The 56,159-nt window shown below is 68.8% G+C and carries 56 protein-coding genes (2 of these 56 only partly in view); 28 read left to right on the top strand and 28 right to left on the bottom strand.

Annotation, left to right across the window (positions count from 1 at the left end; translation table 11 throughout):
• Positions 1-462: the 5' portion of a TDT family transporter gene (locus ACFVIV_RS19325; RefSeq protein WP_379198080.1), read on the bottom strand. 702 nt of this gene lie to the left of the window's left edge; the window shows 462 of its 1,164 coding nt (coding positions 1-462); its start codon is at positions 460-462; its stop codon lies off the left edge, out of view.
• A 98-nt stretch (positions 463-560) separates the two neighbouring features.
• Complete coding sequence (locus tag ACFVIV_RS19320; RefSeq protein ID WP_379198078.1) at positions 561-2,009, bottom strand: ABC1 kinase family protein; 1,449 nt, start codon at positions 2,007-2,009, stop codon at positions 561-563.
• 110 nt (positions 2,010-2,119) lie between these two features.
• Between ACFVIV_RS19320 and ACFVIV_RS19315 the strand changes: the two genes are divergently transcribed.
• A complete protein-coding gene (locus ACFVIV_RS19315) occupies positions 2,120-2,881 on the top strand; it encodes a GntR family transcriptional regulator (protein ID WP_379198076.1) in 762 nt (253 codons plus the stop codon).
• 57 nt (positions 2,882-2,938) lie between these two features.
• Here ACFVIV_RS19315 and ACFVIV_RS19310 read toward each other — a convergent pair whose 3' ends face one another.
• Entirely contained in the window at positions 2,939-3,067 is a 129-nt protein-coding gene (locus ACFVIV_RS19310) for a hypothetical protein (RefSeq protein WP_379198074.1), read from the bottom strand.
• A 5-nt stretch (positions 3,068-3,072) separates the two neighbouring features.
• Positions 3,073-4,053, bottom strand: a complete 981-nt coding sequence (locus tag ACFVIV_RS19305) for an SDR family NAD(P)-dependent oxidoreductase (RefSeq protein ID WP_379198072.1) — start codon at positions 4,051-4,053, stop codon at positions 3,073-3,075.
• Between the two features lie 94 nt (positions 4,054-4,147).
• Between ACFVIV_RS19305 and ACFVIV_RS19300 the strand changes: the two genes are divergently transcribed.
• Positions 4,148-4,894: an SDR family NAD(P)-dependent oxidoreductase gene (locus tag ACFVIV_RS19300; protein ID WP_379198070.1), complete on the top strand. Its 747-nt coding sequence runs from the start codon at positions 4,148-4,150 to the stop codon at positions 4,892-4,894.
• 35 nt (positions 4,895-4,929) lie between these two features.
• On the opposite strand, the gene ACFVIV_RS19295 is transcribed toward ACFVIV_RS19300, so the two are convergent.
• The 4 genes from ACFVIV_RS19295 to ACFVIV_RS19280 all read right to left on the bottom strand — a co-directional run bounded on the left by ACFVIV_RS19295 (position 4,930) and on the right by ACFVIV_RS19280 (position 9,713).
• Entirely contained in the window at positions 4,930-6,210 is a 1,281-nt protein-coding gene (locus ACFVIV_RS19295; protein WP_379198068.1) for a KasA/KasB family beta-ketoacyl-ACP synthase, read from the bottom strand.
• Positions 6,211-6,389: 179 nt separating this feature from the next.
• Positions 6,390-7,529, bottom strand: a complete 1,140-nt coding sequence (locus ACFVIV_RS19290) for a YbhN family protein (protein WP_379198066.1) — start codon at positions 7,527-7,529, stop codon at positions 6,390-6,392.
• A gap of 151 nt (positions 7,530-7,680) precedes the next feature.
• Positions 7,681-8,457: an SGNH/GDSL hydrolase family protein gene (locus ACFVIV_RS19285; RefSeq protein ID WP_379198064.1), complete on the bottom strand. Its 777-nt coding sequence runs from the start codon at positions 8,455-8,457 to the stop codon at positions 7,681-7,683.
• A 74-nt stretch (positions 8,458-8,531) separates the two neighbouring features.
• Positions 8,532-9,713 carry an acyl-CoA dehydrogenase family protein gene (locus ACFVIV_RS19280; protein WP_379198062.1) on the bottom strand — a complete coding sequence of 394 codons (1,182 nt, stop codon included), beginning with the start codon at positions 9,711-9,713 and terminating at the stop codon, positions 8,532-8,534.
• 208 nt (positions 9,714-9,921) lie between these two features.
• Between ACFVIV_RS19280 and ACFVIV_RS19275 the strand changes: the two genes are divergently transcribed.
• Genes ACFVIV_RS19275 through ACFVIV_RS19240 form a run of 8 tightly spaced genes read left to right on the top strand, consistent with a single transcriptional unit; the run spans position 9,922 to position 19,950 of the window.
• Positions 9,922-10,902, top strand: coding sequence for a pseudouridine-5'-phosphate glycosidase (locus tag ACFVIV_RS19275; RefSeq protein ID WP_379198060.1), 981 nt, complete (start codon positions 9,922-9,924; stop codon positions 10,900-10,902).
• The gene (locus ACFVIV_RS19270; RefSeq protein ID WP_379198058.1) at positions 10,892-11,581 is read left to right on the top strand and encodes an HAD family hydrolase; all 690 of its coding nucleotides are present in this window, start codon (positions 10,892-10,894) and stop codon (positions 11,579-11,581) included. Before ACFVIV_RS19275 ends, ACFVIV_RS19270 begins: the two co-directional genes overlap by 11 nt.
• Before the next feature lie 7 nt (positions 11,582-11,588).
• Entirely contained in the window at positions 11,589-12,293 is a 705-nt protein-coding gene (gene upp / locus ACFVIV_RS19265) for a uracil phosphoribosyltransferase (RefSeq protein ID WP_379198056.1), read from the top strand.
• A 14-nt stretch (positions 12,294-12,307) separates the two neighbouring features.
• A complete protein-coding gene (locus tag ACFVIV_RS19260) occupies positions 12,308-16,309 on the top strand; it encodes an amino acid adenylation domain-containing protein (RefSeq protein WP_379198054.1) in 4,002 nt (1,333 codons plus the stop codon).
• Positions 16,310-16,540 carry a hypothetical protein gene (locus tag ACFVIV_RS19255; RefSeq protein WP_379198052.1) on the top strand — a complete coding sequence of 77 codons (231 nt, stop codon included), beginning with the start codon at positions 16,310-16,312 and terminating at the stop codon, positions 16,538-16,540. It begins immediately after the preceding gene.
• Between the two features lie 53 nt (positions 16,541-16,593).
• Positions 16,594-17,922, top strand: coding sequence for an MFS transporter (locus ACFVIV_RS19250; RefSeq protein ID WP_379198050.1), 1,329 nt, complete (start codon positions 16,594-16,596; stop codon positions 17,920-17,922).
• Position 17,923: 1 nt separating this feature from the next.
• A complete protein-coding gene (locus ACFVIV_RS19245; protein ID WP_379198048.1) occupies positions 17,924-19,111 on the top strand; it encodes a questin oxidase family protein in 1,188 nt (395 codons plus the stop codon).
• A gap of 8 nt (positions 19,112-19,119) precedes the next feature.
• Entirely contained in the window at positions 19,120-19,950 is an 831-nt protein-coding gene (locus tag ACFVIV_RS19240; protein ID WP_379198046.1) for a nitroreductase family protein, read from the top strand.
• A 69-nt stretch (positions 19,951-20,019) separates the two neighbouring features.
• Here the strand turns inward: ACFVIV_RS19240 and ACFVIV_RS19235 are convergent, their stop codons facing one another.
• On the bottom strand, positions 20,020-21,630 hold the full coding sequence (locus tag ACFVIV_RS19235) for an ABC transporter substrate-binding protein (protein ID WP_379198044.1): 1,611 nt from the start codon (positions 21,628-21,630) through the stop codon (positions 20,020-20,022).
• A gap of 204 nt (positions 21,631-21,834) precedes the next feature.
• On the opposite strand from ACFVIV_RS19235, the gene ACFVIV_RS19230 reads away from it, so the two are divergent.
• The 4 genes from ACFVIV_RS19230 to ACFVIV_RS19215 all read left to right on the top strand — a co-directional run bounded on the left by ACFVIV_RS19230 (position 21,835) and on the right by ACFVIV_RS19215 (position 26,094).
• Positions 21,835-22,794, top strand: coding sequence for an acyl-ACP desaturase (locus ACFVIV_RS19230; RefSeq protein ID WP_379198042.1), 960 nt, complete (start codon positions 21,835-21,837; stop codon positions 22,792-22,794).
• 104 nt (positions 22,795-22,898) lie between these two features.
• Complete coding sequence (locus tag ACFVIV_RS19225; RefSeq protein ID WP_379198040.1) at positions 22,899-23,207, top strand: hypothetical protein; 309 nt, start codon at positions 22,899-22,901, stop codon at positions 23,205-23,207.
• Positions 23,208-23,663: 456 nt separating this feature from the next.
• A complete protein-coding gene (locus tag ACFVIV_RS19220) occupies positions 23,664-25,337 on the top strand; it encodes an alpha/beta hydrolase (RefSeq protein WP_379198038.1) in 1,674 nt (557 codons plus the stop codon).
• Positions 25,338-25,521: 184 nt separating this feature from the next.
• Positions 25,522-26,094: a hypothetical protein gene (locus tag ACFVIV_RS19215; RefSeq protein ID WP_379198036.1), complete on the top strand. Its 573-nt coding sequence runs from the start codon at positions 25,522-25,524 to the stop codon at positions 26,092-26,094.
• Positions 26,095-26,173: 79 nt separating this feature from the next.
• Here the strand turns inward: ACFVIV_RS19215 and ACFVIV_RS19210 are convergent, their stop codons facing one another.
• A complete protein-coding gene (locus ACFVIV_RS19210; RefSeq protein ID WP_379198035.1) occupies positions 26,174-26,875 on the bottom strand; it encodes an NAD(P)-dependent oxidoreductase in 702 nt (233 codons plus the stop codon).
• A gap of 102 nt (positions 26,876-26,977) precedes the next feature.
• On the opposite strand from ACFVIV_RS19210, the gene ACFVIV_RS19205 reads away from it, so the two are divergent.
• The gene (locus ACFVIV_RS19205; RefSeq protein WP_379198033.1) at positions 26,978-27,691 is read left to right on the top strand and encodes a TetR/AcrR family transcriptional regulator; all 714 of its coding nucleotides are present in this window, start codon (positions 26,978-26,980) and stop codon (positions 27,689-27,691) included.
• A 159-nt stretch (positions 27,692-27,850) separates the two neighbouring features.
• A complete protein-coding gene (locus ACFVIV_RS19200; protein ID WP_379198031.1) occupies positions 27,851-28,312 on the top strand; it encodes a DUF2231 domain-containing protein in 462 nt (153 codons plus the stop codon).
• A 68-nt stretch (positions 28,313-28,380) separates the two neighbouring features.
• On the opposite strand, the gene lexA is transcribed toward ACFVIV_RS19200, so the two are convergent.
• Positions 28,381-29,022 (bottom strand): transcriptional repressor LexA, encoded by a 642-nt coding sequence (lexA, locus tag ACFVIV_RS19195; RefSeq protein WP_379198238.1) that lies wholly within the window; start codon positions 29,020-29,022, stop codon positions 28,381-28,383.
• A gap of 366 nt (positions 29,023-29,388) precedes the next feature.
• On the opposite strand from lexA, the gene ACFVIV_RS19190 reads away from it, so the two are divergent.
• The 3 genes from ACFVIV_RS19190 to nrdR all read left to right on the top strand — a co-directional run bounded on the left by ACFVIV_RS19190 (position 29,389) and on the right by nrdR (position 31,867).
• Positions 29,389-29,799, top strand: coding sequence for a hypothetical protein (locus ACFVIV_RS19190; protein ID WP_379198029.1), 411 nt, complete (start codon positions 29,389-29,391; stop codon positions 29,797-29,799).
• Positions 29,800-30,011: 212 nt separating this feature from the next.
• A complete protein-coding gene (locus ACFVIV_RS19185; protein WP_379198027.1) occupies positions 30,012-31,295 on the top strand; it encodes a hypothetical protein in 1,284 nt (427 codons plus the stop codon).
• Positions 31,296-31,390: 95 nt separating this feature from the next.
• Positions 31,391-31,867, top strand: coding sequence for a transcriptional regulator NrdR (nrdR, locus tag ACFVIV_RS19180; protein WP_379198025.1), 477 nt, complete (start codon positions 31,391-31,393; stop codon positions 31,865-31,867).
• A 12-nt stretch (positions 31,868-31,879) separates the two neighbouring features.
• Here the strand turns inward: nrdR and ACFVIV_RS19175 are convergent, their stop codons facing one another.
• On the bottom strand, positions 31,880-32,146 hold the full coding sequence (locus ACFVIV_RS19175; RefSeq protein WP_379198023.1) for a hypothetical protein: 267 nt from the start codon (positions 32,144-32,146) through the stop codon (positions 31,880-31,882).
• Between the two features lie 46 nt (positions 32,147-32,192).
• On the bottom strand, positions 32,193-36,647 hold the full coding sequence (hrpA, locus tag ACFVIV_RS19170) for an ATP-dependent RNA helicase HrpA (RefSeq protein WP_379198021.1): 4,455 nt from the start codon (positions 36,645-36,647) through the stop codon (positions 32,193-32,195).
• 137 nt (positions 36,648-36,784) lie between these two features.
• On the opposite strand from hrpA, the gene ACFVIV_RS19165 reads away from it, so the two are divergent.
• Positions 36,785-37,432, top strand: coding sequence for a Pr6Pr family membrane protein (locus tag ACFVIV_RS19165; protein ID WP_379198019.1), 648 nt, complete (start codon positions 36,785-36,787; stop codon positions 37,430-37,432).
• 7 nt (positions 37,433-37,439) lie between these two features.
• Here the strand turns inward: ACFVIV_RS19165 and ACFVIV_RS19160 are convergent, their stop codons facing one another.
• The 6 genes from ACFVIV_RS19160 to ACFVIV_RS19135 are packed head-to-tail and all read right to left on the bottom strand — an operon-like array spanning position 37,440 to position 41,707.
• Positions 37,440-37,895 carry a GNAT family N-acetyltransferase gene (locus ACFVIV_RS19160; RefSeq protein ID WP_379198017.1) on the bottom strand — a complete coding sequence of 152 codons (456 nt, stop codon included), beginning with the start codon at positions 37,893-37,895 and terminating at the stop codon, positions 37,440-37,442.
• Between the two features lie 30 nt (positions 37,896-37,925).
• The gene (locus tag ACFVIV_RS19155; RefSeq protein WP_379198015.1) at positions 37,926-38,534 is read right to left on the bottom strand and encodes a 4Fe-4S single cluster domain-containing protein; all 609 of its coding nucleotides are present in this window, start codon (positions 38,532-38,534) and stop codon (positions 37,926-37,928) included.
• 56 nt (positions 38,535-38,590) lie between these two features.
• Positions 38,591-39,427, bottom strand: coding sequence for a helix-hairpin-helix domain-containing protein (locus tag ACFVIV_RS19150; protein ID WP_379198013.1), 837 nt, complete (start codon positions 39,425-39,427; stop codon positions 38,591-38,593).
• Positions 39,424-39,660 carry a DUF2997 domain-containing protein gene (locus tag ACFVIV_RS19145; RefSeq protein ID WP_379198011.1) on the bottom strand — a complete coding sequence of 79 codons (237 nt, stop codon included), beginning with the start codon at positions 39,658-39,660 and terminating at the stop codon, positions 39,424-39,426. The genes ACFVIV_RS19150 and ACFVIV_RS19145 overlap by 4 nt, the downstream gene beginning before the upstream one ends.
• Positions 39,657-40,097: a hypothetical protein gene (locus ACFVIV_RS19140; RefSeq protein ID WP_379198010.1), complete on the bottom strand. Its 441-nt coding sequence runs from the start codon at positions 40,095-40,097 to the stop codon at positions 39,657-39,659. The genes ACFVIV_RS19145 and ACFVIV_RS19140 overlap by 4 nt, the downstream gene beginning before the upstream one ends.
• Positions 40,098-40,156: 59 nt before the next feature.
• The gene (locus ACFVIV_RS19135; RefSeq protein ID WP_379198008.1) at positions 40,157-41,707 is read right to left on the bottom strand and encodes an AAA family ATPase; all 1,551 of its coding nucleotides are present in this window, start codon (positions 41,705-41,707) and stop codon (positions 40,157-40,159) included.
• 100 nt (positions 41,708-41,807) lie between these two features.
• On the opposite strand from ACFVIV_RS19135, the gene ACFVIV_RS19130 reads away from it, so the two are divergent.
• Positions 41,808-42,866 carry an AAA family ATPase gene (locus ACFVIV_RS19130; protein WP_379198006.1) on the top strand — a complete coding sequence of 353 codons (1,059 nt, stop codon included), beginning with the start codon at positions 41,808-41,810 and terminating at the stop codon, positions 42,864-42,866.
• A 3-nt stretch (positions 42,867-42,869) separates the two neighbouring features.
• The gene (locus ACFVIV_RS19125) at positions 42,870-44,699 is read left to right on the top strand and encodes a hypothetical protein (protein ID WP_379198004.1); all 1,830 of its coding nucleotides are present in this window, start codon (positions 42,870-42,872) and stop codon (positions 44,697-44,699) included.
• 1 nt (position 44,700) lies between these two features.
• On the opposite strand, the gene ACFVIV_RS19120 is transcribed toward ACFVIV_RS19125, so the two are convergent.
• A complete protein-coding gene (locus ACFVIV_RS19120) occupies positions 44,701-45,096 on the bottom strand; it encodes a hypothetical protein (protein ID WP_379198002.1) in 396 nt (131 codons plus the stop codon).
• Positions 45,097-45,516: 420 nt separating this feature from the next.
• Here ACFVIV_RS19120 and ACFVIV_RS19115 point away from each other — a divergent pair, with 420 nt between their 5' ends.
• A complete protein-coding gene (locus tag ACFVIV_RS19115) occupies positions 45,517-46,296 on the top strand; it encodes a DUF5134 domain-containing protein (protein WP_379198000.1) in 780 nt (259 codons plus the stop codon).
• A 114-nt stretch (positions 46,297-46,410) separates the two neighbouring features.
• Positions 46,411-47,637, top strand: a complete 1,227-nt coding sequence (locus tag ACFVIV_RS19110) for an aspartate aminotransferase family protein (protein ID WP_379197998.1) — start codon at positions 46,411-46,413, stop codon at positions 47,635-47,637.
• A 79-nt stretch (positions 47,638-47,716) separates the two neighbouring features.
• On the opposite strand, the gene ACFVIV_RS19105 is transcribed toward ACFVIV_RS19110, so the two are convergent.
• From ACFVIV_RS19105 to ACFVIV_RS19085, 5 genes are all read right to left on the bottom strand, one after another.
• A complete protein-coding gene (locus tag ACFVIV_RS19105; RefSeq protein ID WP_379197996.1) occupies positions 47,717-49,351 on the bottom strand; it encodes an MFS transporter in 1,635 nt (544 codons plus the stop codon).
• Between the two features lie 147 nt (positions 49,352-49,498).
• Positions 49,499-50,191, bottom strand: a complete 693-nt coding sequence (locus ACFVIV_RS19100) for a PhzF family phenazine biosynthesis protein (RefSeq protein WP_379197994.1) — start codon at positions 50,189-50,191, stop codon at positions 49,499-49,501.
• Between the two features lie 21 nt (positions 50,192-50,212).
• Positions 50,213-50,962, bottom strand: a complete 750-nt coding sequence (locus ACFVIV_RS19095; protein WP_379197992.1) for an HNH endonuclease family protein — start codon at positions 50,960-50,962, stop codon at positions 50,213-50,215.
• A gap of 152 nt (positions 50,963-51,114) precedes the next feature.
• Positions 51,115-51,654 carry a carboxymuconolactone decarboxylase family protein gene (locus ACFVIV_RS19090; protein WP_379197990.1) on the bottom strand — a complete coding sequence of 180 codons (540 nt, stop codon included), beginning with the start codon at positions 51,652-51,654 and terminating at the stop codon, positions 51,115-51,117.
• Between the two features lie 32 nt (positions 51,655-51,686).
• Positions 51,687-52,274 carry a peroxiredoxin gene (locus tag ACFVIV_RS19085; protein ID WP_379197988.1) on the bottom strand — a complete coding sequence of 196 codons (588 nt, stop codon included), beginning with the start codon at positions 52,272-52,274 and terminating at the stop codon, positions 51,687-51,689.
• A gap of 107 nt (positions 52,275-52,381) precedes the next feature.
• Between ACFVIV_RS19085 and ACFVIV_RS19080 the strand changes: the two genes are divergently transcribed.
• The 3 genes from ACFVIV_RS19080 to ACFVIV_RS19070 all read left to right on the top strand — a co-directional run bounded on the left by ACFVIV_RS19080 (position 52,382) and on the right by ACFVIV_RS19070 (position 54,613).
• Positions 52,382-53,290: a hydrogen peroxide-inducible genes activator gene (locus ACFVIV_RS19080; RefSeq protein WP_379197986.1), complete on the top strand. Its 909-nt coding sequence runs from the start codon at positions 52,382-52,384 to the stop codon at positions 53,288-53,290.
• Positions 53,291-53,375: 85 nt separating this feature from the next.
• Positions 53,376-54,152, top strand: a complete 777-nt coding sequence (locus tag ACFVIV_RS19075) for an MBL fold metallo-hydrolase (RefSeq protein ID WP_379197984.1) — start codon at positions 53,376-53,378, stop codon at positions 54,150-54,152.
• On the top strand, positions 54,149-54,613 hold the full coding sequence (locus ACFVIV_RS19070; protein WP_379197982.1) for a gamma-glutamylcyclotransferase family protein: 465 nt from the start codon (positions 54,149-54,151) through the stop codon (positions 54,611-54,613). The genes ACFVIV_RS19075 and ACFVIV_RS19070 overlap by 4 nt, the downstream gene beginning before the upstream one ends.
• 380 nt (positions 54,614-54,993) lie before the next feature.
• On the opposite strand, the gene ACFVIV_RS19065 is transcribed toward ACFVIV_RS19070, so the two are convergent.
• Entirely contained in the window at positions 54,994-55,263 is a 270-nt protein-coding gene (locus ACFVIV_RS19065) for a Txe/YoeB family addiction module toxin (RefSeq protein ID WP_379197980.1), read from the bottom strand.
• Positions 55,263-55,526 (bottom strand): type II toxin-antitoxin system Phd/YefM family antitoxin, encoded by a 264-nt coding sequence (locus ACFVIV_RS19060; RefSeq protein ID WP_379197978.1) that lies wholly within the window; start codon positions 55,524-55,526, stop codon positions 55,263-55,265. The genes ACFVIV_RS19065 and ACFVIV_RS19060 overlap by 1 nt, the downstream gene beginning before the upstream one ends.
• On the opposite strand from ACFVIV_RS19060, the gene ACFVIV_RS19055 reads away from it, so the two are divergent.
• A complete protein-coding gene (locus tag ACFVIV_RS19055) occupies positions 55,507-55,743 on the top strand; it encodes a hypothetical protein (RefSeq protein WP_379197977.1) in 237 nt (78 codons plus the stop codon). The genes ACFVIV_RS19060 and ACFVIV_RS19055 overlap by 20 nt on opposite strands.
• Here the strand turns inward: ACFVIV_RS19055 and sigJ are convergent.
• Positions 55,740-56,159 carry the final stretch of an RNA polymerase sigma factor SigJ gene (gene sigJ, locus ACFVIV_RS19050; RefSeq protein ID WP_379197975.1) on the bottom strand. Its footprint extends 480 nt past the window's final position, so 420 of the gene's 900 nt are visible here — the last part of the coding sequence; its start codon lies off the right edge, out of view; the stop codon is at positions 55,740-55,742. The two genes, ACFVIV_RS19055 and sigJ, sit on opposite strands and share 4 nt — an antisense overlap.

The following is a 56,159-nucleotide window of genomic DNA, read 5'->3' as shown; positions in this document are numbered from 1 at the left end:
GGTACCCGCCGACCACAGCACCCAGTCGATGGTCAGCGCGGCGGACAGGCCGATCACCTCGCGCCCCAGGGTGAGGGTGCCCGCGCCGACGGTCAGCAGCGCCATCGGCAGCGCGCCGTAGAACTGCATCATGACCGGGTTCGCGCCGTGCGAGCGGGCGGCATCGGGATGGCGGCGCCACAGCGCGACCCAGGCCCCGGCCAGCACGATCAGCAGCAGCGAGGCCAGCCCCCACACCACGGTGGCGGCGGCGCGCAGGCCCGGGAACTGCAGCGGCAGGGTGGCGGCGGCATTGGCGACGATCCCGGTCCCCATGACGACGGCGAACCAGTTCGGCCCCAGTTGCCGCAGCGAATTGGCGGACTCCCGGCCCGATTCGGCGGCATGCCGCGGCGCGGCCGCTCCCCGCTTCGCGACGGGTGCGGTGGTGTCGGCGTTGCGGCGGAGGGTCACTGTGGTCATGCATCCAGCATCGGCCGCGACGGATCCGCCGGGTAGCGGCCGGAAATCGATGGATGCATAGAACGAATCTATGCCCCCGCCGGGCCGCGGTCGTGGGCTCAGCTGACCACCGTGAATCGGCGCGGTGGCGGGGCGGTGCGCGACCGGCGCACCATGCCCAGGTCGGTCGGCAGGTCGCGGGTGCTGTCGAAGCGCTCGATGGCCGTCGCCAATTGCGGTAGCCAGCGGGCGAATTCGGAGCGAACCGGACCTTCGGTGCCGAGTCGGCACACCACGGCCATGGCCGTGAGCAGGCTGCGCGCGAAGGGCGTGTATTCGGGCGGCATGGTCAGCTGGCGATTGGGATTGGTCAGCCGGGTGTCCATGAAGGGCACGACCTGGTGGCGCAGCCAGTCGGTGCCGAGGGTGAAGGTCGGCGTGGTGAGCGGCTCGCACAGGCGCGCCAGGGCCGCGCCGACCGCATGCACGTCGAAACTCCGGCCGGGCGCCACGAACCCGTGCCCGCGCATGGCCCGATCCAGATCGGCCGGACCGCCATTGAGGACCGCGTCGACGATATCGCCGATGGAGTCGATGAACCCGGAGTACGGCCACGGCGTGCACGCGCCGAAATCGACGACGCCGAGCCGGCCGTCCGGCAGCACCCGGAAATTGCCGGGATGCGGATCGCAGTACAGCAGGCCGGTCCGCTGCCACGACGACAGCACGAAACGAATGATCAGCATCCCGACCCGGCTGCGCTCCTGGGGCGCGCCGGATTCGATGATGCGCGATACCGGTGTGCCGCTGAGCCATTCGCTGACCACCAGATCGCCGCGGCGCGTGATCACCTGGGGTATCACGAAATCCGGATCATCGGCGTAGGCGTCGGCGAATCGCTGCTGGTGCGCCGCCTCGGCCTCGTAGTCCAGTTCCGCGCGCACGGAGGTGCAGATGGCCTCGGTCACCGCTTTCACATCGGCCCCGGGCAGGAAGACGGTGGCCAGAATCGAGATGCGCCGCAACTGATCCAGATCGCCGAGCACGGCCTCGCGGGCGCCGGGATACATGAGCTTCACCGCCACCGGCCGCCCGTCGCGCCACACGGCGCGGTGCACCTGCCCGATGGAGGCGGCCGCGGCCCGCCGATCGTCGAATTCCTTGAAGTACCACTGCCAGCTCGCGCCGAGCCCATCGGCCATGGCCGCACGGACGGTGGCGGGCAACATGATCGGCGCGGATTCCCGCAGCTGGGCCAGTGCCAGGCGATACGGTTCGGCAAGTCCGGCCGGCAGCGCGAGCTCGTAGAGCGACAGCAGCTGACCGAGTTTGGTGGCGCAGCCCTTCAACTCGCCGAGCACCTCGAAAATGTGCTGGGCGGTGCGCAACTGGATATCGGCGTCGATCTCGGCCGCCGAACGGCCCAGCGCGCGCTTGCCCACGCCCGCGGCCCGGCGTCCGGCGAAAGCCACCGGCAGCGCGGCGATCTTGGCGCCGCGCACCGTCTTTCGGACGGGCGGCGTATCCCCGGTTCGCCCCGGCCGACCGCCTGCCAGTCGTCCAACCATGGCTCACCTCATCGTGTTCGCGGCCCCGCGGGGGTGGCGCACGTGCAGTTTGGCACACGACAGCCTAAACTGTCTGGGACGTATCCGAAAGTTGTCGAAAGGTGACCAGGATGGGAGCCCAGACGGTCGTCGCCGACGTCGCCGACGAGCTCGCGCGTCGCGTCGTCGCCGGCGAGTACGCGCCCGGTGACCTGATGCCCTCCGTCCGCCAGGTCGCCGACGAATTCGAGATGAATCGCGCCACCGCCCAGCTGGTTCTGGGCCGGCTGGAGTCCTACGGCTTCGTGGACGCGCACCGCGGCCGCGGCTTCACCGTGCGCGATGTGCGCCGCTCCGGCGGGGTGGAGGTGTACCGGCGGCTGTTCCGGCTGTCCGCGCCGGAGATCGCGGTGCACATGTTCCGCGATGTGGTCGAGACCGAGCGGACCATCGTCCTTGACGCCCTGCTCGCCTACACCGACAGTGCGGCGGACGGCGATCTCACGGCGCTGAGGAAGGATATCGACGAGCTCGAATCCCTGGCGCGCGCAACCGAACCCGACTATCGCCGGCTGCTGGTCATCGAGGTCGGGATGGTGCGTCGGCTGCTGTCCGAACTCGGCCACAGCATGCAGCGCGCGGTGCTGAACTCGATTGCCGAGCTGCTGTTCGAGGTGCCCGCGGCGGTGCGGGCGTACTTCGCGGTCTCGGCCGATCTGCACGTGCTGGTGTGGCGGGCGCTGCAGGCGGTGTGGGAGTCCGGCTCCGGGCCGTCCGAGGCGCAGCTGGCGCTGTTCGAGGACCTGTTCGCCATGTATCACGAGAAGGTGGTGGCGACGTTCGAGGAGTTCGCGCACGCCGGTGCGCCGGGGCGGCGGGCGGCGAGCGCCTGAGCGGCCGCGCCCCCGCCCCGTCCGGGTCACCCCGCCTGTCCGGGTCGGTGGCGGCGACTATCCGGCGGCGACCACGGCGGCGGCCGCGAACAGCGCGCCGATGATCGCCAGGGCCAGCACCGCCACGATCACCAGGTTGCCCCGGGTCGGTGGTTCGGCTCCCGGCGGATTCGGTCGGTCGGTCATGGCGCTCATCTCCTCAGCGGTATGGGTGGCGGCACCGGGTCGTCGTATTCCGGTGGGTCCCAATAAGTTTGCAGGCCGCGCCGCTGCGGCATGAGCTCGGCCGCCTCCCGGGCGATGCCGAGGAAGCGGGGATGGTCGATGACGAACCGCACGAGCCGCTCGACCTCCGGGCCGGTGGTGACCCGCATGAGGGTCCGGGTGGCGCGCGGGAAGGCCCGGGCGAACGCGTAGACCAGCAGCGATTCCGCGCGCAGCGGCAGCATGGCGCGGTTGCCGCGCACGGCGTCGACGATCTTGCGGCCGGCCTTGTCCGGATTCATGCCGAACAGCGTCATGGCCTTGGTGACCAACTGCCGTGCGATGGCGACCTGTTCGGCGGACAGCGATGCCAGCACGGCGGTGGCGGGCAGATTGGTGGCGATGATCCCCGGGCACACCACGGTGACGCCGATGCCGTGCGGCGCCAGCTCGGCGCGCAGCGACCGGCTGAAGCGGGTGATCGCGGCCTTGGTCACGGATTCGGGCAGCCCCAGCCGGATCGGCGCGAATCCGGCGAAGGAGGACAGGTTGACCAGATGCCCGCCGCGTCCGCGCTCGACCATCTGCGCGCCGAACAACCGGCAGCCGTGCACGGTGGCCATGAGGTTGACGTCCACGGCGCGGTGCAGATCCGCGGCGCGGATATCGAGAAACGGCCCGCCGACCACGATTCCGGCATTGTTGACCACCACATCGGGGACGCCGTGTGTGGCCCGCACATAGCCGGTGAAATCCTCGAGCGCCGTCACGTCGGCCACGTCCAGGGCATACGGCTCCGCGCGGCCGCCGAGCGAATGTATCTGCGCCACAGTATCTTCGGCAGTGGCGTAGTTGATGTCGGCGACGATCACCGTCGCGCCGTGCCGGGCCAGGGCCTTGGCGGTGCCGCGGCCGATGCCGCTGCCGGCGCCGGTGACCACCGCCAGACCGGGGTGGAAGGGTTTCATCGTTGGACACTCCTCGGCCGGAGGTTCGGAGTGTACTCTGTCTGAGACAGCCGTGCCAGGTGGTGCCGCATCCGGGTAGCGGGAGGACTCCGATATGACGGGCTTCGACAATGAAGTTGTGGTCGTCACCGGTGCGGGCGGCGGCATCGGCCGCGCGACCGCGCGGCGATTCGCCCGCGAGGGCGCGGTGGTGGTGGCCGCCGATCCGGACAAGGACCGCGCGATCGAAACCGTCGAAGCCATCACCGCTTTCGGGGGTGCGGCCACGCCCTGGGCGGTGGACGTCGCCGATCGCGCGGCCATGGCGGACTTCGCCGAGGACGTGCACGCCGAATTCGGGCCGCCGCGGGTACTGGTCAACACTGCCGGATACGCCACGGACGGACCGTTTCTCGACCACACCCGGGAGGACTGGGAGCGGCTCATGGGCGTGAACGTGTGGGGGCTGGTGCACGGCTCCACGTTCTTCGGCCGCCAGATGGTGGCGTCCGGGCGCGGCGGGCGCATTATCAACGTCACCTCGGTGGCGGCGTTCGCGCCCGCCGCGATGAGCACGCCGTACCGCACCACCGAGGCGGCGGCCCGGATGCTCACCGAGGGTTTGCGATTGGAGTTCGCCGGCACCGGGGTGGGCGTCACCGCCCTTTGCCCGGCTCCGGTGGACACCGGGAGTGACGACGAGGGCGAGTTGGACCGCGTCGCCCACACCATTGTCCGGGTGGCGGCGCGCCACCCGACGGTGGCGCCGACGTCCCTCCGGGCGCGGGCGCTGTATCTGCTGAGCCGGATCGACGGCCTTGTCGAGAAGCGCTTGGAGCGAAGGCATATCGCGGACCGGTGACAGGTCGAGGGCCGCCGCGCCCTTCCGGCAGGGGCTCAGTACCGCCCGAAGAGCACGGCGGCATTGTGCCCGCCGAAGCCGAAGGAATTGTTCATGGCGTACTCGACGGTGGTGTAGCGCGGCTTGGAATGCACCACGTCCAGGTCGATTTCGGGATCCTGGTTGTCCAGGTTCAGCGTCGGCGGGATCACCTGATCGCGCAGGGTCAGCACGGAGATGACCGCCTCGAGCGCCCCGACCGCGCCCACCGAATGCCCCAGTGCGGATTTCGGCGCGTACACCGCGGGATGGGCGCCGATGGCGGCCGAAATACCTTTGGCCTCGGCCAGATCGCCGATCGAGGTGCCGGTGGCGTGGGCGTTCACGTGGTCGATCTCCGCGGGCAGCACCCCGGCCGTCTCGATGGCCCGGCGCATGGCGCGGGCGCAGCCCAGGCCCTCCGGATCGGGGGCGACCATGTGGTAGCCGTCGGCGGTGAGCCCGGCCCCGAGCAGGCGGGCCAGCGGCTGCGCGCCGCGCGCCAGGGCGTGCTCCTCGGCTTCGAGCACCAGCAGCGCCGCGGCCTCGCCGAAGACGAAGCCGTCGCGATCGCGATCGAAGGGCCGGGAGGCGCGCTCGGGTTCCTCGATCCGGGAGCTGAGCGCCCGCGCCATCGAGAACCCGGCAATGGCAACGGGATTGATGTAGCCCTCCACGCCGCCGGCCACGATCATGTCGGCCTCGCCGAGAATGATGGACCGCCAGGCGTGCACGAGCGCCTCGCAGCCGGAGGCGCACGCCGAGACCGGCGTGACCAGCCCGGCGCGCGCGCCGATCTCCAGCCCCACCACCCCGGACACGCCGTTGGGCATGCTCATGGGCACCGCGAAGGGCGACACCTTGCGGTAGCCGTGCTCGCGCATGGCGTCATTGGCGGTAACGATGGCGTCCGCGCCGCCGAGTCCGGTGCCGATGCACACCCCTAGTCGATCCTTGTCGACCTCGGGTGCTCCGGCGGTGCGCCACAGGCGTTTCCCCATGGCGTAGGCCATCTGCTGCACATAGCTCATGCGGCGCTTGCGGACCCGGTCCAGGCCCCCGGTGGGATCGTCGACGAGCTTGCCGCCGATGGCATTCGGCAGTTCCAGCCGGAGGGTCTCCGGATCGGTCAGCCGCCGGATGCCGCTGCCGCCATTGAGCAGGGCGGCCCAGGTGGTGTCGGTGTCGGGGCCGAGGGAGGTGGTGATCTCCACCGCGGTGACCACCACATTCCGGAAACCGCCATTGCGCGTGGAGAAGCCGGTGTCGAGCGTCGGCACGTTCGTCACATCCTTCATGTCGGTGGACGGTGACCAATTGGCAAGCGCGGCAAGGAAATTACGCGCTGGGGTCAGACTAGCCCGAAAGCCGGCAACCGGCGGGCCGGAACGGATGCACAAGACCGCCACTGTCAATGATGCGCCCTTCCGGTCAATCGTCTCAGACACAACGGGGTGGTGCAAAGCGAGAAGGATTCTCAGATCACGCGGCGGCGGCTGAGGTAGGTGACCGATAGAACCCCGAGAGGAATCTGGCCCCAGAACGTGAGCAGCCGGAAGCCCAGGGCCGCGCCCACCGCAATGCCCGCCGTGACGCCCGCGATGGCGGTGAGCCCGGTGACCATGGCGATCTCCTTGGACGCCACGCCGTTCGGGGTCGGGATGAGCGGGGCGAGGGTGATCGTCAGCAGGTAGACGACATAGGCGTGGGCGAGCGACAGATCGACGTCGACGGCGTGCAGCACCGCCCACAGCGTCGCGATATTGAGGAACGGCTGCACCGCCGCCGAGGTCCACAGCAGCCCCGCCCGATGCGGCCGGAAAGCAGTGGCCACCACGGATTTCCACGGCAGATCGGTGCTCGCCCGATGCAGATGCCGCCGTACCCACCGCCGTCCCAGCTCCCGCCAGCCGCCCCGCGCGCGGGCGTAACGCCGCGCCACCACCGCCGCGCCCACCAGTAGCGCGAGCATCATCAGTCCCACCGGGACCGCGATCGCCACACTGCGCCAAGGATTCTCGGTGATCGCCGCCCGCGCCGCCGTCAGCCACCCGGTCACGCGCTCACCGGGCACCCGCGTACCCGTGCGATCCAGCAACCCGGGCGTGGCCGCGAACGCGATCAGCGCCAACGGCGCCCGCACCGCGATCACCGCGAACCCGAGCAACCCGATCGACGACCACGCCGCGACATGCCCGAGCCCCGCCCGCCGCAGGAACCGCAGCCGCAACAACAATGGCGCCGCCGGAATCACACTCACCGCCGTCACCGCCCACTGCACCGCGAACAAATGATGCGTAGGCGGATCCACCGGCATGGACCCTCGCAACATCCACACCGACGTAGGCCACATCGCCACCGCGCCCACCGCCGCCACCCCCAGCCACCACACATCCGCCCCGGCCAAACTCCCCACCCCGGCCGCCACGGTCTCCCACTGCCACACCACAACCCCGGCCAGCACCGCGGTGAGAACCACCGTCACCAGCAGCTGCGACCGAGTTCCGCTGCGCACCAGCCACTTGTCCACGGCCGGCGCGAGAGATCCGGCCGAATCCGGCACGCGGCCGTCCGGCTCGGCGGGCACCGCCTGACCGGCGCGCGGGTGTGGCTGCACTGTAGTCCTCCCTCGCCTACGCGTGGCTGCCCTCGTCCAACGGATCTACCGGTGGTGTACACGTTTCGGTTCACCACCGGCCGAACATCGCATGGAGAACTGGCGACTACCGGGTGTGCAGTCGCGTGAGCGGCCTCGGGGCGGTCCGGGTTCAGTCGAGCAGGGCTGCGGCGACGACCGAGGCGATGTGTTGCTGGCCTGCGACATTGGCGTGCAGGGGGACGGTGCGGGTTTTGGGGGCGGGGCCGTTGACCCATTGATCGGTTTCGGGTTGGCACATGTCGTGGCCGGTGCGGGCGAAATTGTCGGCGAAGCGGGTGTCGTGCTGGGCCGCTGTGTCGCGGAGGGTGTCGGTCAGGCGTTGCTGGCCGCCTTGGTCGATGAGGCCGAAACAGCCGCCGCCCGGCGGGAAGTAGCGCGGGTAGGTGGTGAGGACGACGATGGCGTGCGGAGCGCGCTCGTGGATGGCGTCGAGGACCGCGCCGACGCGCCGGCGGATGGTGTCGAGCATGGGGTCGGTGATGCCGTTGACATTGAAGGGGCCGATGTCGTTGGCGCCGATGGTGAGGGTGACCAGGTCGGTGTCGGGGGTGAGGGCGTCGAATTGGGGTGGGTTGGGGGAGCTGCCCTCGCCGGGTTGGGGTTCGGTCATGTGGGTGGTCTTCGCGCTGCTGCAGCTGGCGTCGGCGAATTCGCGGACGGCGAGGGTGCGGGCGAGCACGGAGGGGTAGTTGTCGGCGGCGCGGGTGCAGAACAGCGGGCTGCCGGGTTGCAACTTGTCCAGTGAGCCGACCGCCGCGGCGGAATCGCCTAGCGCCACATACCGGCCGACGGTCGGCAGGGATTGGGCGGGCGCGGCTCCTCCGGCGGTGGCCGCGAGTGCGGCCACCATCGCGGCGAATACGGACGAACGTCGCAAAGCCGTCAACTCCGAACTCTCCTTCTCGCGCGGGCGGATTCCCGAATGCGGGTGCGCACCCTATTACCGCACGACAGCACGCCTCAGGAGGCCGTGTTGAAGGAGTTCAGATAGGCCCGTGGCGCGGTGCCGTTCACCGAGTGGTCGCCGATGAGCGCGGCCTTGTAGGCGGCCGGATTGTGCGAGGACACCGTGCGGGCATTGCGCCAGTGGCGATCCAGGCCGAGCCCGGCCTGCACCGCGCTGGCGCTGCCGGCATTGAACAGCTGCCACGTCGCCGCACCGACCAGTTCGGTATTGGCCACCTGCGTGGCCGCGGATTCGAGCAGCGCTCGCTGCACCGACTCGGCCGACGGATCAGCCAGGAAGCCATCCAGCGTCCGCGCCACCTGCAGCACATTGGCGCGGGCCGAATACGCCTTCGCCCAGACCTCGCCGACGATCTGGGTGACCTGCGGATCGGCGCTGGGATCAGGCGTGGAGGCGAGCGGATAGGAGCGCGTCCGGCCCCGCACCAGCTCGGCCAGATCATCGGCGACGGCCCGCGCGATGCCCGCCTGGGTCGCCGAGAGCACGAATTGGTAGAACGCCTCCATATAGTCGTTGGCCAGCGGATTCCGATGCCGCAGCAGGTAATCGGGATCGACGCGCACATTGTCGAAGACCGCGGTGCCGCTGGCGGTGAGGCGCTGCCCGAACCCGTCCCAATCATCGAGGATGGTCACCCCGGCGCTGCGCCGCGGCACCAGCGCGGACACGAATTCGCCCTCCTCGACCACCAGCACATTGAGCCAATCGGCATAGAGGCTGCCGGTCGTGTAGTACTTGCGGCCCGAGAGCAGATACTCGTCCCCCTCCCGTCGCAGGGCGGTGGCCAGCGCGGTGAGATCGGGCGTGCTCAGTTCCGCGCCCGCGGGACCGAAGAACTCTCCCGCCGCCGCCGCGCGCAGCAGGGTCGTCCGGGCGGTGCCCAGCGGCGCCAGGCGCAGGATCTCGGTGAGCCCCAGGTGCCCGCGGAAGACCTGCGCCACATTGGAATCACCCGCGGCGATCCGGATCAGCACCTCCGCCAGATCGGCGACCGACGCACCCGCCCCGCCGTATTCGACGGGCACCCGCAGCGCCCCCGCCCCCGCGTGCAGCAGCGCCGCGATCTGATCGGTCGGCAGCTTGTGCTCGGCATCGCGATCCACCGCCTCCGCGCCGAGCCCGGCGGCCACCTCGGCGACGGCATCCAGTCGCGCCCGCAGATCCTCTCCAGCCATGTCACCCCGTTCGTCGTCCGGTCGCCGCCTGCCGCGACGCCGCGTCCCTGCCGGATCGCTCGCGAAAACTACACCGCTCCAAAGGGTTTGCCGGAAGACATCCGATCACCGTGGTCCGAACTGTTCCCAATGCGCCCGCCCTGCCGCACGATGACCAGCGGACCAGGGGGTTACCGCAAACAGCTCACTTCTACGAACGGACGTCCGCATGTCTGATGTCGTCGACACCGAGCCGCTGATTCGCTACTCCGACGAGGTGCGCGAGGCGCTCGCCCGGCGGGACCCCGTCGTCGCGCTGGAATCGAATGTGGTGGCGCACGGCTTCCGCCGGCCGCAGAACGTGGCGGTCGCGCGGGAGGTGGAGGCGGTGGTGCGCGCCGGCGGCGCGGTACCGGCCACGATCTTCCTCGCCGACGGGCGCATCGTGGTGGGCGCGACCGACGCCGAGCTCGAAAAGCTCGGCAGCGCACCCGATGTCGCCAAGGTGACCAGCCGCGATATCGCCGTGACGCTGGCGCGCAAGGCGCTCGGCGCGACATCGATCGCGGCGACCATGGCCATCGCGCACCGGGCGGGCATCGCCACCGTGGCCTCGGCGGGGCTCGGCGGCGTGCACCGGGACGCGCCGACCTCCATGGACATCTCCGCCGATCTCACCGAACTGGCCCGGACCCGGCTCATCGTGGTGTGCGCGGGGGTGAAGAAGATCCTCGACGCGGGGCTCACCCTGGAATTCCTGGAAACCCAGGGCACCCCGGTGATCGGCTACCGGCATCGCGGCTTTCCGGCGTTCTACTGCCGCGACAGCGGATTCGACACCCAGGCGCGCGTCGACGATCCCGGCGAGATCGCCGGGATCGCCCGCCTGCACCAGCAGCTGAACACCGGATCCATCCTGGTCACGCACCCGATTCCGGTCGCGGACGCCCTCGACGGGGACCGGATCGAAGCCGCCGTCCAGCAGGCGCTGGCCCGCGCCGCCGCCGAACGGGTCACCGGCCCGGCCGTCACCACCTTCGTCCTGCGCGCCGTGGACGCGGCCACCGGCGGCGACGCCGCGGCCGCCAATCGGGCCGTGCTGCTCAGCACCACCCGCGCGGCCACCGAGATCGAGGTGGCGCGCAGCGCCGCCGAACGCGCGGCCCGCGACCGACCCATCCACACCCGGGAGGTATCCCATGCCAGTTGAGTCCGCGCATTCGGCGGCCCTGTTCGACCTGGACGGCACGCTGCTCGATACGCCGCGCGCCATTGCCGAACAGTTCGCCATCGCGGTGGAACGGGTCACCGGCGTGCATCCGGGCGAGGAGGCGGCCCGGCGGCTGATCGGCGCGCCATTGGAGAAGATGGCGGCCGCGCTGTCCGGCAGCGATCCGGAATCCGCCACCGCGCAATCGATTTCGGAGGAGTACCTGACCCGCTACCGCGAGCTCATCGTGCCGAAGGCGGCGGACCTGGTCTTCGCGGGCGTGCGGGAAGGGCTGGAACGACTGACGCATCAGGGCTTCGCGCTCGCCGTGGTCACCAGCAAACGCCATCACAGCGCCGAGCTGATCCTCGAGGCGGCCGGTATCCGCGACCTGTTCGCCGCGGTCGTCGGGGCCGACGACGTCTCGCATCCCAAACCACACCGCGAGAGCGCCGATGTCGCACTGGAACTGCTGGACCGCGCCGACGCGGGGCCGGCCGGGGCGGTCATCGGCGATACCGCCGCCGATATCGGATTGGGTTCGGCCATCGGCGCGTTCACCGTCGGCGTCACCTACGGCGTCTATTCCACCGAGCAGATCTCCATGGCCACACCGGATTTCATCGCACACACCTTCGGCGACGTCACCCGTGCCGTTCTCGGCCGGATCGGAAAGTGAGTACACCATGACCACATGGACCCGCCCGACCACCGAACCCGTCGACATCGAGAAGTACCTGGGCGTCAATGTCTTTCCGCTGCCCGCCCAGCCGGGGCTCATCGCCCTGCACACCGAGGCCCGCGACGCCGCCACCGATCAGGCCGGTTTCGTGCGCGCCACCCAGCGCATCATCCGGCTGCTGCTGGAGACCGCGCTCTCGCACCTGGAGCACCGTCCCCGCCCGGTCACCACGCCCACCGGCTTCGTCTTCGACGGCGTCGAACCGGCCTCGCCCGAGCTGTACGCGGTCACCATTCCGCGAGCGGGTGACGCATTGGAGGGCGGACTGCGCGAGATCCGCCCGGACACCCGCTTCGGCAAGATCCTCATCCAGCGCGATGTGGTGACCAAACAGCCGACACTGCACTTCAGCAAGCTGCCCGCGGGCATCGCGGGTCAGGAAGTGCTGCTGCTGGATCCGACCATCGCCACCGGCGGCACACTGCTCACGGCCGTCAACGAGCTCATCGCCTCCGGCGTGGAGGAACACCGCATCGTGGTCGTCAATGTGCTGACCTGCCCCGAAGCGCTGGCCACCGTGCTGTCCCGGCGGCCGGATCTGCGCATCATCACCTCCCACATCGACCAGACCCTCACCGATCAGGCCTTCATGCGCCCCGGCATCGGCGATTTCGGCGACCGCTTCCACGGCACCACCGTCCGGGCGTGAGGACGGAGCACAGCGTGAACCTTCTCGACCTGCTCGACGCACGCGTGCGGGAGCATCCGGATGCGGTTGCCGTCGAGGATGATTCGGGCAGTCTGACCTTCGCCGAGCTGTCCCGGCGTGCGGCCCGGGTGGCCGCGGCGCTGCGGGACGCGGGCGTCGTGCCGGGCGATACCGTGGGCGTCTTCCTCGATCCGTCGGCCCATCTGGTCGTCGCGGTGTGGGGCATCCTGCGCGCGGGCGCGACGTATCTGCCACTGGCCGTGGACTATCCGGCGGAGCGGATCGCCTACATGGCCGCCGACAGCGCACTCCGCAACGTGGTGACCGGCCATGAAACGGACGAACTCGCCCGCCGCATTCTGCCCGCAGGGGTCCGAACCGTGCGCGCCACCGATCCGATCGCCGACTCGGATTCCGGGATCGCCCAGGGCGACGGGCACGTTCCCGTAGGTCCGGCCTACACCATTTACACATCGGGAACCACCGGAGCGCCGAAAGGCGTCGTGATCCCGCACCGGGCGATCGCCAACCAGATGTCCTGGCTGGCCGCGGAACTCGGTCTGCGGTGGGGCGCGCGAATCCTGCTGAAGACGCCCGTCAGCTTCGACGCCGCGCAGTGGGAGCTACTGGCCAATGCGGTCGGCGCCACCGTGGTGGTCGCGCCCGCGGGAACCCACATCAACCCCGATGACCTGCTTGCTCGCGTGGTCCGCGATTCGATCACGGTGCTGCAATGCGTGCCCACCATCTGGGCGGAACTCGCCGCCCTGCCGGGCCTCGGCGCCGCCACCACGCTGCGCACGGTGGCCAGCGGTGGCGAAGCCCTCCCCACCGCCTTGGCGCAACGCCTTCGCGAAGCGCTACCGCACGCCCGCGCCATCAACCTCTACGGACCGACCGAGGCGGCGATCAACGCGACCTGGTTCGACTTCACCACCGCGGACCTGACCGGTACCGCGATCGTGCCCATCGGCGCCCCCGTCGACGGGTGCGTCGTCGCAATCGTGGACGACCGAGATCACCCGGTATCGAATGGCGAGACCGGTGAATTGCTGATCGCCGGAATCCAACTCGCCGAGGGCTACCGCAACCGCCCCGGCATCACCGACGAACGATTCCCGCACCTCACCCTCGAGCCCGGCGATTCCCGGCGCTGGTACCGCACCGGCGATCTGGTGCGCCGCCGCCCCGACGGCCACCTCGCCTTCATCGGCCGCAACGACGAACAGGTCAAGGTCAACGGCCACCGGGTGGAAGCCAACGAAGTCCGCGTCTGGATCGAGAAGCACGACTGGGTCCGCACCGCCGCCGTCGTCCCCTGGGTCAGCGAACGCGGCACCACCCAACTCGCCGGCTTCATCGAACTCGACCCCGACGAGGCCCCGCTGATGGACCAGGACCGGGCGGGCCGCCACCATCGCTCCAAATCCAGCCGCACCCAAGTCACCGCACAACTGGCCGATCTCGGCCTTCGCGAGATCACCACCGAACCCGAAATCCTCCTCTTCGGCGCCGAACCCACCGAAGACCAACGCCGCCGCGTCTTCGCCCGCAAGACCTACCGCACCTTCACCGCAGATCCGTTGGACCTCGCATCGATCGAAGCGATCCTGCGGCAGCTGCCCGGGAACATCCGACCGGCATCCACCGCGGAGCCACCCGCACCCGGTGACGGCCGGGCCGTGCCCGCCGGACTGCCGGACTCGGCCGCCCGTGAGCTGATCGCGCCCGCTGAGGATCCGGCCGCACTCACTCCGGGAGTATCGACCGGCGTAGCAGGACGGGGATCGGCGGTCGAGCCGGCGCGCCGGGCCGAACGGCTCACGGCGCAGCGGATCGGTGTGCTGTTGCGCTGGCTCGGACCTTTCCGCAGCCCGGATCGGTTGCTGCCGAAGTATTTCTACGCCTCGCCGGGCGCCCTCAACGCCACGCGGATCTACCTCGAAACCGGTGGCCTCCCCGGCTTGGCCGCGGGCGTCTACTACTTCCACCCGCTCCGCCACGCGCTGTACCGCGTCAGCGCGGCCGGCCGCGCGGGTGTGCGCGTCCACTTGGTCGGCCTGCCCGAGGTAATCGAGTCGGTCTACTCCACCAACGTGCGCGAGGTCCTTCATTTCGAAGCGGGCCACATCCTCGGGGTTCTCGACGAGGTGAGCGCCGAGTTCGGCTGGCAGGTGCGCACCGTGCCCGCCATCCACGGCCTGACCGAGGGCGTAGCGACCGCGAGCGTCGAAATAGGCCCGCCGGACGCGTTTCCGGATTCGGCGTCGCCCGCGCCGGAGATCCACGCCTCGGTGCGCACGGCGGCCGACGCCGCCGTTGCGGGCGGTCCGGCGGCAGCGGTCGGGGAGCGCTCGATATCGCCGGCGATCCATGTTCAGGTGCACGGGAATGTCGGCGGTGCTCGGCACGGGCTGTACGAATTCACCGGCGACGGGCTGCGATTCGTGAGTGACGGCAAGATCGAGCGGCGGCATGTGATCGCCATCAATCAGCGCTCCTATGACCGGGCGGCGTTCGCGGTGGTGCTCGCGGTCGAGCCGGGGTCCGGGTGGGATGGATTCACCGAGCTGGGCCGGGCGCTGGCGCATTTGCAGCAGATCGGGAGCCGGAAGGGCATCGGCTTCATGTCGGCGGGGTATGCCTCACTGACCGGGCGAGACCTGCCGTCGGCGCGCCGATTCGACCAGATTCGGGGCGTGCGGGCACTGAGCTACTTCGCGCTGGCGGGGCCGGTCGACCCGGCGCAGGTGGCCGCGACCGATATGGGTGAGGACGCTGTTCATATGAAGGGCCCGGAGGAGCTGCTCAAGGACGATCTGCGGGCCGTGCTGCCGTCGTACATGGTTCCGCCGACCATTCACGTCCTGGAACGGATTCCGCTGTCCCAGAATGGGAAGCAGGATCGCGCCGCACTCGCGGAACTGGCCGTCGCGCTGGGCTCGCGACAGGCGCGGCCCAGCGATCCACCCGCGACCGCGCGGGAAGCCGAGGTGGCGCGGATCTGGTCGGAGGTGCTCGGATATGAACCCGTCTATCGCGCCGACGACTTCTTCGCACAGGGCGGGAATTCCATGTCGGCGCTGCGCCTGATCCGGGCGCTCGACGAGCGGCTCGGCGTCACCCTGCCGGTGCAGACCATCTTCCGCGCGCCCACGCTCGCCGAATTGGCCACCGCGACAGCGGGATCAGGGAGTGCGGGCGGATCACGATTCCTGCGATTGGACGGGGGAGCGGAGCACACCGCCACCACCGTGCTGTGGCCGGGACTGGGCGGGTACCCCATGAGTCTGCGCACCTTGGCCGGGGAGCTCGCCCACCATGGTCATGCCGTCTACGGCGTGCAGGCGCGCGGGCTCAATCCGGGGGAGATGCCGCATGACAGCCTCGATGCGCTGATCGCCGACGATCTCGCCGAACTGCTGGATCTCGTTCTGCCGCAGCCATTCCGGATCGTCGGCTACTCGTTCGGGGCGCGGGTGGCGGCGGAGGTGGCGCAGCGACTCGTCGCCGCGGGGCATGATGTCGAGGAACTGGTGCTGATCGCTCCCGGCTCGCCCGTGATTCCAGGTATCCCGGATGACGAGGAGGTCCGGTATGACAGCACGTATTTCAAGCGCGTCCTGGCCTCGGTGTTCAGTGCCCGGATCGATCCCGCATACGTCGCGGAACTCGACAAGCTGGTCACCGGTCGTACCGAGTTCATCGATCTGGTCGTGGCCAACGAACCCGGCTTCGACCGGGAGACGGTCGAACGGATTGTCGCCGTGGTCGAACACACCTACCGCTTCCGGTCGCACCCGGCGACGGTCGATCAGGACCTCCTCGATCGCGGCCTGTACCTCCGCGCCCGCGGAGACGGCCCGTCCTTCGCCGATATTCCCGTCGCCCCACTGCGATTGCGCACCCGGCCGGTGAGCAATCTGCCCTACCGCCATTACGACATCGTCAACGCCGGCGCGCTCGATATCGCCGCGGCGGTGCTCGAACAAACCACGAACAGGGAGTTGGTCTGAATGCCGCATGTCGAGATCTCGCACTTTCCCGCCGACCTGTCCGCCGATGCCAAGCAACTCCTGGAGGTCGCCATTACCGCGGCGGTGACCCGCGCCTTCGGCGTCGCCGAGGGCGCGGTCTCCATCGGACTCGAGGGCGTCGCCCGAGACGACTGGCAGGAGCGGGTATACCGCCCGCTCATCACCGAACGCGCCGAGGGCGCCGCACTGCTGCGCGCCCCGAAGTACTGATGGGCATCCGGGACGCAGCCGACGCAGGGCCCATCCCCGAGGCGGACGACGCCGTGACCGCAGCGCCCGAACCGGTTTCGTCCAACCCCGTAGCGCCCGGCGCGGTGGTGTCCGCGGTGGGCGAGGCACCCTCGGCCCTGGTCCGGCTGGCCGCGTCGGTGGCCGCCGTCGGACTGGTCGCGCTGAACCTGCGGCCGGGCATCACCACGGTGGGGCCCGTGCTGGAAAAGGTCACCGCGTACTACGGCGCGGGGTCGGCGGCGGCCGGCGTCATCACAGCCGTGCCGGTGGTCGCCTTCGCGCTGATCAGCCTGGCGACACCGCTCCTGCTGGCGCGGATTTCGCTGCGCGCGGGCCTGTACGCGGCGCTGGGCCTGATCACCGTCAGCCTGGCGGCGCGGCCCTGGGGCGATCTCGCGGTCTTCGTGATCGCCACCTTCACCTCGGCGCTCGGCGTCGGACTGCTGTCGGTGCTGATTCCCGCCCTCATCCGGACCACCGGCAGCACCCGGACGTTGGTCACCACCTTCACCACCGCGTTACAGGCCGGAGCGGCAATCGGATTCGCGGCCGCCGTGCCGCTGTCGCAGGCGGTCGGCGGATGGCAACTCGGTCTCGCGGCCTGGGCGCTACTCGCGCCGATAGGCGCCGTCGCGCTGTGGCGTTCACCTCTGGCGAAGCGGGTGCCCTCCGCCGATGCGTCCACACCCGGCGCCGAGTCCACCGGTCCAGCCGCCTCGCACGACGACAGGGCGGGCGCCGCACGGGCGGTCGAGAATCCGATCGCCATCCTGCGGCGGACCGGAACGGTCGGGCTCGCGGTGTTCTTCGGGCTGCAGGCCATGCTCGCCTTCGTCGTGATCGGCTGGCTGCCCTCGGTGCTGGGCGACGCCGGTGTCGGCGAGCGGGCCGCCGGTGGAGTGCTCGGGTTGCTGACCTGCCTGGCGGTGCCGATCAGCCTTGTTGTGCCGCCGTTCGTGGTCCGCTCCGCGCATCCCGAGCGCTGGCTGGCCGGCTTCAGCGCGTGCAGTGTGCTGGGCATTCTCGGGTTCCTGCTCGCACCATCGGCGGCGCCGCTGGTGTGGTCGCTGATCCTCGGGGTGGGGCTGTCGGTGTTCTCGCTGGCGCTCACCGTCATCACCGTCCGGGCACCCACGCCGGAGCAGGCGGTCGGATTGTCCAGCGCTGTGCAGGGTGTCGGCTATGTGATCGCCGCGCTCGGCCCGTACGGCATCGGCGTCGTCCGGCAATTCGACGCCGGATGGGGTCTCCCGCTGGGGGCCTTGCTGATCACGGCCGTGGTGCAGACGGTCGTCGGCTATCGAGTCGGCGCGGCGAGGACGGCGGATCCGGAAAATGTACCCACCAACGAAAGGCAGTGATATGACGGCCGAGGCCGTGGCGAAGGTCGCCGATCTGCTCGACGATCGCAGCCATCACATCGAATTCAATGGTCACCTGACGAATCACGTCAAACACGCCGTCGTGGCGCTGGCCGCGATCGGCGCACCCGAACACATCATTCGCGACTACTACAAGGGCTATGCCGAGCTGACGCCTTACGGCTTTCCGCTCGAACCGCAGCGGCCCTCGGCCCTGGTGATCGATGCGGGCAACTGGCGCGAATTCATCGGGCAGCGCACGCATTTCAGCGCTTACGTCGCCTTCTTCGACAGGGAGGTCGCGGCCAGGGGCATCTCCGGTGCGGTCGCCGAGTACGCCCCGGAACTGCTGGACGGCTGGATCGGCGCCTTCACCCACGCCACCATCCATCTGGGCTGGGCGATCTGGGCCGAACATCCCGGCATGACCGCCGAAGCGCTTGCCTACCTGGCCTTCTCCTTCGTGCGCGTGGCCGATGACGAGCACACCCCGCCCGCCGCGGACGCCTCCGATCCGCTGGAATCGCTGCTGCGGCTGAGCGAGAGCTGGGCGCAGGACGAGATATTCCGGGGCGCGGTCGAATCGGTGATCGCGGATACGAACAGCTTCACCGAATTGCATCCCGAACTGAACCGCTCCGGCCTGCAAGCGCGCGTGGCCGGAGTGGCGATCACCAGGATTCCCGAGCTGACCGCGAACCCGGCGTGGATCCACCGGCTGCCCGGCCCGGAACGCCGCAGGCAGGTCCGGCGGGCGGTGACCCTGCTGTATCTGTCGCAGCCGGGCGATTTCGTGGTGCTGCACCTGATCACCTCGCTGTTCGCCCTCGAGGTCATTGCCGACACCCTGGATACGCCGGCGGCCGAAGACGCTGTGTACGAACTGTTCTGGGCCGGCCTGCGCATCATCACCGCGGCCGAGCGCAAATTCCCGACCGCGCACAAACTGCGTGAGCTCGCCCGCCTGTACACCACGGACGCCACCGCCGACACCCTCACCGGCGCCGCCGAATTCGAGGTGAGCGCGCGCCGCGCCTGGCTCGAGGACGAGGAGCACAATCCCAAGCTGGTCTTCGTGCTGCGCGCCTGGTGGGACGCCGACCAGTGGAGCGCCCACCGGCACGCGGCCGGCCAGTTCACCCGTACCCCGGACCTGCCCGCCAGTTTCGACGAACCCCCGAACGAATAGGACCACACATGACCGATGTGCTCTCGACCGTGCTCCAGGAGCAGCTGCACAAGCGCTACGGTGCGCAGGCCCCGGTGGCGGGCGGGGTCGCAAACCCGACCCTCGAGCTGCTGCTGCGCCATCGCACCGTGCGGCGCTTCCTTCCCGGCGAGATCAGCGAGTCCGAGCTGGCGGTGATCGTGGCCGCCGCGCAATCCGCCTCCACCTCGGCCAATTTCCAGTTCACCAGCGTGGTGGTCGTCGACGATCCGGCGCTGCGGGCGCGGCTGGCGGAGCTGGCGGGTGGGCAGCAGTTGATCAACGACGCCGCCGTCTTCCTGGTGTGGCTGGCCGACTGGTCCCGCAATATCGAGCTGGCCCGCGCCAATGGGCACACCATCGAGGCCACCGAATATCTCGACAGCGCCCTGTCCAGCGTCATCGACGTCACCCTGTCGGCGCAGAACGCCGCCACCGCCGCCGAATCCCTGGGCTACGGCATCACTTTCGTCGGCGCGCTGCGCAACAAGATCGACGCGGTGATCGAGGCCCTGGGGCTGCCCGAGCACACCTTCCCGGTGTACGGGCTGGCCATCGGGATTCCGGATCCCGCCGACCCGGCCGATATCAAGCCGCGGTACGGGCAGAGCGTGGTGGTGCACCGCAATACCTACACCCCGCCCGCCGCCGAGGATCTCGCCGATTACCTCGACCGCATCAATACCTATTACCGCGAACAGGAACTCCCCGAGGATTGGGTGAAGAACCGTCTGGCGGGCCGCATCTCGACCAAGGAGAGCCTGCACGGCCGCCAGGGCATCCGGAACACCTTCAACCGCCAGGGGTTCCCCTTGAAATAGCGGAAAGGAAACGGCCCGGCTGTCGAAAGACAGCCGGGCCATTGCTATTTGGAGAGCCTTGCTTCGCGATCAGTCCCGATGCAACCAGGCGTCGTAGAACTGGAGCCGGGCCGAGGCCTCGAACTTCAGATCCGAGACCGCATTCGACACCCCGACCGCCTGCGACAGTTCCACGGTGGGAATCAGCAGGCCGTTCTCGAGCACCAACTGCTGCGCCCTGCCGAGGAACTGGGCGCGCGCGGCGGTATCCACCGTCTGCAGCTCGGCGGTGAGGGCATCGTCGAGCGCCGGAATCGGACCGCGCACATTGTAATTCCGTCCTTCCAGCCCGAAGTTGGTGCGCAGGATATCGCCGTCGGCGCGGGTGGTGTTGTAGTAGAGCGCGTCGAAATCCTTGCTGCCCTGTCGCGCCGTGTATTCCGCATCGGCGAGCGGTTGCAGGCGCAATTCGATACCGGCCTTGCGCAACTGCTGCTGGGTCAGTTCGAGGATGGCCTGATTTCCGGCGAAAGCGCTGGTGAACGAGACCGCGAAGGACAGTCGCTCACCGTTCTTCGTCCGGATGCCGTCACCACCGGGCACCCACCCGGCCTGCTCGAGCACCCGGCCCGACGCCGCGGGGTCGTAGCCGAGCTTGCTGGAAAGATCCAGGTAGGCGGGAGTCCTCGAGGCCAGGCTGCTGGTGGCCGTCTTGTACTGCGGCCCCAGCACGGTATCGACGATCTCGCGCCGGTCGATCGCGGTGAGCAGCGCCGTCCGCACCGCCGCGTCAGCCAGTACGCCGCGCGTCACATTCGGCTGAATGCCGAAGGGCACACCGGGATTCGAGGTCACCTGCACCCGCCCGCCCGCGGCCTCGATCTGCGGTGCGTCCTGCGGGAGGGCGTCACTGACGGCATCCAGCTGGCCGGAGGTCAGGCTGCCGGTCCGCACACCGGACTCCGGCACCACCCGGAACTCGATGCGATCCAGGTACGCCTCGCCCTGATGTCCGAAAACCGCGGAGCCCCAGTTGTATCCGGTGCGTTTGGCCAGCACGGCGGACTGACCCTGCTTGTACTCCGCGTAGGTGAACGGCCCGCTGCCGATATTGTCGCCGAGGCAGCGCTGATCGGCCGGCTTCGCCGTCGTGGCCGCGGCCTGGATGCCGAGCTGCGGTGTCGAGGTGGCTTGCAGGAATTGCGCGTTCGGCCGGTCGAACTCCACCCGCGCGGTGAGCGGGTCCACCACCGTCGTGCCGGTGTACCCGGCCAGATAACTGGACGCGAGCGCCGCCTTCGCGGGGGTGAGCGTCTTCAGCACCGCGTCGAAATTCTGTTGCACCGATGCCGCGGTGAGCGGTGTGCCGTCACTGAAGGTCACCCCCGGGCGCAGCGTGAAGGTGAAGGACTTGGCATCCGGGCTTACCTGCCAGCTCTGCGCCAGCCACGGTGTGATCTCACCGGTGGCCGGATCCTGATCGGTGAGCGAATCCACGATCTGCCGTGTCACGTACAGGGTTTGATTGGTATTGGACTGCGCCGGATCCGAGCAGGTCGGCGCCAGTGACAGTCCGTAGCGCAGGGTTCCGCCCGGCTGCGGCGGTCCCGCCGGATCGCCTGCGCTGGAATCGGAGCCGCCGCAGGCGGCGAGCGTCGCCGTCGCGGCGAGCGCGCCGAACAGGGCCACGGGTCGTTTCATCGAGTTCTCCGGGTTGACTGGTAACGATGCGCGTGACGCTATTTCCCGCGTATCGCCCTGTCGCCGGTCTGGTTCGCCCTGAATCCAATGCTTGTGGCCGAACATTCTCCGCACCGGAACCGCTCGAACGAGTAGGCTCGCGGGCGACAAAGGGGTCGGGCGGCGAACGTCTGAGAACAGCACAGTCTGAGAACAGGACATACTGTGGCGAAAACCTTGACGCCCTGGGTATTGCTGAAAGAGCTGGAACCGGTTGCGGAACAGAATCTCAACCGGCATCTATCGATGGCCAAAGAGTGGCATCCACACGATTATGTGCCGTGGGATCGGGGCCGGAATTTCGCCGCCATGGGCGGAATCGATTGGGAGCCCGAGCAATCCGCCCTCAGCGAGGTGGCCAAGGCCGCCATGGTCACCAATCTGCTCACCGAGGACAACCTGCCCTCCTACCACCGGCTGATCTCCGAATCCTTCAGTCGCGACGGCGCCTGGGGCACCTGGGTGGACCGCTGGACCGCCGAGGAGAACCGGCACGGCATCGTGCTGCGCGACTACCTGGTGGTCACCCGCGGCGTCGACCCGGTCGCCCTGGAACAGGCGCGCATGATCTGCATGTCCCACGGCGTCGACAATCCGACCGGCACCGGCGACAACAGCTTCCTGCACGGCGTCGCCTACGTGACCTTCCAGGAGCTCGCCACCCGCGTCAGCCACCGCAATACCGGCCGGGTCTGCGAGGACCCCATAGCCGACCACATCCTGCAGCGCGTGGCCGCCGACGAGAACCTGCACATGGTCTTCTACCGCAATATCTGCGGCGCGGCCCTCGACGTAGCCCCCGACGACGCGCTCGAAGCCATCGTCGAAATCATCCGAAACTTCCGCATGCCCGGCGCGGAGATGCCGAACTTCCGCCGCAACAGCGTCCTGATCGCCAAACACGGCATCTACGACCTCCGCCAGCACCTCGAAGAGGTGGTCCAGCCCGTCCTGCGCAAATGGAACATCTTCGACCGCACCGACTTCACCGCCCGCGGCGAACAACTCCGCGAAGAACTGGGGCTCTTCCTGGAGCAGATGGCCAAGGACGTCCTCCGCTTCGAAGAACAACGCGACCGCATGCTGGCACGAGAAGCCGCCAAACGCGAACGCGAATCCGCTTGATCGGCTGGTAGCGGTTGTGGACAGCCGAGGAGTTGTCCACAGACTCGCGCTGTGCCGAGCACCGAACCTCTCGAACTGTTAGGTTCGCCTCGAAGGAGGGGACCATGGGGGACATACTGCGCGCCGACGTAGCGGCGCTCCGAGTCATGGCAGCCGGCATCCGCGGCGAATCCGCAGCCATAGCCGCCATCGATCCGGTGGACCAGGTAGCGAAAGTCGCTCGCGCCATGCCGAATTCGGCCATCGGCGCCGCGGCCGTAGGAATAGGCGAACCACTACTGACAGCGCTACGGCAGCTGGCGGGCGAACTGTCCGAGGTGGCCGCCGTCGCGGACCACGGTGCCGTCACTTACGAAGCGGCCGACGAGGCGTTCGAACGCCAGTTGGACGAATACCTGACCGGCCCCGCATGACCACCCGGTGACCTGGCGGTACGGCTCGTCGTGCCGAGCCGCCGGACCGGTCGACGGCGCATTGCGGCGGATGCGGGATGGCTACGGCGGCTGGACGACTGCCTGAGCGGGGCCCGTATGCCCACTGGCAGTGGCGGTTTAGTGCGCCCTGGCCGTCGAGCTCGATATGGCGCTCGCTCACGCATAAACCGGCGGACCCGTGTCGTTGTCGCTTCGTAGGGACTGCTTGCGGCGGCAGCGACAGCGGCCACTGCGGCGTTGGCCGGCGCGGAAGGAGCTGTGGCACTCGAGGAGACGGCCATTCGGCGCTGAGGAGCAGCCGCATCATCGCATTGCACGAGGAGGGCATGGCTCGTGCGACGTTACAGCTGCGCGGCTGGCAGGGGCGATTGAGGTGGCGGCTGACACGGGAGGTCGGCGGCGGGGCGGCGAATGACCAGACGGCATGGGAGGGGCATGTCTCGGGCAATGATGTCGCAGGTTCGCGGATGGCATCCGGAGATTGCGGGCGTTGCCAGTGCGGCTCTGGTGGCGGCGAATCTGCGGTTCGGTGCGGCCATGGGGCAGGTGCGGCGGCACGTGGATACCGCGCTGAGCGACTGGCAGGGGGAGGCCGCCGCTGCGGGCTCGTTACGGGCGGTCGCCGCGCAGTTGACGGCCAACCACATTGGTGCGGCAGTGCTGGATATCGCCGACGCGCTGGCCGATGCCGGTGGGCTGGCCGGACTCCGCGCCGCGGTGCTCGCACTCGAGGCGGAGGCTGTTGCGAACGGATGCGTGGTGGCCGAGGACGGGACGGTTGAGCCACCGCGCGCCGACAGCGGGAATCCCGCATTGGATCTGGCGCTGCAAGCCTGCTTCGACGCCGAGGCGCAGTCGGTGACCGCCAGGCTCATCCCCTTGCTGGATCTGGCCGGGGACACCGATCGTGAGATCGGTGCGCGTCTCACCGAGGCATCGGCGGCACTGGACGCGCTGTGCGCCGCACCGCAGGGCGGACCGCTGGGGAGCCGGGTGGCCGACATCATCGACGGGCGTGCGCTCCTGCCCGAGGAGCCGAAAGCGCTGTGCGCGCTGTGGGAATCGTTGAGCCCGGCGGAGAAGGATGCGCTGTTCGCCTACGACCCGATGATCGGTAATCGGGACGGCATCCCGGCGGTCGCCAGGGATCACTACAACCGGCTCGGCCTCGAACGGCTGCACACCGACGCGCGGTTCCAGTTGGCGAAGCTCGATGCGCCGCATCCGGACTGGGCGCGGGCGGAGAACCTGCCGACCACCACGCACGACTGGATTCGGTTGCGGGAGTGGGACGCCGGCCGGGCGGAGCTGCTGACCCGGATCGCCGGGTATGAAGCCATCGCCGCTGAGGTCGGCCCGGGTCATCGCGATCGGTTCCTGCTCGCTGTCGACAGTCGCGGCCACGGAGCCATCGCGCTGTCCAATCCGGACTCCGCACGCCATGTCGCGACCTTCGTTCCCGGGACGGGTGCACCGCTGAGCGGGATCGCGCTCGGGTTGGCGCGCGCCGGGGCGTTGCAGTCCGCGGCCGAGCGCGCGGATCCGATGGCTCGGACCTCGGTGATCGCCTGGTACGGCTACGACGCCCCGCCCGGACTGGGGGAGGCCATGTTCGATCACTACGCCGACGCCGGTGCGCCCGCGCTGGATCGATTCGCCGACGGGTTGCGCGCCGCCCATGACGGCTTGCCTTCGCACAACACTCTGATCGGGCACAGCTATGGCAGCACGGTCATCGGCACGGCCGCCACCGCGGGCGGCTCGCTCGCGGCCGACGAGCTCATCTTCGCGGGCAGTCCCGGAGTCGCGGCCGATGATGTGTTCGAACTGCGCTTGGACGGGCTGGTGCCGGAGCGCAACGGGGCGCATGTCTTCGCCACCGCGGACCCCGCCGATCCCATTCCGGTCGCCGGACGTTTGCCGCATGGTCCGACACCCACCGATCCCGGTTTCGGGGCAACGGTTTTCGACTCCGCCGGGGCAACATTCGACGTCCCTTTGTTGCGCGACATACCCGTTGATCCGGGTGCGCACGGAAGTTATTGGGATCGCGACAATCCGGCTTTACAGACCCAGGGCGAGATCATTACCGGCGCCTATCGCCGCTAGTCGCGCGATGACCTGCGCGGCAGTCCGCGGACCGCGCCTATTGTGCTCGCGGTCAATTAACGCGCTGATAGCGGACCCCTAGTGCACGTTGCGCAATCTTGATCTGGGCATGGGACCAAGTGTGGTTTGAAACGGTTGGTTCCGTGTTAATGTTCCGGGGAACAGAGGTTGGAAGCGGAGACAAATGCGCACAGAGAACATCAATAGGAAGTTCAAACTGCATGACGAGCGCAGGTTAGCCGCCCAACTTCCGGAACAACTGCAGGGTCTCGACGTCGTCGGTTTCGTCCGGGTGGACGAGTTTTCGGAAGAGTTGCTGAACTCCTTCGACGAGGCGTCGAACGCCACCGTCGCACCCCTGAGCCGGATCTACCGCAATGCCCAGCCCAATCGCATCGACGCCTGGGTCCTGGACCTGTTGCGGCACGCCCGCATAGGCGACCGGTTCTACCTGCGCACCGGCCTCGAGTATTTCCCGTGGGCCGACTGCCGTGTTCTGGACCATCGCTGGCTGGAATCCCTGCGCCGCGTCATCGGCACCAACCTGGGCTTCATCGCCCAGGACAAGGCCACGGCCGCCATGACCGTGGGCGCTCAGTACGAGTTGTTCGGCTTCGTGCACCCGGCCGTCGCGCCCCTCCCGGCCGACGGCGATGCCTCGAACCCTCCGGGCGACAACGAGACCACCGTGCTCATGTCGCGCATCGAGGTTCCCGAGGAAGTGCCGACCCGCCCGGTGGGCGACGCCGCCCCGTAGCCGACGCGTCATAGCCGAACGCGGCCCGCTCTGCCCGATGGCATGGCGGGCCGCTCTGCTCAGCGCCCGATTGTGAAGCTCAGTACCCGATCGTGAAGCGCCGCTGCACGAATCGCGGCAGTTCGGCCTCGTCGACGAGCGCGACCGCGGCATCGGCGAAGGAGATCCGGCTGCGCCCCTCGGCGTCCACGATCTCCTGATCGGTCCCGATCCGGTAGCGCCCGGTGCGCTCACCCGGCCCGATCTCTCCCGCCGGACTGAGGTAGGTCCACAGCCGATTCGACGTGCGCAGCGCATCGAGCGCATCGCGATGCCCGCGGACCGCCGCCGCGTATCCCCGCGGCAGCCCGATCTCGTCCATGACGGCGAGCAGCCGCTCCTCGTCGTCCACGGTGGTCCGTCCCGGCGCGAACTCCAGGCTCCCCGCCCCGCCGATCACGAGCAGCCGGGTGCGCGGATGCGTCTCGAGCGCCGTCAGCAGTGACCGCGCCACCGTGGCGTACACCGTCGGATCGGCGATCGACTCCGACACGGTCGCATCGAAATCCCGTGCGGCATTACCGGGTTGATAACAGCTGATCAGCACATCCATCCCCGGCAACCGCGCCGCCACCGCCGCGGAGTCGAACACGTCCAGCTCCGCCCACGTCAGATGCGGATGCTCGACCTCCGCCCGCGCGATATCCCGAGTGAACGCGGTGACGTGATGCCCGCGCTCCAATGCCTCACCCAGCACAAGCCGTCCGACATTGCCGGTGGCGCCGATGATCCCGATGAACATCCCAACTCCTGCGATCCAAATTGATGCGGCGTGAGAAAACTATACGCCGTGAAGTATTTTGACAATGCTCAGTTTCCTCACGCCGTTGATAGGGTGGTCCCCGTGACCAGCGCTACCCCCACCCGCCGCGAACGCCGCCGCTCCGAAACCACCGCGGAGATCAAAGAGGTAGCCCTGCGCCTGATGGCCGAAAGCGGCCCCGGCGCCATCACCCTCCGCGCCATCGCCCGCGACATGGGCATGACCCCCAACGCCGTCTACAGCTATTTCCCCACCCGAGACGACCTGGTCACCGCCCTGATCGCCGAGGTATACGGCGACCTCGTAAACACCGTGGAAGCCGCCCGCGACGCCCACCCCCAAGACGCCCCCGCCGCCCGAATCATGGCCTGGGCCACCGCCTTCCGCGACTGGGTCATCACCAACAAAGAAGGCTTCCTCCTCATCTACGGTGATCCGGTCCCCGGCTACCGCGCCCCCGAGGGCGGCCCCGCCCCCGAAGCCCTCCACCGAGCCTGCACCGGCCTGGTCGGCCTCATAGCCGGCGCCTGGCCCACCGCCGAACCCCGGTACGCCGACGAGCCCTTCGACTGGAACGATTTCGACCCATCCCTGGCCACCGTCGTCCGCCGAGAATTCCCCACCCTCCCCCCGACAGCAATCGCCCTGGCCCTCCGCACCTGGGGTCGCATGCACGGCCTCGTAGCCCTGGAAGTCCTCGGCCATCTACGCACCCAAACCACCAACCCCGCCAACCTCTACCGCACCGAAATGAACCACCTAATCCGAGAACTCGGCCTCACCCCACCCCCCTGACGTCAGCCGAACCACGCGTCATTCGGCGGGTCCCCGATCAGACCAGCCCTCGACACTCTCGGCACCACGCCGTTTCCCCCACATCACAAGCGAACCCCACCCCCTCGACATACGTTGTTCAGGTATGCCGCCAGCCCCAACCGAATCGAGGGTCCCGCCATGTCGACATTTCGTGGTCTGCCCGCGCATGTCCTGCTGGTCCACGGCTTGGTCGTGCTCGTCCCCCTGACGGCGGCGCTCGTGATCCTGTGCGCCCTGTGGCCCGCCGCCCGCAGCCGTCTGGTTTGGCCCACCGCGATTCTGGCGGTCGTAGTCGTAGCGCTCACTCCGATCACCACCGAGGCGGGGGAGTGGCTGGAGGACCGGATCGGGTCGACCCCAGCGATAGCGAAGCACACCGAACTGGGGGGCACCATGCTGTACTTCGTTGTCCCGCTGGTGATTGCGGCCGCCCTGGTCGTCGTGACGCACCTGCGCGCGGAGCGGAATCGCCCGCTCGGCCGCGCGATACTGGCGGTGATCGCGGTTTTCGCCGTCGCGGCCGGAGCGGCGGCGACGGTGCACACCTATCGAGTAGGCGACACGGGCTCCCGGGCGGTCTGGACCGGGGTGGTCCAGTGAGAACGCGACTGTCGTGACCCGGCGCCCGGTCTGCGGGGCGGCCGCCGGGTCACGGCAGTGCGGCACGGTCAAATCTTGCGAATAACCGTGACAACCTTGCCGAGAATCTGGGCGTCATTACCCGGAATCGGCTCGAACAGCGGGTTGTGCGGCATCAGCCACACCTGAGATCCGGTGCGCTTGAACGTCTTCACCGTCGCCTCGCCATCGATCATGGCGGCCACAATGTCCCCGTTGTCGGCCACATTCTGCTGCCGCACGACCACCCAGTCCCCATCGCAGATGGCCGCATCGATCATCGACTGCCCGACGACCTTCAGCAGGAACAGCGACCCCTCGCCGACCAGTTCGCGCGGCAGCGGGAACACATCCTCCACCGCCTGCTCGGCCAGTATGGGCCCACCGGCGGCGATCCGGCCCAGGACCGGAACATAGGTCGGGATCGGGTGATCGCCCGCGGCGTCGGTGTCCGAGGCCACCGCGCGCAGCTGCGACACGCCGGAGGTGGCGCGCACCGCCGTCTCGTCCAGGCCCCGGACATCCACGGCGCGTGGACGATTGGGGTCGCGGCGCAGATAGCCCTTGCGTTCCAGGGCGCGTAGCTGGTGCGCCACCGAGGACGTCGACGTCAGGCCGACGGCGTCACCGATTTCCCGGATGCTGGGCGGATAGCCGCGGTCGCTGACCGAGGTGCGGATGACCTCCAGCACCTTGCGCTGCCGGGAGGTGAGATCCGCCCCGGTGCCCGATGTTTCGGTAGTGCCGTCGCCAGCGAGACCGACCGGCCCGTCCTCACCTGCCACACCGCCGTGTTCGCTCACCGCCGCAGTCCTCCGTTCACTGCTGTGTCTCACCGGAATTCGCTCCCCGGACGGCGTGCGTAAGGCCTGCCGGAGAACTCGTGCCTCGACTGTAGTCCGCGCAAGCCCGGTGATCAAACATCTGTTCGACGCATGTCGCGTGGATAGCTGACATTGTCGGCCCGGCGTGGTAGAAATTCGAACATCAGTTCTTCGAACACATGAGCGAGTCAATCGTCCAGTGCAACCGGTCCCGTCCATTTGGAGGTTTGTTCGATGCGCACTGTGGTCAGCGAATTCGATACTCTCGGAAGCGATCTCGGCTTCGACAGCATTCCGTGGGAGCTGCGCGCCGGCGGCGCGCCCACCCGCGGCGCCGAAGCCGCGCGGCGGCCCGTGGCCGATCGGCGGCAGTGCGCCGCGCGCCCGCATCCGGTCGCCACGCGCGAGCGCGTCCGCACGGCACGCCCCCATGTCGTCGCGCGACACGCCGGTGGTCGCGCCCGCGGCCTCCATCCGCTGACCCGCGTGCAGCGCGCCCAGGCCGGCTTCGCCGCGCTCGCCATCACCGCGCTGGTCAGCGCCCTGGCCGTGGCCGGTCTCATCGGCCTGGCGCAATTGCGCACCGGCGACTTCCATTCCGAGACCACCCCCGCGGTCGAAATGGCCCCGGCCCTCCCGCGCTAGCTCCGATCTCCCGCGCGCACCGCAGCGATCGCACAGGGGATGGTGCGATCGCCGAAGGTTAGCCGCGCGACCGATAGGGATGCACGGCCACGGGTATGGCCGAAAATGCAGATTGAAAACTGAAACCTGTTGTTAGCGTGCCCCGAGATGTGACAGCGGCTACATTCGCGCCGGTCCGCAGGGGATCGGCGCGCATCTCGACAGGGGGCGCAATGTCCAATGGCACCGGCGGAATACGGCCGGCACGCGGCGGTTCACCCCGGGCGGGCCGACCGCGCCGGATCTCCGATTTCCTCCGGCTCGCCGGACTCCTCGCCTGCCTGATGCTCGGATTCGGCGCGCTCCCGGCGGCGCACGCCGAATCCGCCTACGCCGCGTATCTGGATCTGCCCTCGGTCAACGGCGAGGGCGAGCGCGGCGGCGGACTGCATCCGGCCCTGCCCCTGGACGCGGCCGAACTGCGCACCGCCCTCGACACCGCCCGCGCCGCCGGCGTGCCGCCGCAGCGGTACGCCACGCTGCTGCACCAGTATTGGCTGGTCGTCGCCACCGAACACGCCGATATCGACCTCGCCGCCTGGGATCCCCCACGCGGCGTCGCGGCGAACACCCGCACCTTCACCCAGGTGTACGTGAACTACCTGCGGCTCAACAACGAGCACCCGGACTACTTCTGGACGGGCCTGGCCGGTCTGGCCGGCGGCTCCTTCGCCTCCGGATTCTTCGATATGGGCGATGTCTCCGCCCTCATCGGCCTCCCGGGCGTGCACCAGCTCGGCAGCACGGTCGCCGATCTGCTCCGCGGCACGCCGGCCGAACTGGCGGACGCGCTGCCCTCGGACATCCGGACCCTGGGCCTGGAAGGCGCGCGCCTCACCCCGGCGGACCTGGCCTGGTACCAGACCCGGCTGATGATCATGCAGAAGCACATCTTCATCGACCAGGTCCCCATGCACGAGGCGTACGCGGCCGACGGCCTGGCCGGGGTCGAGGAGATGTACCGGGCCGGCGTCCTGGACGAGAACGCCATCCTGGCCTGGCGCGGCATCGACGGCGGCACCCCCGCCGGCCTGGCCGATGCCGCCGTGCGCATGACCGACCGCGAACAGAATCAGATCATCGCCGATCAGTGGGATGTCACCGCCCAGGGCCGCGGCGCCATGGGCCGGGTCATGACCTATGTCAGCACCATCGCCGGCAAGGCCGCCGTGCCCGGCGTCCGCGCACCCGGCGTGTTCGCCCCCGTGACCATTACCGCCGGCACCGCCGCGCTGCGCGCCCCGCTCCCGGATTTCAACTGGGCCGACCGCGACACGCGGTGGCACTACATCACCAATGATCTGCTGCCGCGCTACCTGGAACTCTGCGCGAACGAGGCCGTCGCGAGACCGATTCTGGCCGAACCCTTCCCGGCCAAACTCGCCACCGGCCGCCTGCTCGCCCGCCTGCCGGACCTGCTCGCCGATATGACCCAGCAATGGCGGGTTACCGTCTGATCGGGACCCCTTACCCGGGCGGACGCACGGTGACCGCGCCCACCCGGGTATCCTCGAGATTGCTGAGGAGCTCAGGCACCGACGAAGGATTCCGGATGCATTGCCCGTACTGTCGCCATCCCGATTCGAGGGTTGTCGACTCGCGTGAGGCCGAGGAAGGCACCGCCATCAGGAGGCGACGTGCCTGCCCGGAATGTGGGCGACGTTTCACCACGGTCGAAACCGCGATTCTCTCGGTCGTCAAACGCAGTGGCGTCACCGAACCGTTCAGCCGCGAAAAGGTCATCCGCGGTGTGAGCCGCGCCTGCCAGGGTCGCGAGGTCGACTCCGACGCGCTCAACCTGCTGGCTCAGCAGGTCGAGGATGCGGTGCGCGCCAAGGGCTCCCCGGAAGTCCCGAGCCACGAGGTGGGCCTGGCCATCCTGGGCCCGCTGCGCGATCTCGACGAGGTCGCCTACCTGCGGTTCGCCTCGGTGTACCGATCCTTCAGTTCCGCAGAGGATTTCGAGCGCGAGATTGCCGAGCTACGCAAGCACCGCGCGGACAATGCCGTGGGCGCCGGCTCCAACTGAGCCGGGACCGACTCACCGCCGCCAGCGGAAAGCCGTGCCGTAGCAGACATAGGTGGCCGCCGACCGGCTCAGGCCGCTGACGCTGACGCTGGCACTCGTACTGGCGGTGATGCGTGCGCCGACGATGCCATCGGCGTGATCGCGGGCGGCGATGTTCTGCATCATCGCCATGGCCTTGGGCAGATCGTTCGCATAGCCCCAGACGATCCAGCCCGCAGCCATCTCGGTATCGGGGGAGCCGGGGACGTGGTCGGTGGTGTACACGCCGGGAAGGGACATGGACCACCATGGCATCCGGTGCGAATCCGAGTCCATCCCCGGCGGTTCAGCGTCGCGGCGGGGGAGCCTTGCGCACGGCGTCGATGGCCTTCTCGATGCGTTTGGCCGACACCGGATACGGTGTGCCGAGTTGCTGGGCGAACAGGCTGACCCGCAATTCCTCGATCATCCACCAGATTTCGACCACGTCGCGGCCGCCCTTGCGGCCCTCGGGCAGCGCGGCCACGAGCCGGTCGTAGGCGGCGTGCACGCGATCGAGTTCGAGCATGCCCTGCCGGTCCCGGTTGGCCGATTCCGGTAGCGCCTCCAGGCGCACCCGCGCGGCCTCCAGATACCGTGGCAGTTCCCGCAATCGGGCGGTGCCCCATTCGGAGATGAAGCCGGGGAACACCAGATCGTCGAGCTGATGCGAGACATCCTCGGCCACTTCGCGATTGCGGCTGTCGGCCAGCGCGGACCGCACCCGGTGCGCCTCGGCGAGGACCGGCACCACCGTGCGGACGATGGTCGCCACCGCCGTGGTGAATTGCGGCCGCAGCTGCTCCAGCAGCTCCTTGAACTGTTCCGGGGTGCGCACCGGTCCGCCGTTCGCGGCAATGAGTTCATCGGCGGCCGCCGCGCGGCAGTCCTCCACCAGCGCGTCCAGGGACCCATACGGATTCTGGCTGAGCGCCAGCCGATCCGTGGGCGGCAGGCTCGCGGTGACGGAGCGGACCGTGGTCGGCAGCGCATTGAGCAGCAGGGTGCGGGTGCCCACGCGCATGGCGGCGGCCTGCTCGGCCGGGGAACTCAGCACCCGGACGGCCACGCCCTCGGGCTCGGCGACCAGCGCCGGGTAGCCGGTAATGGTCTGCCCGCCGACCTGGCGCTTGACCGACGGTTCCAGCGAGCCCAGCGACTCCGAGGTCCACACCGTGGCCGGTGCGCGTTCGGCAGCCGTGTTCGCGCGCGCGACGGACTTCGAAACCTGTTCCGCCAGTCGTGTTTTCAGTTCCGCGAGGCTCTTGCTGCGGGCGATCACCGTACCGGAGGGGTCGGTGGCCGCGAAGGTCATGCGCAGGTGATCCGGCAGGCCGGCCGGATCGAGCTCGGCGGGCGTGATGGTGACCGAACCCAGCCGCGACAGCTCGCGAGCCAGCCCGGTGCGCAGCGGTTCGGCGCGCGGGGTGAGCTCGGCCAGGGCGGCCTGGGCGAAGTCCGGAGCGGGAACGACCATGCGCCGCAACTGTTTCGGCAGCGTCTTGATGAGCGCGGTGGCGAGCTCCTCCCGCATGCCGGGGACCAGCCAGTCGAATCCGACGGCCCGCACATGGGCGAGCTGCGCGACCGGAATGTGCACGGTCACACCGTCATCGGCCTGCCCGGGTTCGAACTGATAGGTGAGCGGGAAGGTCAGCTCGCCCTGCCGCCAGCTGTCCGGGTAAGAGGTCGGATCCAGCAGTGCCGCATCCTCGTTCACGACCGTGGAGGCCGTGAAGTTCAGCAGCTCGGGTTCCTTGCGCTGCGTCTTCTTCCACCAGCTGTCGAAGTGCCGCACCGACACCACATCCGCCGGAATCCGCCGGTCGTAGAACTCGAACAGCACCTCGTCGTCGACGAGGATGTCGCGCCGCCGGGCCCGATGCTCCAGATCGGCCACATCCTCCAGCAATTCGCGATTCTCGGCGAAGAACTCGTGCTTGGTCTGCCACTCGCCCTGCACCAGCGCATGCCGGATGAACAATTCCCGCGACAGCTCCGGATCGATCCGCCCGAAGTCCACCCGCCGCTGCGTCACCAGCGGAATCCCGTACAGCGTGACCCGCTCGTACGCCAGCGCCGCCCCCCGCTTGGACGACCAGTGCGGCTCGGAATAGGTGCGCTTCACCAGATCCCCCGCGAGCCGCTCGGCCCACTCCGGCTCGACCCGCGCCGCCGTCCGCCCCCACAACCGCGACGTCTCCACCAACTCCGCCGCCATCACCCACCGCGGCGGCTTCTTCGCCAGCGACGACCCGGGGAAGATCATGAACTTCGCATTCCGCGCGCCCAGAAACTCCCGCGACTCGGCCTCGCGCACCCCGATATGCGACAACATGCCCGCCAGCAGCGCCTGATGGATCGACGTAATGTCCCACGGCAGTGCGTCCTCGGCCGCTGCCAGCGCCGCCAGTTTCACGGACTGGTCGGCTTCACCACGCCCCCGCCCCGGTGCCGTGGCATTCGCGCCGCGTCGCCCGGCCTCGCCGACCCGCGCCCGTAGCGTGCTCCCAGCGCCGGTCCGGCTGCCCTGTGCTGTGGGAACTCCGTGCTGCGCGCCGGCATTGTCGTCGCGCCCGCCGACATTGCGGCCATGTCCGCCGGAAGTTCCGCCGCGACCACCACGGCCGGTGCCGCGCGGGCTCGTGCTTCCGCCTTCGGCGGTCCCGCCTAGACCGGTTGCGCTGTCGCCGCGTTCATCGGTCGTCTCGCCATGCCCACGAGGATTACGACCGCGGCGTGTCCGGCCGTTGGAGATCTCCCCTTCATCGGAGTTGTCGCCGTGGCCTTGGCTGTTCGCGCCGCGCCCGCTGAACTTGCTGCTGCCGCGGATGCTGGAGCCCTCGGCGTCGTCCATGTTGTCGCCGGGGCGGTCGGCGGTGGTGGACCAGCCGAGGCCGCGGGTGATGGTGCGGAGTTGGCCGTGCAGGTCCTGCCATTCGCGGATGCGCAGGTAGTGCAGGAACTCGTCGCGGCACAGGCGGCGGAACTGGTTGGCGGACAGGGATTTGCGTTGTTCGCCGAGGTAGTCCCAGAGGCGGAGGTAGGCCAGGAAGTCGGAGCCTTCGACGGTGAAGCGGGCGTGCTTGGTGTCGGCGGCCTGCTGGAATTCGACGGGGCGTTCGCGAACGTCCTGGATGGACAGGGCCGAGACGATGATGAGGACCTCGGCGAGGCAGCCGGTGCGGTTGGCCTCGACCAGCATGCGGGCCATGCGCGGATCGACGGGGATCTGCGCCATTTCGCGGCCGATGGGGGTGAGAACCAGTCCGGCGTCGGGGATTTCGGGTTTGGCGTCGTCGGTGCGGCGGGCCAGGGCGCCGAGTTCCTCCAGCAGGGCGATGCCGTCGCGGATGGCGCGGTTGTCGGGGGCCTCCACGAACGGGAAGCTCTCGATGTCGCCGAGGCCGAGGGCGGTCATCTGGAGGATGACGGCGGCCAGGTTGGTGCGCAGGATCTCCGGTTCGGTGAACTGCGGGCGCGATTCGAAGTCGTCCTCGGAGTACAGGCGGATGGCGATGCCGTCGGCGACGCGACCGCAGCGGCCGGAGCGCTGGCGGGCCGAGGCCTGCGAGACCGGTTCGATGGGCAGGCGCTGCACCTTGGTCCGCATGGAGTAGCGGGAGATGCGGGCGGTGCCGGGATCGATGACGTAGCGGATGCCGGGCACGGTCAGTGAGGTCTCGGCGACGTTGGTGGCGAGGACGACGCGGCGGCCGGTGTGCGGGCTGAAGACCTTGTGCTGTTCGGCCGCGGAGAGCCGCGCGTAGAGCGGGAGGATCTCGGTGCGCGGCAGTTTCATATCGCGCAGCGTGTCCGCGGTATCGCGGATCTCGCGTTCACCGGACAGGAACACCAGGATGTCGCCGTCGCCTTCGCCGAGCAGCTCGCGCACGGCGTCGCCGATGGCGTCGGTGGGGTCGCGGTCCACGATTCGAGTGTCCTCGTCATCGGGATCGTCGGAGGTGAGCGGAACCTCCAGCGACAGCGGCCGATACCGGATCTCCACCGGATACGACCGCCCCGACACCTCGACAATCGGTGCGGGCGTGCCGTTCTCGTCGCTGAAGTGTTGTGCGAACAGCTCCGGGTCGATGGTCGCCGAGGTGATGATGATCTTCAGATCCGGCCGCTTGGGCAGCAGCTGCTTCAGATACCCGAGCAGGAAGTCGATATTCAGACTCCGCTCGTGCGCCTCGTCGATAATGATCGTGTCGTAGCGCCGGAGCAGTCGGTCGCGCTGGATCTCGGCCAGCAGAATGCCGTCGGTCATGAGCTTGACCAGCGTGCGATCCGACGCCTGATCGGTGAACCGGACCGTGTAGCCGACCACATCGCCCAGTTCGGTGCCCAGTTCCTCGGCGATCCGCTCGGCCACCGTGCGCGCGGCCAGCCGGCGCGGCTGGGTGTGGCCGATGGTGCCGCGAATGCCGCGACCGAGTTCCAGGCAGATCTTGGGTATCTGGGTGGTCTTGCCGGAGCCGGTCTCACCGGCCACGATCACGACCTGGTTTTCGGCGATAGCTTTGGCGATGTCATCACGGCGCGCCGAGACCGGCAGCTGCTCGGGATAAACGATGGCGGGTACGGCGGCGCGGCGGGCGTCGACACGGCGCTGGGCGGCATCGATATCGGCTTCGAGATCGGTGAGATCGCCGCCGCGGGCCTTGTCGAGCCGGCGACGCAAACGGTATTCGTCGCGGATCGAGAGATCGGCCAGGCGGGTGCGAAGCTCGCGAAAGGTGGCGGCGGTCCTGGTCATTGCACTGTCAAGGGTAGCGAAGCCGGGATCCGTCCCGGTCGGCACGGTCGTGCATACCGCCCAAAGGTGATTGCCGGAAGTGTGCTGAATCGGCGTATCGTCCGCGTTCCAGGGCTCCGGCGTGCGACGATTCGATCATGATCGCCACAGCTGGGACGCCCTGGTGGATCCGGGGGCTGCGTATCGCTTTCGGTGTGCTCGGAGTTTTCACGCTGGCCTGGGGTCCGCTGCACAACCTGGACAACCCCACCTATTCCATCGCGAACTACTTCTCCTACTTCACGATTCAGTCGAACATCCTCGCGGCGGTGGCGTTGCTGGCCGGCGGCCTGCTCGATCCCCGGGACCGGCGCTGGCAGACCTTCCGCGGCGCGGCGACGCTGTACATGATCATCACCGGCATCATCTACGCCGTGCTGCTGGCCGATATCGACGTCCAGATGCAGGATCGGTGGACCAATACCGTGCTGCACCGGGTCATCCCCATCGTCATGCTGGTGGACTGGCTGCTGGTCCCCGCGGCCATCGGCTTGACGGCACGCCTGATCGGCGGCTGGCTGATCTATCCGATCCTCTACGGCGTCTACACCCTCGTCCGCGGCCCGATCGTCGACTGGTACCCCTACCCGTTCATCGATCCGCGCGAGCAGGGCTACCTGGACATGTCGATCGGGCTGGTGGTGATGGTGCTGTTCTTCCTGGTGCTCGCTCTGCTCGTGGCGGGCCTGGGCGTGCTGGTGCACCGCCGCTGGGAAGCGCGGCAAACCCACTTCACCCGAGTGTGACCGAGCCTCAGAGCGTGCGCGTCATGAAGATGGAATACGGGTCCTCGGCGTAATCCGCGAACGGCGCGCACCGGGTGAACCCGTGCCGCTCGTAGAGCCGCACGGCCGGCGCGAAGAACTCCGGCGACCCGGTCTCCAGGCTCAACCGCTCGTAGCCGCGCGTGCGCGCCTCGTCGAGAATGTGCCGCAGCAGCAGCGAGGCCACACCCCGCCCCCGCCGGTTCGCGGCCGTCCGCATGGACTTGATCTCCCCGTGCGTCGGATCCAGCTCCTTGATCGCCCCGCATCCGGCCAGCTCGTCGCCCTCCCAGGCCGACCAGAAGGTGATCTCGGGCTTGCGCAGCGCCACCAGATCCAGCGCGTGCACGCTGTCCTCGGGTGAATGCTCGTACATCTCGGCGAGATGGGATTCGAGCAGAGCGATGACCGCGGACCCGGACAGGTCGTCGAGAACGATGCGCATGCGGCCAGATTATCGGTACCGACCGGTTGCCTATCGGCACGGTTTATCGCCCCTGGTGCCGAGATCGGCGAGCAGCGCGTCGAGTGCGTCCACATCGCTCCAGCCGTTCACCGCAATGGTTCCGTCCGCGCCCACCCGCACCTCGACGCGATCCGGCGCCGTGACGCACTCCAGCCCGCGATACCGCTCGGTGAGCGCCCGCAACCCCTGATTGGCCGACCCCACCCACGGCCGCTCGCGATCCAGCAGATCCGCGCGGAACGGCCCATCAGCCAGCAGATCGGTCCGCCCGAGCAGATCCCGGATATCGCGCCGCCGTCGCGCCCACTCCGTCAAATCGGCGTACTCGTACCCGGTGAACGTCATGACCGACAGCCCCCGAGCCTGCGCCGCCGCAGCCAGTCGAGCCAGCGGCGCGGCCTGCTCGAACGGTTCACCCCCGAGCAGCGTGATGCCTTCCACCCCGGCTCCCGCCGCCTCGTCGAGCACCCGGGGAATCCACTCCGCGACCTGCACCACCGTGCCGCCCGCCGCCGCCCACATGTGCGGATTGAAACAGCCCCGGCAGCGAATGGTGCAGCCCTGCACCCAGATCGCGGTACGCCGCCCCGGCCCCTCGGCCTCCGTGGCAGTGAGCACGCGGCTCAACCGCACCGAATGCCCCGGCACCTCACTCGGCCGCACCGATACCGGAATCACAGGTCCAGCCTCCGGCCCAGGGCCTGGGGCGGCTGCGCGGCGGTGGTTGCCCCGGAGAAATCGAGTCGATCCGCGATCCGTTGCAGCTCGTGCGGTTTGAGCCCGGACACCGAGGAGAATTGCCGCAGATCGCGGATTCCGCCGCTGTCCCGCGCCTCGAGGACGGCGACCACCGTACCGGCATCCAGTCCCAGTGCCGAAAGCTGTTCCGCGGAGGCGGTATTCACCGGCACCCGGCCTGCCGCGGCAACGGCGACCGCGGGCCGCGCGTGCCGAATCCTCGTAGTGACCTGCTGGGAGGTATCGACGGGAGGTCCGGCTTGATATGCGGGGCCGGACGGGACCGGGTGCTGTGGCGGCGAATCGTATGGTCCCGCCCAGTACTGCTGCGGGCCGTCGGTCAGCCATGTCGGCCCCTGCGGATGCTGAATCGGATTGGGGTAGACCGGCATCGGCGGGCGCTGCTGTTGCGCCGTGTGCAGCCGATGCAGATAGTGCGGGCGGGCCAGCAAGGCGTGGACGATGCCGCCGAGCCAGACCGCGATGAGCGCTCCGCTGCCCCAGTCGCTGATGGTTTCCTGGGTGCGGGTGCGCGCCGGGGCCTTCCCGGCGGCGATGTCGGCGTCGGTGGGGCCGCCCAGGCTCAGCAGGACGATCAGCCCCACCGTGGCGGCCGCGTACACGGCCGCGCTGATCAGCCAGCTGCGGTTCTTGGTTCGCACGCCGATGTAGAGGAAGCTGGTCCAGGTCAGGAACCCGCACAGGAAGGTCGGGATGATCCACAGGCTGTTCGCCACGCGCCAGCCGTGGGTTCCGGGCAGCGCGCCGTTCACAGCCGGTCGTCCACCCGGGCGGGGTCGGCGATGGGAGCGCGGTGCGAGACCACTTGGGCCGCCTCGGTTTTCCACCAGTCGCCGGTGTACTCGCTGTCGATCGTGGTGGCCTCGAGCAGGTTCTCCAGCACCTGGATGTAGGGCAGGCACTGTGCGCCGACGGTGTCGTGGGTTTGCGCGCTGACCTGGCCGTCGGCGGCGATGGTCACGGTGATGCGGACCGGCTCGTTCACTGGTTGACCTCCAGGACCATGGTCACCGACTCGTCGGTATTGGTGGTTTCGGAGACCAGCGTCATGCCGGCGGCGGGTGCGCGGTCGCGGACCTTCTGCAGGACCTCGGCCTGGACGCGGCGGCCGTAGGCGGCGTCGACGGCCAGTACGGCGTCGACGCAGCGCTGTTCATCGGTGGTGCCGGTGAAGTGCGCCTGCCAGATGCCGTCGGCATCGCGCCGCAATTGCGCGGCGAGCTCGGCCCATTCGACGTCGATGGCATCGGGGCCGGTGACGGTGGCGCGGCCGCCGGTATCGCCGAGGGCGAGGGTGAGCAGGCGCGGGTCCCGCAGCCGGGTCGAGACGGTGCACACGTTCGCCGCGGGCGTGCCTTGGGACGCGGCGGCTTTGGCGACCGCGCCGATCGCGAGAGGGAGCAGGATCAGGGAGACGCTCATGGTCGCAAGTATCCGTTCGCCGCTTGTAATCGTCTTATCGATTTCTTCGGGCGGGGACGTTAATCGGCCCCGCCGACAGCCGGATCGAAGGTCGAGGCCGCGACCGCGCGCAGCTTCGCCCATTCCCGCAGCGCGGTGATCTGGGTGTCGTGCAGGGTCGCGAGCGGGACGGTGTTCTCGATGGCGTGGAAGAGATCGGCCGCGTCCAGGGGCCGCCGCCCGGAGTAGGCGTCGAACAGTCCGGCGATCACGGCCTGTTCGATCTCCGCCCCGGAGAAATCCTTGGAGCCGCGCGCCAGATCGGCCAGCAGGGTGGGCGTGACCTCCAGCCCGGCCGCGGGACCGGTGAGCCGTCGCTCCAGGTGCAGCCGCCAGATCGCTTCGCGCTCACCGGCTCCGGGCAGATCGACGAAGAAGATCTCGTCGAACCGCCCCTTGCGCAGGAACTCCGGCGGCAGATTCTCGATGGTGTTGGCCGTCGCGATGACGAAGACGGGCCGCTCCTTCTCCTGCATCCAGGTGAGAAATGTGCCGAAAACGCGTGCGCTGGTTCCGGTGTCGCCCGCGGTGCCCGCTCCGGCGAAGCCCTTGTCGATCTCGTCGACCCACAGCACGCAGGGCGCGGACGCCTCGGCGGTCGCCAGCGCCGAGCGCATATTGTGCTCGCTCGCGCCGACCAGCCCGGCGAACACCCGGCCGATATCCATCCGGATCAATGGCAGACCCCATTCGGCCGCAACGGATTTGGCCGTCAGCGACTTCCCGCAGCCCGGAACTCCGGTGATCAGCACGCCTTTCGGTACCGGCAGGCCGTAGGCGGCGGCCTCGGCCAGCCAGGAGTCATTGCGTTTGCGCAGCCACGCTTTCAGCTCGTCGAGCCCGCCCACATCGGTGAGCGCCAGCTCGGTCCGCACCAGTTCCAGCAGCCCGGATTTGCGAATGGTCTGCGCCTTCTCGGCCAGCACCACCTCCACCTCGGCCTCGGTGAGCCGGCCGTCCTGCACCATGGCCAGCGAGAAGGCGTTCTCGGCCTCGGACAGCGTGAGCCCCAGCGCCGCCTTGGTCAGCCGATCGTGGCCGCGCTCGCCCAGATCGACGGCGACGGTATCGCGATTGCTCGCGATCATGCCGTGCAGCAGCTCCCGGATCTCCGGTTCCCCGGGCAGCGCGAAATCGACCACGGTGACCTCTTTTTCGAGCTCGGGCGGGATGCGCAGCACCGGCGCCACCACGATCACGGCGCGCGCCACCTGGCCGGAGCGGAAGTCGCGCACCACATCCCGCAGCGCCCGCACCACCGTCGGTTCGGCCGGGCGGGTGCCGTCGCCCAGGAAGGCGTGCAGATCGCTGCACACGAACACCGCCCGCTCACCGACGCGCCGGATGCCCTGCAGCATGGCCGCGGGCTCATGGGTATTGCGTTCGGGCAGCCCGCCGGTGCGGCGCAGCCCCTCGGTCGCCGACCAATGCCACAGCGGCCGCGGCGTCTTGAGCGCCGCCAGCGTGGCGGTGATCTCGTCGAGCACCCGCTGTTCCTCGAAGGTCTGGATGTAGAGCAGCGGAAAGCGGGCCTGCAGCAGCTGGGTCAGGGCGCGGCGAAACGGGTGCACAGACGCCGATGGTAGGGAAAATCGCTGGCCGCCGCGCTGCTGTCGACCGTACCGTGATTCCGGCGCCGCACACGGCGCGCCGATCGATGGAAAGGACACATTGGAAGCGACGGTCACGGTGACACCGGATCAGTTGCCGGAGTTGCTGCTGCACGTCGCGGTGGTGCGTCCGGTATTCCTGTGGGGTGCGCCCGGTATCGGGAAGAGTTCCCTGGTGCGCGCGTTCGCCGAGGCGCTCGGCCTGGACTGCGTGACGCTGCTGGGCACCCAGCTGGCGCCGGAGGATCTCATCGGCGTGCCGCAGATCATCGAGGATCGCAGCCGGTTCGCGCCGCCGGAGATGATCGCCCGGCCGGAGCCGTACTGCCTGTTCCTGGACGAGCTCAATGCCGCGCCCGCCGAGGTGCAGAAGTCGTTCTATTCGCTCATCCTGGATCGCCGCATCGGCAATTACGAGCTGCCCGCCGGCTCGGTGGTCATCGGCGCGGGCAACCGGGCCACCGACAACGCCCTCGCCCGCCCGATGGCCTCGGCGCTGGTGAACCGCATGGTGCACCTGCATCTGCGCGCCGATGTGGACGATTGGCTGAAGTGGGCCGCGGGCAACGATATTCACCCGTGGGTGGTGGAGTACATCATGCAGCGGCCCGATCACCTGTGGTCGGCGCCGCCCAAGACCGAGCAGCCGTTCTCCACGCCGCGCGGCTGGCACATGCTCTCGGATGCCCTGCACTCCTACGGAAACGAGATCGACGACGAGGCGCTGTGGGTGCTGGCGTCCGGAACGCTCACCGTCGCACACGCTTCCGCGTTCCGCGCATTCGTGAAAACGGTGCGGCACGCCTTCGACCTGGAGGCGGTCATCAAGGGCGAGGCGGCGTGGCCGCGCGATCCCGCCGATCGCGATCTGCTGTACTTCCTGTCCGAGACCTTCCGCGCCCGGCTGGTCAAGGAACTGCCCGCCTCCCGCGACCATGCGTCGGCCGGGCTGAAACGCTTTGTGCTGCGGTCGAAGACCATGCTCACCGAACTGGCGGAGATCTCGGTGGAGTGCGCCCAGCTGGTGATCGCCTCCGGTGACGACGGGCTGCCGGTGCTGCCGTCCTGGTATCTGGTGGAGGTCACCCGCGATCTGCCGCGCCTCGCCGCCCGGAGGTGAGCGATGACCGCACGCTCGGCGCGCAAGCGCCGCAAGATCCCGGATCCGTGGCACGAGAAAATGCTGGCCGGGTGGCGCACCGTGGCCGGCCATCCGTTGTTCCGCTGGGCGGGAAGCCGTTTGATCGAGGGCGAGCAGGGCCTGCCCGCCGATCTCTGGGCCTACATCGACGGTTGGGGCTACCTGATCTACAACCAGAACACGCGGGCGGAGCCGGAGGAATGGGCCTGGACCTTCGGGCATCTGCTGCTGCACGCCGGGTTCGGGCATCTCGATCCGCGCGAGGTCCCGGCCCGGCTGCTGGTGGCCAATCGGTACGATACCAGGCGTAATCTCGGTCCCTCCCAGCCGCATTCGTCCTATCGCGCGGCCTGCTGCGTGGCGGTGGATCAGTATCTGCTGACGCTCAAGATCGGCCGCCCGCCGGTCGGCCTGCCGCCTCCGCCGGGCGGCTCCGACGAGCGAGCGCTCGCGGAGCGCTGGTGCGACAGCGAAGTGCCGAAGCATTATCAGCAGCCGGAGTTCCCGGATTTCTTCATCGGCACGGCCGAGCATGCCAAAACCGCCGACTACCAGACGAGTTTCGCCATCGGCGTCGGCGATGCCGCCCGGTACGCCCTCGAAAGCGCCGGGCGGGATGTCACCCGCGGCAAGCGCGAGACCCTGCAGGTGTGGGATCGGGCGCTGAACTGGTTCGTCTCGTCCTACCCGCTGCTGGGCGCGCTGGCGGCGGGCATGAAGATCGTCGCCGACGCGGAACTCGCTCGGGGCTGGGATATTTCGATCGCCGCGGTGAACGCCGAGGCCGCCGAGATCTACATCAACCCGTTCGCCGGCCTGAGCGACGAGGAATGGCGCTTCGTGCTCGCCCACGAAATGCTGCACGCCGCACTGCGACACGGCGAACGCGCCGGCTGGCGCGACCACTACCTGTTCAACGTCGCCTGCGATTACGTGGTCAACGGCTGGCTGGTCGAAATGGGCGTGGGGGAGCTGCCCGAGGGCCTGCTCCACGATCCCGGCCTGAAAGGCCTGTCCGCGGAACAGATCTACGACCGCATCGCCGGCGACCTGCGCAAGATGCGCAAGCTCGCCACCCTGCGCGGCAGGGGCCGCGCCGATATCTTCGGAGAACCCTTGCCGCACGGCGGTTCTCCCGGCCGCTACATCGACCTCGACGAGTACTACCGCGGCGCGCTCGCCACCGGCCTTGCTTACCACCAGAACAGCGGCCGCGGCCTGCTGCCCGCCGGGCTGGAACAGGAGATTCGCGCCCTCGATCAGCCTCCGCTGCCGTGGGATGCCCAACTGGCGCAATGGTTCGACGAGCACGTCCCCGCGGTCGAGAAGCGCCGCAGCTACGCCCGCGCCTCCCGCCGCCAGTCCGCCACCCCCGATATCCCGCGCCCGGCGTGGGTCCGCCCGGAGGAAGCCGTGCGCCTTCCCACCTTCGGAGTCGTCCTGGACACCTCGGGTTCCATGGATGCCCGCCTGCTGGGCAAGGGCTTGGGCGCCATCGCCTCCTACGCCCAGGCTCGCGATGTCCCTCGCGCCCGCGTGGTCTACTGCGATGCCGCCGCCTACGACGCGGGCTACCTCCCCGTCGACGAGATCGCCTCGAAGGCCCGCATCCGCGGCCGCGGCGGCACCGTCCTGCAACCGGGCATCCGCCTGCTGGAACGCGCCGAGGACTTCCCGCCCGACGGTCCGATTCTCATCATCACCGATGGCATGTGCGACGTCCTGCGGGTCCGCCACGAACACGCCTACCTCATCCCGGCGGGCGCCGCCCTCCCGTTCCGCCCCCGCGGCCCGGTCTTCCGCATGCGCTGATTCACCGCATCACGCAGCCGAGCACCTCGCTGCGGTACCCGTCATCCCGATCCAGCGCATCGCGATAGGTCTGACGCACCGTGCACCGCAACCGATCTCCCACCGCGACCTCATCCGGCAACAGGCTCGCGGGCAGCCGGTACACGAACGAATCCACCAACGCGTCGTCCGCCGCGGACCCGGGCACACTGCGCAGCTCCGCGGTGCCCGACACGAAATCGGCCCGCTCCACCACGAACTCCATATGCCCGTCCCACTTCCGCTCCACCTCACGCGGAAAACACCCCACCGCGACCACCGCGGCCATGAGCAGTCCCGCCACCGCCGCGACCACGAACGTCACCACCCGCGACCACTCGCGCCCACCGTCCGACAACCCACGGATCTCCGGCCACATCGGACAACCCTCCCTAGCTGACCCCCACCAGCCATGTTCCCATCGCGTTCACCGCCGTGCCCGCCCGCGCGCACCCGGTTGCCCACCTGAGCCGCAACGAAAGCCATACCGCGATCTCGGTGCTGCCGGATGGCCGCCATCAGCTGCCGCCGCCCGCTCCCGCACCGCCGCCAACGGTCGTCACGGATGGCGGCCCGGCGCGCAGGCGGCCCGACCGGTGCACTGCGCGCGCGTCCTCGGCCGCCACCGTGGCGCCGCGACCGGATGGCCGGTTTTCCGGGCGGCTGCGGAGTGGCGCGGGAGTGGCGGTGTTTCGTCCCGGTTGCTGCCACTGATACGCCGTCGCTGCCCTTTCGGGTGCCTCCGGGCGGGGTCCGGTGCGAGCATGGAGGGATCCGGTCGCCGCGAGAGGTGGTGGGTGTGACGGTATTCGTGCAGGAATACGACGTGCTGCGCTGGATGGTGGTCGCCGCGTTCGGGGTTGCGGTGGTGATCGTGCTGGGGCGGCTCGCGGGGGCGGGGTCGGCCACTGCGGTGGCGGGTGCGGGTGGGTATGTGCTCGGGGACGGCGCTCCCGGGGCGGCGTGCGCACGCGCCGTGTCACCCGGGGGATCGGTGCATTCATCGGTCCCAGACGGAATGCCAGTGGGGCGCAGTGGTTTCCGCGTGGTCGATCAGGAGTCGGATGCGGCGCATCTGCTGATGTGCCTGGTGATGCTGGCAATGCTGGTGTTTCCGGCGGCCACGGATCCGCGGGCGGTGCGGGGTGTGCTGACGGCGATGACGGTGGTGTTCGCGGGGTTGCTGGTGGGGCGGATACTGCAGCGGCACAGCGTGGCTGGAATCCAGGTCGCGCCGAGTCGCGCCGCACGACAGGAGGCGGGCGGCGGCGGATTCGTGGCGGGGGAGAGCGTGACGGCATTCGCCTATCACGTGCTGGCGGCCGCGGCGATGTTGTACGCGATGAGTGGGCACGAGGCGGGCGGGCATCATGGGAGCGCGTCCGCACCGGGGTTGATGCTGGGGTTGGCGGGGCTGTTCGTGGTGGATGCGGTGCTCATGGCGGTGCCGGGGTCGAGACGGGCATTGCGGCACGTGTTTCCGCATCCGGTGGGTGCGAGCGGGTCGCTGGCGGTGGTGCCGCATGCGGTGATGGATCTGGGGACGGCGTACATGCTGGTGGCGGCGGCGCTGGGCTGAACCGGTCGGTTGGCCAGGGGGTAGTTGCCGCTGATCACCGGCGTGGTGGTGTGATGGTGAGGAGAGGTTCGGGCTGCCGTGGGGCGCCCGTTATCGGGTGATGGAGGTGCTTGGATGGGTTCGCTGTGGCATGGCTTCGCCGATATGGGCGCGGTCGAGCGGGATGGTGCGTTCGTGGTGGCGCGGGGCGCGGGCGCCTACATCTGGGATGAGGGCGGCACCCAGTACCTGGACGCGACCGGCGGACTCTGGTTCGCCAATGTCGGGCACGGGCGGCGCGAGATCGCGGACGCGGTGGCGGCGCAGCTGACCGATATCGCGCACTACTCGAACTTCGGTGACCTGGCCTCGCCGGTCACCCGCGAGCTGGCCGAGCGGCTCTCCGGTATCGCGCCGGTGCCGGGCAGCAAGATCTTCTTCACCTCCGGCGGCTCCGACGGCATCGATACCGCCGCCAAGCTGGCGCGGCGCTACTGGCACGAGCTGGGGCGGCCGGACAAGACCATCATGGTCGGCAGGCAGCGCGCCTATCACGGCATGCATGTCGGCGGCACCGCGCTGGCCGGTCTGCCGCCGAACCGCGAGGGCTACGGCGAGTTCATGCCCGATGTGCGGACCATCGAATGGGATCGGGCCGAGGCGCTCACGGCCCTCATCGAAGAGGTGGGCGCGGACCGGATCGCGGCCTTCTTCGCCGAGCCGATCATCGGCGCGGGCGGGGTGTACCTGCCGCCGCGGGACTACCTGACCGAGGTGCGCCGCATCTGCCGGGAGAACGACATCCTGTTCGTGGCCGACGAGGTCGTCACCGGCTTCGGCCGCATCGGCGGATCCTGGTTCGCCTCCTCGCGATTCGACCTGCAGCCCGATCTCATGACCACCGCCAAGGGCCTGACCTCCGGGTACATCCCCATGGGCGCGGTGTTCATCGCCCCGCACATCGCCGAGCCGTTCTTCGCCGGCGGCGTCTGGTGGCGGCACGGCTACACCTACGGCGGGCATGCGGCCGCCGCGGCCGCGGCCATGGCCAACCTCGACATCATCGAGCGGGAGCACCTGCTCGACGCCAGCAAGAATCTGGAATCGCTGCTGCACGAGCACTTCTCGCCGCTGGCCGAGCACGACCGGGTGTCCGAGGTGCGCAGCGGGCTGGGCGCGGTCGCCGCGGTGCAGCTGGCCGATCCGGCGGAGGCGCTGGGCATGGTGAAAACGTTGCGGGCGCACGGTGTCTCGACGCGCGCCGCCGGTCAGGGCGCATTGCAGATCTCGCCCTCGTTCGTCATCACCGAGGAGCAGGTCGCCGAGCTGGCGGCGCGCTTCGCTCGCGCACTGGACGCCTGACGTAGACAGCCGTGCGGCCCGGACACTCGAAAGTGTCCGGGCCGCACGCGTATCGGGCAGCTCCGCTTGTGACCAGAGGTCAGTGCCCGTCGTGTCCGGGCAGTTCCCCGGCGGGAATGTGCTTGAGCTTCACGAGCGCGATCGCCGCGATGGCCGCCGCGGCGACCGTCGCGATCCCGGCGGTCAACTGCACACCGTCCACGAAGGCTTCCCGAGCCGCCGTCAACACGGCCGATCCGAGCTTCTCGGGCAGCGAATCCGCCACCGCCACCGCCGCACCCAGGGTGTCCCGGATCGACTGGGCGGCCTCCGCCGGCAACCCGGCGGGCAGGGTATCGGCCAGATCGCCGCGGTAGATCGCGACGCTCAGACTCCCGAGGATCGAAATCCCGAGCGCACCACCGAGTTCCGCGCCGGTCTCGGACAATCCCGAGGCCGCGCCCGCCTGTTCCGGCGGAGCCGAGCCCACGATGAGTTCGGTGGTGATGCCGAACACCGGGGCCAGCCCCAGCGAAATGAGCAGCGAGGCAACGATTGCCAGCACCGGTCCGGTGCCCATGCCGACCTGGGTCAGCAGGGCCAGTCCGATCGCCGCGGTCAGCATGCCGGCGCCGATCAGGTATGCCGGCTTCACCACCCGGACGATGCGCGGCGCGAGCTGCGAACCGACGATGAAGCCCAGACCGGACGGGGACATGGCCAGCCCGGCCTGCAAGGGCGACATGCCGAGCACCAGCTGGAAGTACTGGCCGACGAACAGGAAGTACCCGAAGGCCACGAAGACGCCGATCACATTGATGGCCAATGCGGTTCGGAACGCGCTCAGCCGGAACAGCCGCAGATCCAGCATGGGATCCGGGCTGGTCAGCTGCCGCCGCACGAACAGCGCGCCCACCGCCAGCCCACCGGCCAGCGCGGCCAGGGCCGCCACTCCGACGCCGTCCTGGGCGATCTTCTTCATGGCGAAGACCAGCGCGATCATGGCGGTCACCGATAGCGCCGCGCCGATGAGATCCATGCGCCCGGCCTCCGAATCCCGGAACTCCGGCAGCACTTTGGGGCCGAGCACGAGCAGCAGCGCCATGACCGGAACGGCCAGCAGGAACACCGAGCCCCACCAGTAGTGCTCGAGCAGCACGCCGCCCGCGAGCGGGCCGATGGCGCCGCCGGCGGAGAACGCGCCGACCCACACGCCGACCGCCACCGAACGCTGACGGGCGTCGCGGAACATGTTGAAGATCAACGAGAGGGTGGAGGGCGCGAGCGTCGCGCCGGCGATGCCGAGCACGGCCCGGCAGAGGATGAGAATCTCGGCGGTGGGGGAGAAGGCCGCCGCCACCGAGACGACGCCGAAGGCCGCCGCGCCGACCATGAGAATGCGGCGCCGTCCGATGCGATCGCCGAGGGTGCCCATGGTGATCAGCAGGCCGGCCACCATGAAGCCGTACACATCGATGATCCAGAGCAGTTGCGAGCTGGTCGGGTGCAGCTCGGCGCTGATCATCGGAACCGCGAGATGCAGCACCGTGAGGTCCATGGCGTAGACCAGGCAGGCCAGGGCCAGCACGATCAGGCCGATCCATTCCCGCCGTTCGGCCAAGGGCTCGGCGAGAGTGGCCGTGCCCGGCGACAAGGCGGTGTTCTCCACGGCAGAGTCCTTCCGATCGGGAGCGTGCGACTGCCGGTAATGACGGCGCGGTACACATGATTTCATCGGCCACCGACAGGTCGGGGCAACCGAATTTCCGCGCGAGCACGCCGACTTCAGGGGTAACTGCCCAGCTCAGTGAGCTATTCCTGAAGTCGTCCGATCATCAGATGAGAACTGTACGGTTGGGTGCGCCGGCACCCGGCCCGGCGGCTAGATGACCACCGGATGATCGGGCACGCAGCGGCCGCCGAGGCGGACCCAGCCGTCGGAATCCCATTCGGTGAACAGCTGCGAGCCTTGGCCCTGAGTGATGTGCAGGCCGCGGCGCAGGCGGGCGGTGAGGGCGATGGCGGCCGCGCCGGTGGCCTCGTCCTCCGCGATTCCCATGTCGGGGGCGAACATTCGGCTGCGGACCGAACCACGGGCTTCGTTGGTCCAGCTCCAGACGTAGTGGTGCCCGTCGGTGAAGTCGGCCGGATCGAGGGTCAGGAGTTCCTCGGTGTCGGCGAATTCGTGGAAGGTGAACTTGGGGGTCCATTCGGATTTGGCGCGCACCCAGGTCATTCCGTCGGTCTGGGCGACCTCGACCGGTCCGGCGGGGACGTCGAGCACCTGGACCGGACGGCCCTGGGTGGCCAGCCACCAGGCGGCGCCGACGGTCGGGTGGCCGGCGAACGGGAGTTCCACGGCGGGGGTGTAGATGCGCATGCGGGCGTGCTCGGCCGCGGGGGCCTCCACCACGACGGTCTCGCTGTAGCCCAGGCGCGCGGCGAGGGCCTGGTGATCGACTCCGGTCACATCGCCGGCGCGCGCGATGCCGAGCGGATTGCCGAATCGGCCCGCCGCGTCGGTGAAGACGCGGATCACTTCAACCTGTGTGCCATCGCTTTCCGGGGTACCCATGGTTGCCGAGCTTACCGACGGTTATCGAGCGGCGGGAGGTTGGCAGGAATCCAGCATGTCGGCCAGGGCCGACTTCTCGGTGGGCTGCACCGACAGGCCCCAGCGCTGTTTGACCCCGACCCAGCGGCGGGCGTAGTCGCACCAGTATTCGGCGCGCGGACGCCATTGATCCGGGGTTTTGGAGCCCTTGTCCTGATTGGCCTGCTTCTGGACGGCGAGCAGGTTGCCGATGTCGTTGGCGAATCGTTCGCGCCGTTCGGGATTCCATTCCGAGGCGCCCGAACGCCAGGCATCGCCCAGCGCGACAACATGATCGATCTCGATGCCGGAGGCCTTGAACCGGTCGTAGGGCAGGTGCTCGCCGGTATAGGGGTCGATCAGCGTCCCGGACAGGACCATGCACGAATTGCTGTCCGCGAGACGCACATCCGTCAGATCGCGCTTCATGACGTCCTGGCGGGCGGTGCAGCCGTCGGTGAGTTCGGGTTCGCCGCCGTGCCCGGACCAGCCGGGCCCGAAGGCATTGCGCTCGTAGGATTCCCAGTTGCGGTTCCAGGCGACGGTGAGGCGGTCGAGGTCGCTGCGCGCCTGCTCGGCGTCGGGTAGCGGGGTGCTGGTCGGGTCGGCGCCCGCGGCATTGCCCGAGGGTTCGGGTTCCCGCGTGTTCAACCACAGGGCGAGCCCGCCCGCCGCCAGCACGATGAGTACGACCGAGGTGGAGAAGAAGCTGCGCCACCGGCGTCGGGCGGTGGACCGCGTCCGTGTGGGCATGCGGGGGAGTCTAGGGCGGGAAACCGGACGAACAGGTCAATGTTGCGGACCGGTGACCCGATTGCAGCTATCTGTTCGCAAATGCGAAAGGGGCTGTGCACCGGATGGTTGCACAGCCCCTCTCGGAGACCTCGCGATCGAATCGAGTCGCTTTAGACGGTCGCGCCCGCGAGCGCCTCGGTGGACGCCACGGCCTGGCCGACACCGGCCACGATGGCGGCCGCACGCAGCGACTCGAAGATCACCTCACGCGAGACGCCGGCCTCGCGCAGGGTGTTCTCGTGCGCCTCCAGGCAGTGCGCGCAGCCGTTGATCGAGGAGACCGCGAACGACCACAGCTCGAAATCGGCCTTGTCCACACCCGGGGTGCCGATGATCTGCATGCGCAGACCGGCGCGCAGGTCGTCGTAGCGACCGCCCAGGAACGCCTTGCCGCGGTAGAACACATTGTTCATGCCCATGATCGAGGCGGCGCCCAGGGCGGCGTCGTACGCCTCCGCCGACAGCACGTCGGCGGCCTCTTCGGCGATCTCCCGCAGCGTGGTGGCCGAGCGGGTGGCCGCGGCCGAGGCGAGCAGGGTGCCCCACAGCTGCTGCTCGGTCAGCACGGTGGTGCGTGCGATCGAGGACAGGTTGAGCTTGAGGTCCTTGGCGTACTCGGGGAGCGAGTTCTTCAGGTTGTCGATGGTCACGCTGAAACTTCCTTAACCGTATCGGCTTCGATTCAGACCGAGGCGGTCATGAGCTCGCCGGCCTTGATGGTCGGGTCGCCCTTCTTCCAGTTGCAGGCGCACAGCTCGTCGGACTGCAGGGCGTCGAGCACGCGCAGCACCTCGTCGACATTGCGGCCGACGGAACCGGCGGTCACGGACACGAACTGGATCTCGTTGTTCGGGTCGACGATGAAGGTGGCGCGGTCGGCCACGCCGTCGGCATTGAGCACGCCGGTGGCGGCGGACAGCTCACGCTTGAGGTCGCTCAGCATCGGGAAGGGGAGGGTCTTCAGATCCTCGTGCTGGGCGCGCCACTGGAAATGCACGAACTCGTTGTCGACGCTGGCGCCGAGCACCTGGGCGTCACGATCGGCGAACTCGTCGTTCAGCTTGCCGAACGCGGCGATCTCGGTCGGGCAGACGAAGGTGAAGTCCTTCGGCCAGAAGAAGACGATGCGCCACTTGCCGGCGTAGTCGTCGCTCGAGATCTGGGTGAAGTAATCGTCGGGCTGCTGAGCGTTCACCTTGGACAGATCGCCGCCGATGACAGCCGTGAGGTTGTAGGCGGGGAACTGGTCGCCGATGGTCAGCAGGGCCATGAATGTGCTCCTTCGTAGTCGAATCGATTGTGTCGTGACTTCCGCGAACGATATTGCCCATCCTCCGGTGAGAGGTAAAGGTGATCAGTCGCACTATACTGATAGGCGTGACTGATCAAACTTATCAGCCGACCCTGTCACAGCTGCGTGCGTTCGTGGCGATCGCCGAATACCGGCATTTCGGCACCGCTGCGACCAGGCTGAATGTGAGCCAGCCAACGTTATCTCAGGCCCTGGCATCACTGGAAAACGGACTCGGGCTGCAATTGATCGAGCGCAGTACGCGGCGGGTGCTGGTGACGCCCGCGGGCAAGCGGTTGCTGCCGCAGGCCATGGCGACCCTGGAGGCGGCGGATCGCTTCGTGGCCTCGGCGGCCGGAACGGGGCTCGGCGGCACGCTGCGCATGGGGATCATTCCCACCATCGCGCCCTATATTTTGCCGACGCTGCTACCCGAACTACGCAAGCAGCTCCCGTCTCTGGTGCCGCACGTGATCGAGGATCAGACGGCCCGGCTGCTCGATTCCCTGCGCACCGGCGTGCTCGACGTGGCCCTGCTGGCGCTGCCGACCGATGCCTCCGGACTGCTCGAGATCCGGCTCTTCACAGAGGAATTCGTGCTCGTCGTGCCGCGCGGGCACGAGTTCGCCGGGCGCACCGATCTGCGGCCGGCCGATCTGGACTCGCTGCCGCTGCTGCTGCTCGACGAGGGGCATTGCCTGCGTGATCAGACCCTGGATCTGTGCCGTTCGCACAATGCGCATCCGGGCGCGGTCGGCGATACCCGCGCGGCCTCACTGGCCACCGTGGTGCAGTGCGTCGCAGGCGAATTGGGCGTCACGCTGATTCCGGAAATGGCGGTGGCGGCCGAAACCTCGCGCGGCACTTTGGATATCGCGCGCTTCGCCGGTCCCGCGCCCGGGCGCACCATCGGCCTGGCCTTCCGCGCCTCCTCCGCGCGCGCCGAGGATTTCGAGCGGCTCGCCGATATCATTCGCGGCCACCGCCCGGAGTGACCCGGCCGCGGTGACATCCGTCGCGGTGACGGCGGCCGGGCGCGTTCCGATTGACCGCCAGGGTGGCGTCTGCGACGCTCGGGCCATGCGGATCCACCATCTCAACTGCGGCACCATGGCATTCGGCGTGATCGACCACTGCCTGCTCATCGAGACCCGTACCGAACTCGTGCTCGTGGATACCGGTTTCGGCCTCGACGCCGTGCGCCGGCCGGGAAAGATGATCGGTCCGAGCCGGTTCGGCATGCGCCCCAAGCTCGCCGAACACGAGACCGCGATCCGCCGGATCCAGGCCCTGGGCTACGACCCCCGCGATGTCCGCCACATCATCCTCACCCACCTGGACCTCGACCACTCCGGCGGCCTGTCCGACTTCCCGGAGGCCACCGTCCACGTGCACGGCCCCGAATTCCGCGCCGCCACCGCCACGCCCACCCTGTCCGAGCGCATGCGCTACCGCGCCGCCCAGTGGGCGCACGGCCCCAAATGGATGGTCAACGAGCTGGAGGGCGGCGAGGACTGGTTCGGCTTCCGCGCCGTGCGCGACCTGCCCGGCCTGCCTCCGGAAATCCTGGTCATCCCGCTGGCGGGCCACACCCGCGGCCACGCCGGTGTCGCCATCGACCACGGCAACGGCTGGCTCCTGCACGCCGGTGACGCCTATTTCGTCGAAAGTTCCATCCAGGCAGAGAATCCGCACACCCCGTTCCTGTGGCAGGTCTACCAGTCCGGCGCGATCGTGGGCGACGCCTACAAGGACAATCAGCGCCGCCTGCGCGAACTGAACCGGCAGCACGGCCACGAGGTCACGATCATCAACTCGCACGACGCGGCGGCCTTCGCCCGGGTGGCGGTGCGGTGAGCGCGGTCGATCGCTGGACGCGGCGGCTGCCCGACCCGGCCGACCCCCTGTTCGTCTACGGCACCCTGCAATTCCCGGAGGTGCTGCTCCCCCTGATAGGCCGCACACCCGCATCCGAGCCCGCCCGACTGCCCGGCCGCCGGGTGGCCGAACTCCCCGGGCGCGTCTACCCCGGCCTGGTGGCAGCGAACGACAGTGCCGCACAGGGCTTCCTGCTCACCGGCCTCACCCCGGCGGAATGGCAAGTGCTCGACGCCTTCGAGGACGACGAATACGACCTCGTCCCGATCTCGGTGCACGCGGGCGACCGCGAGGTCTACGCCTGGACCTACGCGTGGACCGCCGAGGTCTCCGCCACCGATTGGTCCGCACCGCATTTCGCGACCGCACACCTGCCCCGCTACGCCGACAACTGCGCGGCCTGGCGCCGGACCCTGGTACTGCCCGGCGGCGCGGCCTGACGCGCTCCGCCCGAACTCGAACATCGCCCAGGTTGCCATCACTCGAAGAGTTCGCCAATGGACGACGCAGTCATCGCCCGCAGCGTCCATTCCTCGAGCTGGACGACGGCAGCTCCGTACCCAAGTCGATCGACTGTGACGCCCACGCTGTCGTCCTCTTGTCGCGAGTCAGGACCAACAAGATCGTGGGGCATCGTAACCGCGCTCGGAGAGTGGCCACATATACCGGCCAGGTCCACCGCTTGTCGTCATCGGCGCGTAACTGGACCTCGATGACAATCGCGAGTACTGGCCGACTCGTGGTCGAGAGCACGACGACACGGTCCGCGCGGTATTCGGTCGGCGCCTTGTCGGTAAGGTCGGCGCAGGCAGTCTCGGTGTCAATCCTCGTAATGCGAACCTACTTGCACCACAACGATTTCAGTGTCGGTGACGAGGTAGATCAGCCGGTGCTCCTGGGTGATCCGTCGTGACCAGTGCCCGGCGAGTTGGTGTCGCAGCGGTTCGGGTTTGCCGATGCCTTCGAACGGGTCGCGCAGGGTGGCGTCGATCATCTTGTTCGCGCCTTTGAGCACGGCCCGGTCGGTGGTGAGCCACCCTGTGTAGGACTTCCAGCCTTGTGCGGTGAACGTGAGCTTGCGGTCCGGCATTATTCGGGGTCCGGGTCGATGAGCGCGTGCGTTTCGGTGCGTCCTGCGCGGGCATCCTCAGCGGATTGCAGGAGTCGTATCCCGCCGTGGGTGCGCAGCACGTACAGCGTTTCCATGAGCGAGTTGTAGTCGCTTTCGGCCATGAGTACGGCGTTTTCGCCACTCTTCGACACCACGGTGACGGTGTCGTGGTCGTCGTTGACTTGCTGCACCAATCCGAACAGATTTTGGCGCACGGTGGATATGGGTAGTGCCTTCGCCATCGGGATCCTCTCGCTGTCGTACGACTTATTGTACAACTATTTGCTGCGCTGGAACCACGCCCACACCGGATTCGGTCATCGCGCACTGAAGCGGCATCCGGCCGGATTCAAGGTTCCCAAGTTCGTGACCTTCGTCGACGCGCTGCCGAAGAATCCCAGCGGCAAGATTCTCGAGCGCGAATTGCGCTCGGAGTACGCGAATCTCGCTGCTGGTTAGCGGGTTACGCTGCGCGGCACCATGATGGCGGTGAGCTTGTCCGGGTTGCGGGTGCAGTAGAGGTTGGCGATCTTGCCGTCGGCGAACTCGAGCACGATGGTGGCCTCGAGGCGGTCGCGATACGAGATGGCCAGCGCGGGTGCGTGGTTGTAGGTCACCGGATCGATCCGGACGCCGGGGGCGCGCCCCAGCATGCGGAAGAAGCGGGCCAGCAGGGCGGCGACCGCTTGCGCGCCCTCGGTGCGCAGGCTCACCGCGCTGACCTTGCCGCCGCTGTCGGTGGTCCAGGCCGCGTTCGGGGCGAGCATGGACAGCAGCCCGTCCAGATCGCCGGTGGTCGCCGCGGTCATGAACTGTGCGGTGAGCTCGGCGGTCCGCTCGGAGTCGACCGGACCGAACCGAGTGCGCCGCGCCTG

It is taken from the genome of Nocardia sp. NPDC127526 (genome assembly GCF_042672265.1).
Taxonomy (GTDB): domain Bacteria; phylum Actinomycetota; class Actinomycetes; order Mycobacteriales; family Mycobacteriaceae; genus Nocardia.
This window is presented reverse-complemented; position numbering and strand designations above follow the sequence as displayed.

Excerpts from the sequence above, each read along its gene's own strand:
- ACFVIV_RS19075 (WP_379197984.1), top strand. The coding sequence starts at position 53,376 with ATGCGGATCCACCATCTCAACTGCGGCACCATGGCATTCGGCGTGATC.
- ACFVIV_RS19100 (WP_379197994.1), bottom strand. The coding sequence starts at position 50,191 with ATGGGTACCCCGGAAAGCGATGGCACACAGGTTGAAGTGATCCGCGTC.
- ACFVIV_RS19300 (WP_379198070.1), top strand. The coding sequence starts at position 4,148 with ATGACGGGCTTCGACAATGAAGTTGTGGTCGTCACCGGTGCGGGCGGC.
- ACFVIV_RS19255 (WP_379198052.1), top strand. The coding sequence starts at position 16,310 with ATGCCGCATGTCGAGATCTCGCACTTTCCCGCCGACCTGTCCGCCGAT.
- ACFVIV_RS19295 (WP_379198068.1), bottom strand. The coding sequence starts at position 6,210 with ATGAAGGATGTGACGAACGTGCCGACGCTCGACACCGGCTTCTCCACG.
- ACFVIV_RS19175 (WP_379198023.1), bottom strand. The coding sequence starts at position 32,146 with ATGTCCCTTCCCGGCGTGTACACCACCGACCACGTCCCCGGCTCCCCC.
- ACFVIV_RS19095 (WP_379197992.1), bottom strand. The coding sequence starts at position 50,962 with ATGCCCACACGGACGCGGTCCACCGCCCGACGCCGGTGGCGCAGCTTC.
- ACFVIV_RS19245 (WP_379198048.1), top strand. The coding sequence starts at position 17,924 with ATGACGGCCGAGGCCGTGGCGAAGGTCGCCGATCTGCTCGACGATCGC.
- ACFVIV_RS19165 (WP_379198019.1), top strand. The coding sequence starts at position 36,785 with ATGATCGCCACAGCTGGGACGCCCTGGTGGATCCGGGGGCTGCGTATC.
- ACFVIV_RS19085 (WP_379197988.1), bottom strand. The coding sequence starts at position 52,274 with ATGGCCCTGCTGACCATCGGCGACCAGTTCCCCGCCTACAACCTCACG.
- ACFVIV_RS19220 (WP_379198038.1), top strand. The coding sequence starts at position 23,664 with ATGTCTCGGGCAATGATGTCGCAGGTTCGCGGATGGCATCCGGAGATT.
- ACFVIV_RS19060 (WP_379197978.1), bottom strand. The coding sequence starts at position 55,526 with ATGGCGAAGGCACTACCCATATCCACCGTGCGCCAAAATCTGTTCGGA.
- ACFVIV_RS19185 (WP_379198027.1), top strand. The coding sequence starts at position 30,012 with ATGTCCAATGGCACCGGCGGAATACGGCCGGCACGCGGCGGTTCACCC.
- ACFVIV_RS19200 (WP_379198031.1), top strand. The coding sequence starts at position 27,851 with ATGTCGACATTTCGTGGTCTGCCCGCGCATGTCCTGCTGGTCCACGGC.
- upp (WP_379198056.1), top strand. The coding sequence starts at position 11,589 with ATGACCACATGGACCCGCCCGACCACCGAACCCGTCGACATCGAGAAG.
- ACFVIV_RS19315 (WP_379198076.1), top strand. The coding sequence starts at position 2,120 with ATGGGAGCCCAGACGGTCGTCGCCGACGTCGCCGACGAGCTCGCGCGT.
- ACFVIV_RS19160 (WP_379198017.1), bottom strand. The coding sequence starts at position 37,895 with ATGCGCATCGTTCTCGACGACCTGTCCGGGTCCGCGGTCATCGCTCTG.
- ACFVIV_RS19215 (WP_379198036.1), top strand. The coding sequence starts at position 25,522 with ATGCGCACAGAGAACATCAATAGGAAGTTCAAACTGCATGACGAGCGC.
- hrpA (WP_379198021.1), bottom strand. The coding sequence starts at position 36,647 with ATGACCAGGACCGCCGCCACCTTTCGCGAGCTTCGCACCCGCCTGGCC.
- ACFVIV_RS19275 (WP_379198060.1), top strand. The coding sequence starts at position 9,922 with ATGTCTGATGTCGTCGACACCGAGCCGCTGATTCGCTACTCCGACGAG.
- ACFVIV_RS19310 (WP_379198074.1), bottom strand. The coding sequence starts at position 3,067 with ATGACCGACCGACCGAATCCGCCGGGAGCCGAACCACCGACCCGGGGC.
- ACFVIV_RS19125 (WP_379198004.1), top strand. The coding sequence starts at position 42,870 with ATGACCGCACGCTCGGCGCGCAAGCGCCGCAAGATCCCGGATCCGTGG.
- ACFVIV_RS19055 (WP_379197977.1), top strand. The coding sequence starts at position 55,507 with ATGGGTAGTGCCTTCGCCATCGGGATCCTCTCGCTGTCGTACGACTTA.
- ACFVIV_RS19240 (WP_379198046.1), top strand. The coding sequence starts at position 19,120 with ATGACCGATGTGCTCTCGACCGTGCTCCAGGAGCAGCTGCACAAGCGC.
- ACFVIV_RS19210 (WP_379198035.1), bottom strand. The coding sequence starts at position 26,875 with ATGTTCATCGGGATCATCGGCGCCACCGGCAATGTCGGACGGCTTGTG.
- ACFVIV_RS19235 (WP_379198044.1), bottom strand. The coding sequence starts at position 21,630 with ATGAAACGACCCGTGGCCCTGTTCGGCGCGCTCGCCGCGACGGCGACG.
- ACFVIV_RS19065 (WP_379197980.1), bottom strand. The coding sequence starts at position 55,263 with ATGCCGGACCGCAAGCTCACGTTCACCGCACAAGGCTGGAAGTCCTAC.
- ACFVIV_RS19320 (WP_379198078.1), bottom strand. The coding sequence starts at position 2,009 with ATGGTTGGACGACTGGCAGGCGGTCGGCCGGGGCGAACCGGGGATACG.
- ACFVIV_RS19120 (WP_379198002.1), bottom strand. The coding sequence starts at position 45,096 with ATGTGGCCGGAGATCCGTGGGTTGTCGGACGGTGGGCGCGAGTGGTCG.
- ACFVIV_RS19140 (WP_379198010.1), bottom strand. The coding sequence starts at position 40,097 with ATGAGCGTCTCCCTGATCCTGCTCCCTCTCGCGATCGGCGCGGTCGCC.
- ACFVIV_RS19190 (WP_379198029.1), top strand. The coding sequence starts at position 29,389 with ATGCGCACTGTGGTCAGCGAATTCGATACTCTCGGAAGCGATCTCGGC.
- ACFVIV_RS19105 (WP_379197996.1), bottom strand. The coding sequence starts at position 49,351 with ATGAAATCATGTGTACCGCGCCGTCATTACCGGCAGTCGCACGCTCCC.
- ACFVIV_RS19110 (WP_379197998.1), top strand. The coding sequence starts at position 46,411 with ATGGGTTCGCTGTGGCATGGCTTCGCCGATATGGGCGCGGTCGAGCGG.
- ACFVIV_RS19305 (WP_379198072.1), bottom strand. The coding sequence starts at position 4,053 with ATGAAACCCTTCCACCCCGGTCTGGCGGTGGTCACCGGCGCCGGCAGC.
- ACFVIV_RS19280 (WP_379198062.1), bottom strand. The coding sequence starts at position 9,713 with ATGGCTGGAGAGGATCTGCGGGCGCGACTGGATGCCGTCGCCGAGGTG.
- ACFVIV_RS19270 (WP_379198058.1), top strand. The coding sequence starts at position 10,892 with ATGCCAGTTGAGTCCGCGCATTCGGCGGCCCTGTTCGACCTGGACGGC.
- nrdR (WP_379198025.1), top strand. The coding sequence starts at position 31,391 with ATGCATTGCCCGTACTGTCGCCATCCCGATTCGAGGGTTGTCGACTCG.
- ACFVIV_RS19225 (WP_379198040.1), top strand. The coding sequence starts at position 22,899 with ATGGGGGACATACTGCGCGCCGACGTAGCGGCGCTCCGAGTCATGGCA.